A 57,671-nucleotide genomic window follows, 5' to 3' on the forward strand; every position below is an offset into this window, starting at 1 on the left:
ATCAAAAGCAGAGATGCGCTCTCTGCTTTGTTTTATTTATGAATGTGCAGGAATTCCTTGATGACCGCGGTCTGTTCTTCTTTCGGGTAGCTTCTGTACAGATGGCTGGTTAAGCGGACGGGATCACCGAAGAAGTACCGCTCATATTGTGTCTGTCTTGTTCCAAAGGGGCTCATGGTCAAATCCCATGCGAGGCGGAACACTTTTACCCGGTCCTCAGCGTTCAATTCGGCCGCCTGCAAATATTGGTCAAGGTCTCCTCTGATGTCAGAACGGAACGCTTTTTCAGTCGGCAAAGTCACCATTCCGCTTGCCCCGATCAGCTGAATGATTTCCGTGAAGCGCGGGTAGATGTCAGGAAAAATCGCGCTGACCACACGAAGCGGAGTGACACTCGGACGCATATAACCCCATTCATCTGTTTCCGCATCATTCTCCGACTTTTCCAAAAGGGCTTTCATCGTTTCCAGACCGGTGATGATTTCAGCCATCTTAGCCTGAATATGCTGATATTCGCCCACATCTATCGCTTCGACAAGCGTTTGGGCGAGGCCCAGGAGAAACTCCGTTTTTACAATTTGTCTCGTGATAACTTGATGAAATGCGAAGGCGTTAAAAGAGCTTTTCATATTAAAATCAAAAGCCGCCTCATAATTATTATAAAAGAATACGCGTTCCCAAGGGACCAAAACGTGATCAAATACAACGATAGAATCCATTTCTTCATATCTTGAGCTGAGCGGATAATCAAACGCTGATTTTCCGAGTACGAAAGATTCCCTGCAGATGAATTTTACTCCTTTTGTATTGGAAGGGATTGAAAAAGCGAACGCTTCATCCGATTCAAAATACATTTTAGGCAGAGAAACCACGAGCACTTCATCCGTCAGGCCGCCTTGTGTGGCTAAAATCCGGGCGCCGTGTATGATGAGGCCTTTTTCATTTTTATCGACGACTTTTGCCGAGATAGGTGTCGGCGATACGTTTACACCCATTTGTGAACGATTCACCTGAGGGGTGATAAACGTGTGCGTAAAAGAAAGATCCTGTGCAGCAGCGCGTTCGTACAGCGCTTGAACATGTTCCGGAAAACAATGCTCGCGGTCTTTCAAAAGCGCGGCGGAGGAGGCGAAGCTCATCAGCACGGTATTCATATAATCTGGGCTTCGACCCATCATTCCGTGCGTGTGTCTGGCCCAATGTTCGAACATGTTTCTTCTTCTTTTTACGTCATCTTTCGTTTTCGGCTGCAGGTATGAAAGCCCGGCCCGTTCTTTTTTACCGGGAAGACTGTAAGTCATTTGATCTTTCATGTCCGGTTTCGTTTGCAAATCATAAAGAGAGCGCTTCGTTTCCAGAAGGCCCTTAAATGCGGGATGTTCAGAAATCTGTCCCTCGATCTTTTCACCATCGAGCCAAATCTCATTTCCAAGCTGATTTAATCGGTCAATGAACATTTTTCCATTAATGATACCCATCATGTCGCCCTTCTTTCTTTGCAGATCCACTACCTCATTATATTGAAAACGAAATTGGGTGTTCCGGTTATTTCCAAAGGGGAAGAGCCTTTTCTGATAAGGGGGGTGAAGGGTTTGCATAATAAAAAAACCCCTTAAGCAGAGGGGGTTTTTAACTGATCATGTCTTTGTATCGTTGTTCGAGGACGAAGTCTATCATTCCGGTGATACGGGTGTTTTCAGATTTTTGTCTGAAACGGTCAGACACTTGGATTTTTCTTGAAAACGGAAATACAGCAATAATCCAAACAAGGCCGGCCAGACCGAAAACCATCTGCAGAGCCATTTCAATCAAATCATTAAAATGAGTGCTGAAAAAAAAGATATATAACGTGATGAATGTGACTGTACATACAATTTTGACAGTATGTTGAAAGGTGAGGGGCGGTTCAGTGAAACACATTTTCATTTGATTCAGTGTGAGCGAATCTTGTTTCATTAAGTATGTAAGCAGTTCTTCGTCATTTTGACTTCGCGGAATCAAATCGGTTTCTATTTTTTGAACGGTTTCCTTGTATATCTGCATATCAATCTTCATGCGAATCCTCCTTTAGAAATAACTCCAAGAATACTCATTGAGCATTCCTGGAGCAAGGAGCTGCCTGTTCAATTATAGAAATAGTGATAAAACCGTGCTGAACAAGGCTGCAGCTCCTCCTAATTCAGGTGCTAAAACGACTAAAGCACCGATCCCTACAATAACAATAATTCCTGCGCCTGCAATAGCCATGGTATTCACGACAGAATCCCAATCCGGGGAGTACACCTCTTCGGAATCCGGCAACCTGAAGCTCTTTTGTTTTATTTTAAATGTAATGGTAGTTGTTAGTCCAGTTGTAGCACTGTCACCGACCGGAATATCAGGTGTATAAATTTTAAATTGAATATTCAGCGATCCCGCAGCCGGATTGACATACACTTCTAAATAACCGTTGCGGACTGACAAGCTCAGACTGTTAAGCAGGTTTTGATAGGAATCAATTTGTGATGCTGTAAAAGAGACTTGTGAATCTCCCATCAGACCGGTAATATAAGCTCCCGGTTTGCCATTTGTAATGGTAACTGTGTTGGGAGAACCTTCGCTTGGCACTGTTGCCAAAAGTGAAGTAGATAAAAGAATATCCATTTCAGGTGATGTATAAATGGTTTCTGTCTTGTCGAATTCAAACATGGCATTCGCAAGATTCGATATATTTTCTAAAGCAGGAATGGTTGTTAAAATGTCCGTCAGTGTGCGCAGTCTTGCATCATACACAGGATCAGAAGGCGGATGGACGCTGCTTGCACCCGAGTCTTTTCCGGAGTATCCGTCTTTGTCAATGGCGACTTTTCCCGCTCCGCTTCCGATCGTTCCTTCATAAAATTGATCAAAAGCCCAGTTTTTCGGCATCGGGTATCCGAGGTTGCCGCTGAATCCGGTCGACATGTTAGCCGTAAAACTATATTTGGTCAGACCTGCTTCTGACGTCCGGATACAAATGTTTCTCGGTCCGTATACCCCGATTTCATATTTCGGCGCAGTTGAGAACGCCTGCATTTTCATAAAAGCTGACTTGATTTCTTGAAAGTAAGGGATGATTTTATCCGTGACTTCATAATCATACGCATCGAAATCGACGGCAAAGTAAATGGTCGTTCCTGACGGAAAGCCTAATCTTCGGGCGGCTGATGCAGCGCTGTACGCATCTCTCGTTCCTTGGTCTTTTACAAAATAAGAAGATTCATAGCCGCCGTCCTGATAAATCGGAAACACGCTTAAGCCGGCATTGAAAATAGTGGAGAGTTCTTTTGACGTTAATGCTTTCGATGTCAGTCCGCTGCTTGTCCGCACATTCCCGGTCAGATATCTTCCCACGATCTTATAGCCATTCTCACGCAAAGTTTTGGCCGTATCTGCCGTCAAAATGGAAGCGGTGTCACAAGCTGAAGCAGCACGGGTTGTGTCGCCTGAGCTTGATAATAAAGCTTTAATCGTCGGCATGTCCGCATAACCAGTCTGCGGCAGGCACATAAACTTTTGGAAAGCTTTCACTGCCGATACAACGCCGACGCCGTATTTTCCGTCGAATTCACCGGGGTCAAATGATTTCCCATTACAGTAAAGCGCGTATTGAACAATCAAAACAAAGCCTGTCCGTGAATCGCCGGGAGTCAAGGTAGGACATAAGCTGGTCGTTCCGTTTCCGAAAAATCCATTGGCGACGCTTGTGCTCATGCCTTCTTCTTTTTGCAGGGCATAAATGAGAGCCTTGTTTGTATCGCGGGCATATAAGCCGTCACAAGGCATCAAGCCGATGTAGTCATTGTAATCCCGGTTCAGGTTCTGCTGGATTTGGCGGATTTTTTTGTCGCCTCCCGCTACTAACCGAAAAGCGCTCATATCCAGCAAGGCCTTCATAATGAGTGCCGTGACGATGCCGTCTTGCTTAGTGAGCCCGGCCGCTTTTTGAAACTCTTTTACAGCATTTTCGGTATTTTCATAGAAAACGCCTGAAAATCCGCCGGGGTTAAAACCTTTACACCACAGCGCCCCTTGCAGAATGTAATTCATGTTTGTCGGCTTAGAATCGGGAGCCTGCTTTTTCAACGGCTTAAACAATCTTTGTGTCGTTGGGCCGAAGTTATCGGCAGGTTCTGAAATACCAAGCTCAATTTGAAGCGCCCGTGTCAGACCGTAAATGGTATCCCAGCCCGTTTTTCCGTTTTCCGGCACTTTGTTGTACCCGTGTCTGCCTTTGTACGTTTCATTCAGCCATTGTTGTGTTTCCAGGACCATTTCGTCCATTGCAATCCCTCCATTAGGTGTAGTGTGCGTTCATTCATAGGTGGCAAACGTATGACGAGAAAAAGTGATTGTAAAGGTATAAAGATGAGTAATTTATATAGGAATAGGAAGGTTATCAGGTATATAGGGTAATTAAAGTAAAAAACATATAAATATCCCTTTATTTATCTGAATGTTTAATCTATAATAAATTTAAACACATAGATAACATTGAAATACAAAGGAGTGACGGCATGAGTCTAAGAATATTGGTTGAACCTGAAAGTAACTTTATAACAATGTTTGGATTAAAAGGAAAGCAATTTGGTTACGATGTGATTTCATGTCAATGTACAGTTGATTACATACTTAAATTTTTGGATGTAGATAAAAGTGTTCAAAGAGAAATAGCAGAAAAACAGGTTTCTAATATAAGTAAATATATACAATACGGAATGGAGGGCAATGATATCTATTTTCCTCCACTGATTTTTTCTGCGAGAGGTAAAGGGAAGTTTGAACATGATAAAAGCCAGTTTCATTTACATAATGGTGAGAAAATGGTGATACTGGATGGTCAGCACAGAATTGAAGCGTTCAAAACGTTGAAAAAGAGGATAGAAGTTAATGGTGCTGATCCAAAAAAGCTTGAGTATATAAACGAATTCCCATTAACAATTCAGATTTATTCAGACTTAAATAAAAAACAAGAAAGGCAACTGTTTACTGATGTTAATACTAAATCTTCGAAAGTAAGTAACACCTTGTTAATAATGTATAAAGATAATGATTTAAATGGAAAAATTGTTAAAGAAATAATTAATGATCATCCATCTATTTCTCCTGATAAATTTGAAATACGTGCTCAAAGAACAACTACTAAACTTATGACCGCATCTACTCTATACAATATTGGTTTAGCTTTAAATGACGGTACCCTACAAGTGAAAAATAATACCTCAAAGATAAATAAAGAAAACTTTCCTGAATATAAAAAAAGGTTAGAGGACTTCTTAACGCTTTTGCTTAAGTATGCACCCTCACAGGCTTTAGATAGAGACAAATATTTCATCTTGAATCCTTATGTGCTACAGGGTATTGCAAGATGTATATACTCCCTGAGAGAAAACAATAATGACTTTAATATGGAAACTTTCTTTTTAAGTATTTTTTCAAATGTTGACTGGACACATAAAAATAAAGAACTCAAACAATTAGGAATCCCTTTTAATCCAAAAACAAATAAATACAGATTCACGGTTGGAACAAGAACAGCAATTCGAATTACCAATATGTTGCTACAAAAAGTGTAGGGAGAAAGGGGCTTTGATGGTGTTCGAAAAAAGGTTAAAAGGTCTTATTAATTTAATAAATGGAAAAAATAAAGGCATTATGACTACCCAGCTATCAGTTAGAGATTTGTTGGACATTTACGAGATTGATAATAGAGTCAATAGAGACATTAATTATTCTCGGCTAAGCTCACTTGCCAAATATATTGATTCGTATGACTCTGGTATTGGAATATTTTTGCCTTCTTTTGTCCTGGTGTTTAAAGGAGACCCTATTAATTTTTATGATAGAAGCACTAAAGAATTAGTATTGCCACAAGGTTTTAAGTTAAGAGTCATTGATGGACAACATAGAATAAAAGGAATGGAATATCTTTTAAAAACTATAGTTGATACTGAAAGGAAAGAACAAGTATTAAACAGTATAGTTAGTGCTCAGATCTACTTTGGTTTATCTGATAAAGATCAAAAGAATGTTTTTGTAGACATAAATTCAAACGCAAAAAGAGTTTCTATGTCATTAATCTCGAAATATGATACAAGAGAGGTTATGAGAGTACTTATTAGAGACATATATCAAATTAACAAATCCCTACAAGTTGCTGGTGTAGAATTCGAAAAAAGTAGAATAGTGAGACCAGGGAGTAAGTTATTTAGCACGAGTGCACGTTTGAATACTTTTCTGACTTTACTTTTATTTGGTAAGGCTAAGTTGAGTAAAACAAACGAACAGATCTTAAAAGATAATTATGATGATGTATTAAGCTTCTTAAATAAATTTTTCGATGTTTTTTTTGAGATATTACCTGATCAGTTAGGAGATGTAACTAAATATACATTGGGACATGAAGCTTTGCAAAATGCAATAGCGCTATATTTACATGAATTAATTATGATTGAATCAATAAACGTTATAGGGTGGAAGGATTGTTGGGAACAGGAAGTTGAAAAATTGGGGGAATTTGATTGGACCATAAAAAATACTCATTTCACGGAATTCATGATTGACAGCAGATCTGGAAATAAAAAAGGGTTTAAGACTTTTATTGATAGGCAATATGATGGTATATTAGAAATTCTAAAAACACAACTAGACTAATTTAATTGTAAGATATACAAGTTTTTTTACACTTAGCCATACTTTATTTTAATAACCTTTTACATTTTTGTTTTGCATATATGGTTTCAATTAGTTCGGGTTGTTAATGTCCTGTAATTTTCTTTCTATCAATATCATCACAACGGGATAATGTAGAGTATTCCTTAAGTTGTTGCTGTTACAGTCATGCAAGCATGAAAGCATAGAGCCCGGGTGAAGAATAAAAAACAGATCGTCAATAGGAGACTGATCCCTGTTTTTGTGACGGGGATCAAAATGCTTTTAAGCAGCCAGCTGTCGGTATATGACCGGCAGCTAGTTGTTTAGTTTAGATAAAGATTTTCTGTCTGTAGTTTCTCTGATTCGGAGGAATACGCTGGACCTTTTTTGTAAGTGTATTGCTTTCGAAACAGGCTGTGTGAATCTGTGTGTATTTTAGCTTTATTATTTGACCCATGTTGAACCTGCTTATCAATACTCAATTCTGCATAATCTTTTTCATAAGCCCGCCCTTAGTCTCCTCTCGTCAGCCTTTTGTTTGACTTCAACTCCATAGAAAAAATAGCTCCACAATTTATTGATCCGTTTTCAAATTTGAAAGTGTTTTTGTTTGTCTCATAGTAGGGGGCAGTTTCACCACGATCTGTTTATTGCTTAAATCTATTGAGCCGCTCTCTTATAACAATATTGAAAAAATCTTTCACATAGGTCTAAAATATCTTGTTTTCTTGTCAGTCTATTAATCCACTCTTCTGGAATACTATTGATCTCATAGCACATGCCGGCTAACGTACCTGTAAGAAAAGCGATAGTATCTGTATCTCCTCCCAGGTTAACTGCTTCTAAGACTGCATCCCTATAGTTTGTATGTTTAAAGAAACACCACAATGCAGCCTCAAGAGAATGCACAACATAGCCGTCAGAGATAATATCTTCTTTTTTCGCATCTAAAATAGATTGATCAAACACGCGTCTGTAACATACCAATTCATCTCTATATTTTATATCCTTGGATAGTTCTGACCTGCAGGTTTCTGTTGCTCGTTCAAAAGCCCGAGCTGGAGTATTATTATTAAATAAATGGATGAGAAATTGTATATAAACAATACAGGCTAGTGTAGATCTTGGATGCGCATGTGTTAATTCCGCCCACCGTTCAATTTCCCTTTTTCTTGTCGTGAAGTCTTTTTCATTGCATAAGATAAAAACTAAAGGAGAAATGCGCATTAACGCGCCGTTGCCGTTATCAAACTCAGTGATTCCGCCGCATTGACGAACGTTTTTCTCTTTTAAAAAGCGCTCAATGGCTTCATCAGTTGTTCGACCGATATCAAACATATGGCCGTGCGGTGTCCAATAACCATCTTCCCGGTATGAGGTGAATTTTTCCATCAATTCAATTTCGCCATTTTCCTCAATTAAATTTTCTATCAAGCATAATGTCAATGATGAATCATCTGACCACGTCCCCGGGGGCTGATTGTAAGTACCGTATCCGGTCATGCCGTTTACTTCTAAATTCCTGTCCTTGAATTCCACGGGTACACCCAGTGCATCCCCGACAATACCTCCCAATATCGTTGGGAAAAGTTTCTCTTTTATAGATAAGCCTAGGTAAATACGGTCATCGTCGTTCCATCTGTCTTTCATTTTTCTTCTCATTGGTTTGCACCTACTTTTTAATTAAATCTAATACTAAATGTATTTTTTCATCTGCATCGAGTTTAGCATCTCTAATAATCATCTCATGTCCGGAGTTTAAAAGAATCTCTGCCTCTTCTGGAAAGTGGCTTACTTTCGCAATATAGGCTCCGTTAGTTCCTTTAGGAACATTGATGGAATAGGAAACTTTCTTATAATCAAAAGCTGATTCCTTAAGGAGGGCAGTGCTCATGAAAGCATCGTCTTTTATTCTCTGCCCAACTAAATTATTTATGAGCCCTTCTGTCAGCACTTCGTCTCTAGGCAGGATCTTTCTTAAAGCAATTAAGTCTGTACCGCGATAAACAACAATGTCTTCGGGGATTTTTGCCTTTTCCAGCGCACTATGAATATCAGTAATTTTTGTAGGATTAATTCCATTTAATGAGCTATTAACGCCCCGCAAATACGCATTGATATCTTCATAATAGTCTCCGGTATAATCAATTAGAGCTTGTTTTTCTTCCGCAGTAAGAGAATTTATCCATTTGTCATAATGTTTTTCTCCCCAAATATGTGCCTGTTCTAGATTATCTATTTTTCGAGGACTTGTTTCACTTATATCCAGATCCCTTTTGTCCCTGAAGGACCCGTTAAAATTTAATAAGGTCTCCTGCTTCACATCAATTGCTTTCCCCGCCGGAGAAGGTGATTTTCCAATTCCGGCAAGCGCAGGCTTCCAGGGTTGAGAAATCGAGCTTTTTCCTTTTGTGTAAATTCCAGCTGCTACTTTTTTCTGATCCGCAATAAAGGTCTTTGCTTCCTTCGTCACAAATCTCCCGACCCTTGTCACTCCGGTAACTTCTCCGGCGCCTTTTGCTCCTAAGAGGGAGACAGCAGCGTAAGCGATATAGTGGGTGCGGCTGTAGGTGTCACCGTGAATGATGTTTTCATTCCATGAAGTTTTGAAGGATTGAACCATATAATCGAATGTTTCCGGTGCATTGTAAATGGCGCCGATGAGTTCTTGTCCGGCTTTGGCCTGTTCTATTGTTCCTGCGTGTCCTTGTGCTCTTTGCAGCCAGATTGCGAAATCGTAAGCGCCAATGACGGTGTCTTTTCCTGCATCCCATATCCCAAGCGTAATGCCTTTTGCCCCGTCGACGAGCATTTGTCCGGCTTGGCGCATGGCTTTTAGCTGGACGAGGCTTGAGTAATATTGTAATTGTTCGGCGCTCATGTTGTCAGCCCCGAGTTTTTCTGCAATGTTTATATATTCATCCGGGTCAGAAATGCGGTCCAGTTTTTTCTGTAAAAAGGCGGTTTCTTCCTGCTGTTTCATTTTGATGTATTGATGGGCTTGTTTTTGTATGCTGTCTTTTCTTTTATATACGTCAGTATCGTGAAATGCTTTGGCGTTAAAAGATTGCGGACCGCCTGCTTTACTTGTTAAGTCGGCCAGCGTCCGGAAGAAGGCTTCAACTTCGTGTTCAAGCGCTTCAGATTGAGCGTACTCGTGAACCAGTTTTGCGTCGAGTTTATGTAAGTGTTCTGCTGTTTGCCGTTTTTTGTGATCGGAGGCATCAAGTTTGCCGGTAACCGAAGATTTGTCAAACGGTGATAAGGACAAAATGTCGTCAATTGATCCTAAAATTCGGCTGATCTCATCATGCTGGCCATCAATGATATGGTAAGCTCTTTGCCCGGCATGCTTAAGCTCACTATCAAGAAACGATTCTTCCAGCAAGTCATGCCGGCCGAAGCCCGCCTGTTCTATTTCTCTTGGGATGCTTTTGAAAAAAGTAATTTTCATGTCGCAGAGATCAAGCCAAAGCTCTGCTCCGGCGGCCTGTTCAGTATAGAAGGCTTTAATGGCGTCCGCGCCTTTTCCTGACATGGCGTCCGTATTTGCAATGCCGTGAAACTGCTGTTTTAAAGCAATCATGTCATCTTTCGTTTTTTGATAAGCTTTCAGACGGCTGTTTGCTGATTGAATGAGAGTATTGGTTTCGAGTAATTTCATATACAGTGTCCTTTCGCCTGATTTTCTCCGACCGTATTTTACCATGAAGATGCCAATTTCTGTTCGTAAATTGAGAAAAAGAGGAAAAGGGTACTTTTTTACCGATTCTTTTGATTCATTTAAAAATGTACCGATATAAAAAAGGCGTGCCCCGGTGTAAAATGGCTATATTGATAAATATGGAGGTTGAGATGGATCAAGATTATATGACTGAGCTTGTCTCAGTCCAGCTGAAGAAAATCCGGTCGGAGAGAGGCTACACACAGGAGAAAATGGCGGATGTGATCGGTCTTTCCAAAAAGGCGCTGGTGCAGATTGAGAAAGGGCGGGCGCTTGCGGAATGGCCGCACGTTGTGGCGGTTTGCGCGCTTTTCAGATCAAGTGAAACACTGCAATCCGTATTAGGAGATGATCCGCTGGAGGTCATTGAAGCGGTTGCCCATCGCACAATTGACAGGCCGAAGGGGAAGACGATGGGCGGCAAGGTGTGGTGGAAAACCATCGAGAAAAAAGGCGAGTTCCGCTTGCAGCAGCATTTGATTTCCCACCATTACCGCATCCTTGATTCCTATGATGATCTGTGGTTCAGCAGTTTTGAAAAGGCAGAGGCTTTGGAGCGGCTTGATGAGCTGTTTTTGGAGGCGGAAGAAGCGAAGCGCTGAGCACCTCCGGTTGATGTATTTTCTGACAAGTGGGAAAATATATATAAATTTCAGCCAAAGGAGAGATTCGAATGAAGCCTGAAGATATCGTCCGAAGCGGCCCGAATCAGTACATATGCAAGGAAGGAATCGCAAAAGAACTTCCGGGGCTGCTGGAGACATTCAGAAAACCCGTTATTGTGACCGGAATCAAATCCTATCAGGCGTTCTCCGATTACAGCGGCGGTTCTTCCTGGGATGTGATTCAGCATAAAGGATACTGTTCACCTGAGGCGGTGCGTAAGGTCTGTGAGCAGGCGGAAGACGCGGATGTGATCATCGGTATCGGAGGCGGCACGATTTTGGATATGGCAAAAGCGGCGGCAGACCGGCTTGATATAGAGGCTGTGATGGTTCCTTCCATTGCGGGGACGTGTGCGGCAAGTACACCGTTGAGTGTCATATATGATGAGAGAGGCAATTTTATCAGAGTTGATTATCATAAGCGTTCAAGCTATTTGACGCTTGTTGATCCGCTGTTTTTGCTTTTCTCTCCCATTGAATATATGAAAAGCGGGATCGGTGATACGCTGGCGAAATGGTATGAGGCTGAGGCGGTCATCAGAAATACGGAGGAGGCGGCGCCGCTGATGGCGCAGGCGGGGCTGAGGCAGGCGGAATATATCCGTAATCTGTTATTGCGTTACAGTGAAGCGGCCGTCGGAAGCATGGAGAAAGGCGAGCTGTCCGTGCCGTTTATCCATACGGCGGAAACGATCATTATGCTTGCGGGAACGGTCGGCGGGTATGGCGGCCGTTTGTGCAGGATGGCAGGGGCGCATGCGGTCCACAACGGACTCAGTTTTCTTCAGGAGACACATCAGGTGCTGCATGGCCAGAAGGTTGCTTACGGCATATTGGTGCAGCTCGCGCTTGAGAATCGGAGACCTGAGATTGAAGAGCTGCTTCCGTTTTACCGCCGGCTCGGTTTCCCCGTCAGTCTCTATGATCTCGGCATCCTTGACAATCATGAGGAAGCCAAGCTCTGTATTGCTTCTCACGCCTGCCGGGCGGAAGAATCGTTATGCTTAATGGGACAATATCGCGAGAAGGACGTGTCAGCTGCGATTGAATCGCTCGAATCAGCGCAAAAGACAGGATAGAGCTGTCATCTATCTTGTCTTTATTTTTTGAATATTTCCGTTATAATGAGTGGGGTATAGAAAGGGAGGGGCCAAAGGACATGTATCAGGCGAAGAAGATGTTGTTATTAGGATCAGGCGAGCTGGGGAAAGAAGTCGTCATTGAAGCGCAGCGGCTCGGGGTTGTCACTGTAGCCGTTGACAGCTATGAGCATGCTCCCGCCATGCAGGCCGCGCACAAAAGCTATGTGATTGATATGCTTGATAAAGCGCAGGTCAGAGAAGTCATTGAGAAAGAAAAACCGGACTTGATCGTGCCGGAAGTGGAAGCCATTGCGACGGATGAGCTGCTGAAGCTTGAGGAAGAAGGTTTTCACGTCATTCCGAATGCGCGTGCGGCAAAGCTGACGATGGACCGTGAAGGCATCAGACGGCTTGCGGCAGAGACGCTTCATCTTCCGACTGCCGGCTATGAATTCGCGAATACATATGAAGAATTTAAAGAAGCGGCGGAAACAATCGGCTTTCCGTGCGTGGTAAAACCGCTGATGAGCTCTTCCGGAAAAGGGCAAAGCGTGTGCCGCTCGGCTTCCGGGCTGAAAAGCTGCTGGGACATGGCGATGGAAGGCGGCCGAGTGAAAAACGGCCGGGTCATCGTTGAGGAATTCATTCCGTTTGAATCAGAAATCACTCTTCTGACAGTGCGCGCGGCGAACGGTACGTCCTTTTGCGCGCCGATCGGACATGAACAAAAAGACGGTGACTATATTGAATCATGGCAGCCTCATCATATGACGGAACAGCAGATCAAAGAGGCGAAACACATTGCGAAAAGCATAACGGACGAGCTCGGCGGATACGGTTTGTTCGGGGTGGAGCTTTTCCTTACTGAAGATAAAGTATATTTCAGCGAGGTGTCTCCCCGTCCGCATGATACAGGGCTCGTTACGCTTGTGACGCAAAATTTGTCAGAGTTTGCGCTGCATGTCCGCGCGGTATTGGGATTCCCGATTCCGGAAATCACTCAGCTGTCGCCGGGGGCAAGCCGTCCGCTGAAGGCGCCAAAAGAGCTTGCTGATTATGCGCTTGAAGGTGTGGAGAAGGCTTTGGCGGTAAAAAGCACTCAGGTCCGCGTATTCGGTAAACCCGTCACGAAAGTAGGACGCCGTATGGCGGTTGCGCTTTCTGCAGCTGAGACCGTTGAAGAGGCCAGAGAAAGAGCGACCGAAGCACTCAGTTATTTATCAATTACATAAAATGATCTTAAAAGGCGTTTTTACCGTAATGGTAAGGCGCCTTTTTTGTTTGGACAGACTATATACTGGAAAACGGGGTTGTGAGATAATGTATGAGGCCGTTTTGTGCCGGCTTTTTAATTCTTGAAACTTTTTATGTCCGCAATCGTTATATGTAATGTTCTCATTTCACGGAGAAGGAAATAACAATACATCATACGGCTTTTCATTCATCAAGAACGGACAATCCGATTCTCAGCATGGAATATTTAAGCAGGGTAATCCGGAATAGAGGAAACCATGATTGCTTACCTTAATATGAACGGCGAAAAAACAAAAATCACCAGATTAGATTGTTCAAATAACACCAAATGCTGTATAATAAAAGAATTTGAATGATAGCATTGAAAGAATTCCATTTTATGTTTCCGTAAAATGGAGTCTTTATGCATACGCAGTCCGATTTGATATGGTTTTAATTGGAGGTTTGTGTAAACTGTGAATTATATACCTAGTATGATTACAATTGGAAATTTCATTTGCGGGCTCTTATCGATTCATTCCCTTTTGTATCATAATATACACTCTGCGGTGATCTTTATTTTCACCGGGATGTTTCTTGATTTCTTTGACGGTTTGGCCGCCCGTAAGCTGAACGCGGTATCGGAGATGGGAAGGGAGCTTGACTCTTTTGCGGATCTCGTGACGTTCGGCGTAGCGCCGTCCATGCTCGCTTACAGTGTTTCACTATATACGATTCCGTTCATCGGAATTTTAATCGCGCTTTCCTACAGTATCTGCGGGATGATCCGTCTTTCCAGATTTAATATTGAACAAAGCAAGCTGCCGACGTTTATCGGGATGCCGATTCCGTTTGCGGGTATGTGTCTTGTCATTTTGAGCTTTATCAATAACGCTTTTCTTCTGGGGGCGGGAACGATCGCGCTCGGTTATTTAATGGTCAGCAACATTAAATTTCCGCACTTTAAAAAACAGGCGCCTGAAAACCTGGAGAGCAGAAGATGGAATTAGTTCAGCAATTAATATCCGATTACGGATATATCGCGATTTTTCTTATGCTGACACTCGGTATTATCGGATTGCCAATTCCGGATGAAGTCATGATGACGCTTGTGGGCTACTTCGCTCATTTAAACGTACTGAATTACGGGCTCTCCATTCTGATCAGCTTTATCGGAGCGCTCCTTGGGATGATTATCAGCTACTTCATCGGCAGAAAAGCCGGCCGGCCGTTTATTAATAAGTTCGGAAAATGGGTCGGCCTGAAGGAAAAGAGGATGGAGAAAGTAGACAGGTGGATGAAGAAGTACGGGCCGTACACCATTATTTTAGGTTATTTCATCCCCGGCATCAGACACGTGACCTGCTACTTTTCCGGAATCGGCAGAATGGAATTCAAAACCTACTTATGCTTCGCCGCCATCGGAGCGTTTTTATGGTGTTTTATTTTTATTACTATAGGAAAATTTATAGGAGTAATCAATGTTTAATACTGCCGCTAAAGTTCTTTACCGTTCATTGATTGAACTGACTAATAATCGATTGACGTCTTATCTCATTAAAAACTTCTGTGAATCGAAACTGAGCAAGCCGATGATTCCGCTGTTTTCCAAACACTATCGCATCAACTGGAATGAAACGGAACGTACGGCTTCTGACTTTGATTCACTGGCGTCATTTTTCATTCGTGATATTAATTTAAATCTCCGCCCCGTGGCAAAAGAGAAGAACGCCATCGTCAGCCCGGTGGACGGTGTCGTTCAGACGGTTGGCATGATTAAACCCAATCAAACTTTCATGGTAAAAGGGAAGGATTATTCGTTCGCCGAACTGACGGGGTTTAAAAGCGCCGATCACAAGTATAACGGCGGGTGTTTTGCCGTGCTTTATCTGAGCCCGAGACATTATCACCGCTTCCATTCTCCCGTCAGCTGCACGTATCAGAAGCTGGCCGAGTTGGGGAAACGCTCCTATCCCGTTAATACGATGGGATTGAAGTACGGGAAAGATGTGCTCTCAAAAAATTACCGTTATGTGTACGAGCTGACCCGTGCTGACCAGCAGATGCTCATGATTCCGGTAGGTGCGATGAATATTAACTCGATCGTTCAGACAAACACCGGAAACAGGCTTGAGACGGGGGAAGAGCTGGGCTATTTTTCATTTGGATCGACCGTTATTTTAGTATTCGAGAAAGATATGTTTACCCCTTCGGATAACCTGACTGAAGGCCGTGAATTACAGGTCGGTCAGATCATCGGTTATGCGGAGTCACAGGAGGAGGCGTCCGCTTTATAAAAGCTGCTCCTCTTTTTTATATGGTGTAAGGAAGTGAACATTATGAAAGAAAAGGATTTGGCAAAGCTGATAGAGCAGTACCATCATACAGGGGATCAGCAAATTCTTGAAGCCGTGCGGGACGCATGCCGGCCTGTCGTTGAGGAGCTCATCTCAGAACTGGCTGAAGACAGCGCCGATCTTCTGCGGGCAAAAGGCCGTGACCGTTTTCCGTTTATTATCGGCAAGTATCAGACCGCGGCCGGCCTTTCGCTTGAGACCTTTTTGCGCAACACGTATCGGTTTTATTTTCAGCAGGTTTTAAAAGGCGAAGCGTGACTGGAAGAAAGAGTCCGGACGGAAATGTTCATCTTTCGCCCGTTTTCCTGTATGATATAGTAGAGTGTGCGATCATTAATTTAATTGAACAGGGTGTATAAATCATGGAAAAACAATATAGAGTTTTACTTTATTATAAATATGTAAAGATTGATGAGCCTGAAGAGTTCACGGCTCAGCATTTGAAGTTTTGTAAGGAGCTCGGTCTGTTAGGCCGTATTTTGATTTCTGAAGAAGGCATTAACGGTACGGTGTCCGGAACGGTTGAACAGACGGAACAATACATGAATGCGCTGAAAGCTGATCCGCGCTTTGCCGACATGCCGATTAAAATTGACGAGGCTGACGGACATGCATTCCGCAAAATGTTTGTGCGCCATAAAAAAGAATTGGTGACGCTTCGTCTCGAAGATGATGTTGATCCGAATGTCACGACGGGCAAGCATTTGAAACCGAAAGATTTTTATGAGCAAATGCAGGATCCTGACACGATCGTGATCGACGCCAGAAACGACTATGAGTATGACCTCGGTCATTTCCGCGGAGCGGTCAGACCTGATATTGAGGCGTTCCGTGAGCTGCCGGACTGGATTGAAGAGCACAAAGACATGCTTGAAGGTAAAAAAATTCTCACGTACTGCACAGGCGGCGTACGCTGTGAGAAATTTTCCGGCTGGCTGCTGAAGAAGGGCTTTGAAGACGTGTCCCAGCTTGACGGCGGTATCGTCACTTACGGTAAAGATCCTGAAGTGAAAGGGCAGCTGTGGGACGGACAGTGCTACGTGTTTGACGAAAGAATCAGCGTACCGGTCAACCGCGTAGAGCACGTTATCATCGGAAAAGATTATTTCACGGGCGAGCCGTGCGAGCGTTATGTGAACTGCGCAAATCCGGCATGTAATAAAAAAATGATCTGCACACCTGAGAATGAATACAAATACATGCGCAGCTGCAGTCACGAATGCCGTACGAACGAACGCAACATGTATGTGAAAGAGCACGAAATGACTCAGGAAGAAATCAATGAACGTCTTGCTTTGATTGAAAAAGAGGATCATGCGGCGATTGATTAATAGAAAAGACCACCAATGAGGTGGTCTTTTTTGTGTTTACATACTTTCTGTCCGGGCAGTCTGGTCTGCCGTGACGGGTCCTTTATATTTGAATGCTTTTTCCCACTTGGACACGACGATGCAGGCGACCGCATGGCCGGGCACGTTGACGCCGGTTCTCGCCATGTCCATGACGCGGTCGACACCGGCAATGATGGCGACGCCTTCCGCGGGGAGACCGACGGCATTCGCTGTCGCCAGAAGCACGACGAGTGAGCCTGACGGGACGGCGGCAATGCCTTTGCTTGTCATGACGAGCACAAGCATCATCAGAAGCTGCTGAGAAAGCGGCATCTCCACATGAAACGCCTGCGCCAGAAAAATACAGGACACCGATAAATAGAGGCTTGAGCCGTCACAGTTCAGCGATAAACCTGACGGAACCACAAAGGAGACGACCCGCTTCGGACAGCCGTATTTCTCCATCCGATCCATCAGCTGAGGCAGAATGGTTTCTGTGCTTGTCGTGGAGAAAGCGATCAAAAACAGATCCCAAATCATTTTCAGCACTTCAAAGTATTTGATTTTAAAGATGAGCCCCACGATCGGAAACAGAACGAAGAGTATCAGGAACAGCCCGAGGAACACAGTGCCGATCAGCTTCAGCATCGGAAGCAAAAGCGCGATTCCGAATTGCCCGACGGAGGCGGCCATCAGGGCGAGAACGCCGATCGGAGCGGTGACCATCACCATCTGCGTCAGCTTGAACATAATATTTGCCGTGGATTCGAAGAAACTCATGACAGGTGCGGAGGCTTTGCCGATGCCGGCTGCGGCAACACCGAATAAAATCGCGAAAAAAATGACGGCGAGAAGATCGTTTTTCGCCATAACGTCAATGATATTAACGGGGATAATATCAAGAAGCATTTGTTTCAGGTCGACTACTTTTTCCGTATAGCCGGAAAGCTCGTGAATATCTTTTTTAGCAAGATGAGAAAGGTTAAGTCCGACTCCCGGCTTCAGCACGTTCGCCAAAAACAGACCGAGCGCCAGAACAAGCGTCGTAATCACTTCGAACCAAATAATCGTTTTGATGCCGAGACTGCCCATTTTTTTCATACTGCCGCTGCCGGCGGCTCCGATGACAATGGTTGAAAACACGATCGGCACGACAATCATTTTAATCAGGCGGATAAATCCGTCTCCGACGGGCCGCAGCGCCATCCCGAAATCCGGGAAGAAATGGCCGATCAATGCTCCGATGGCTAAAGCGATCAAAATCTGGAATGCGATAAATTTTTTCAAGCGAATCCCCCTTTTACTTGCGCATTTCATACGTAATTCGTGAAGCAGGCGGCAACCACCTTCCTATCCGCCATAAATTTGTCACATTATTGACTGTGCGATAGAAAGGATTGTTTTACATTATGTAAGCGCAATCATTTAATATGACAGAAAGTCCTCATTGAAAAAAATGAAGGAGCATAAGAATAAAGAAAGATTTCTGATGAAAATATTAAAAATTTTGATAATTATCCTCTTATAAGTGGTATATTTGATATGATACGGTCAACTGCATTCTCATATATCTGTGCATACACGATTCAGGCAGAGAAAACAGGCAGCTTATAAAAGACTGAAAATTTAAACAATTACAAGAAAGGTGTGCTTTTGTTGAATCAACTGATTGAAAGACGTAAGGTCACAGCAAGAAAAGAAAAACCGGATTCCGCTTCATTGGGATTTGGCAAGTACTTCACAGATTACATGTTTGTCATGGATTACGAAGAGGAGAGAGGGTGGCATGATCCGAGAATCACCCCTTATGAACCGGTCAATCTTGATCCGTCCGCATCCGTTTTCCATTACGGGCAGGCCGTATTTGAAGGGCTGAAGGCTTACAGGTCAGAAGACGGCCGGGTGTTGATGTTCCGTCCTGACCAAAATATAAAACGGCTGAATAAATCGTTACGGCGGATGAGCATGCCGCCTCTTGACGAGAAGCTGGCGCTGGAAGCATTGATACAATTGGTGGAGCTGGAGCAGGAATGGATACCGATAGAAAAAGGAACCTCTTTATATATTCGTCCGTTTGTAATTGCGACTGAGCCTTCTTTAGGCGTCCGGCCTTCAAAACGTTACAAGTTCATGGTTGTTCTGACGCCTGTCGGTTCGTACTACGGCGATCAGCTGAAACCGATCCGTATTTATGTGGAGGATGAGTATGTGCGTGCCGTCACCGGCGGAGTGGGCGACGTCAAAACGTCCGGAAATTATGCGGCCAGCTTACAGGCTCAGCGGAAAGCCGAAGAACTGGGGTATGATCAGGTGCTTTGGCTCGACGGGGTGGAAAAGAAATATGCCGAAGAGGTAGGGAGTATGAATATCTTTTTCATCATAAACGGAGAGGCCGTAACGCCGGCATTAAACGGAAGCATTCTCGGGGGCATCACACGCGCATCTGTGATAGAGCTGTTAAAAAGCTGGGGCATCCGCGTCAGGGAAGAACAGCTCGCCATTGATGACATCTATGAGGCTGCGATGAGAGGCGAGGTGTCAGAGGTATTCGGTACGGGAACCGCGGCCGTCATCTCGCCGGTCGGCGCGCTGCACATTCACGGAGAAACGATTGAACTGAATAACGGTTTGATCGGTGAAGTGTCAGAAAGGCTCTATGAAACGATTGCCGGCATCCAAGTCGGGAAGGTGCGGGATTCGTTCAGATGGGTGGTTGAAGTATAAATGAAAAAAGAACCCTTGCGCTGCAGGGTTCTTTTTTCGGTTATTGGGATTTTACGGCTTGCACGCGGGCTCTGCTTTTCCGGTTTTTCAAGTAATAAGCGCTGTAGCAAACGGCCATAAATGCAATTCCGCAATAAAGGGCGATGGCCTGGTTCGGATCAAAAGCGATGCCGATACAGGAGGCGAGGCATAGGAGAAAGGCCGCTATCGGTACGGCCGGATATCCCGGTGTCCTGTATTTCAAGTCTGAAAGCTGGTGCCCTTCTGTAAGAAACCGTCTTCGGAACAAAAATTGCGATGCGGCGATGCTCATCCACACAGCCACTACCGCAAATCCTGAGACGGAGACGAGAACAAGATAGACTGTATCCGCTGCAAATACGCTTGACAACAACGACAGAATGCCGCCGATCATACTGAAGATCAGAGCGTTAAAAGGAATGCCTTTAGAGGTCAGCCTGGCAAAGGCGGGATGAAGCTCCCCTTCTTTAGACAGGGACCACAGCATACGTGATGACGCGTACAGCCCTGAATTGGCCGCAGACAGAAGCGCCGTTAAAATGACGAAATTCATCAGATCGGCCGCATAAGGCACGCCGATTCTGTCAAATACCGTGACAAACGGGCTTTCAATCACACCGGCTTCCTTGATAGAGATCATCCCTGACAGCACAAAAATCGTTCCGATAAAGAAAAGCGCCAGCCGCCAGACTGTAGTCTTAATGGCGCGCGGAACGGTTTTTTCCGGATCGGCGCTTTCCCCCGCAGCGATTCCGATCAATTCCGTCCCTGAAAAAGCAAAGTTTACTGAAAGCATCGTCATCAGTATCGGGAAAAAGCCATTTGGAAAAAGGCTGCCGCCATCCGTAAAGTTCGACAGCATAGGTGCGGCCTCACCGCTTTTCATCGGGACGATGCCGAACATCGCCGCTCCGCCCAATAAAATAAACAGTAAGATGGCTAAGACTTTAATACTTGAGAACCAAAACTCCGATTCAGCAAAAAATTTCACGGAGAAGGCGTTTAATAAAAAGATGAGAAGAGCGAATACCGCACTCCACATCCAAACTGAAGTATGCGGGAACCAACGCTGCATGAAAAGCCCGGCCGCCGTGAATTCAGAGCCCAGCGCCACCGCCCACGTCAGCCAGTACAGCCATGCGACCGTAAAGCCCGTCGCGGGCCCGATATAGGTCTTCGCATAGGTGTGGAATGCGCCCGTCACCGGCATGGCCACTGACAGTTCACCGAGGCAAAGCATGACAAGATAGACGATGCCCGCGCCCAAAAGGTAAGCGAAAATGGTGCCCGCCGGACCCGCCTGATGAATGGTATACCCAGAGCTTAAAAACAGCCCCGTCCCGATCACACCTCCGAGTGATAGCATAAAGAGGTGTCTGCTTTTCATACTTCTCTGAAAATTCGTCTCGTTCTTGTTGTTCATTGTTTTCCAACTTTCTGCGAGGGCCGTCCTAATAAAAAATCTCATGCCGGCGAACGGCACGAGATTCCGGCGAACCGGCTTTTTGAATAGAATATACAAACTATTCCGATTAGTCAAGTTGTTTTTAAGGTCTTGGCCCAATCGGCAATGGCCTGAATGTCCGCAGGTTTCGTCCGGCAGCAGCCTCCGATCAGGCTCACGCCGTTTTCGTACCAGCTTTGCGCGCTTTTTCCGAAATGGTTTTCGCACGCTGCGCCTTTCCAGGTTTTTGTCACTGGGTCATATTGTTCGCCGGAGTTCGGATAGGCGATAATCGGTTTGGACGTTGCCCGTTTGATTTCTTGTACCAGCTGCGGAATATGTTCGATCGGTGTGCAGTTGATGCCGATCGCTGCGATTTGGCTGCAGGAGCCGAGCAGAGCCGCGCATTCGGAAATAGGCGTGCCTTCGCTGATATGCCGTCCGTCTTTGGCGCTGAAGCTGATCCATGCATAAGTGCCGGGGAATTCCTCCAGCAGCCTTGTGATCGCTTTTGCTTCTGACAGGCACGGAATGGTCTCGCAGGCCAAAAGATCGGCGCCGGATTCTATGAGGGCTTTCATCCGGGGGCGGTGGAAGCTGATCAGCTCATCCTCCGTCAGTCCGTAATGCCCGCGATATTCGGAGCCGTCAGCGAGGCTCGCGCCGTAAGGTCCGATAGAAGCGGCGACCAAAGGTTTGGGCCGGTGTAAACGGTTTTCTTCATGCGCCCAAAATTCATCGCGTGCTTGCGCGGCAAGTTCAACAGATGTCTGAATGAGACGTATCGCATCGGTTTCAGGGATGCCGCGCGCTGCAAATCCTTCGATTGTCGATTGATAACTGGCGGTGATCGCGCAATCAGCGCCGGCGGCAAAATATTCTGCATGCACCTGTTTGATCAGTTCCGGCCTCTCTAAAAGAATTTTGGCCGACCACAGATCGTCATGTAAATCACAGCCCATCCGCTCAAGCTCGGTTGCCATCGCGCCGTCTATGATCATCACCGGGTATTCATTTAATATTTGTGTAAAGGGATTCATAGGCCTTCCTTTCTGACTTTACTGAAAATATATAAAAAGGGTAATGGACGCTATTCTCTTTGTCAATGAACCGGCAGAAAAAAGGTGTTCAGGACGCTGCCCGAACACCTTTTGTTTAGGAAATGTGTTTGCCTTTCGCACTTTTCGCGATGTCTGAATACTCCCAGCAGTCGATCCCGTCATCATCAGGGAGCACATCTCTGTAAAAGACGGGGTCCTTTCCGGCTTTCTTTTGCCGGACATAATCGCTCAAAGCGGCAAACGCTTTTTTCGACAGAAGGAAAATCGCAATTAAGTTCACGACCACCATTAAGCCCATGAACAAGTCAGCCATATCCCACACAAGCTGGACTTTGGAAATACAGCCGAACAGTACCATTCCGAGCACACAGATACGGTAAATGAACAGCCATTTTTTGTTCTGGCTTAAAAATCCGATATTGGTTTCTCCGTAATAATAGTTGCCCATCAGAGCGCTGAAGCCGAACAAAAGCATTAAGACGGCAAGGAAACCGGACGCCCACGCGCCGACATGATCGCTCAAGGCGGCCTGAGAAAGCGCGATGCCGCTCAGTCCCGGCTGGTGATAAGCGTCTGAAAATAAAATGATAAGCGCCGTGCTTGTACAAATGACGAGCGTATCCGTCAGGACGCCGAATGCCTGAATGAGCCCCTGTTTCACCGGGTGGCTCGTCGTAGCTGTCGCCGCCGCGTTCGGAGCGCTTCCCATACCCGCTTCATTTGAGAAAATCCCGCGTCTTACACCTTGCATCAAGGCCGCACCTAAAGCGCCGCCCGCTGCCTGATCAATGCCGAACGCATTTTTTACGATTAGCGACAGAACGCCGGGCAATTGGGTGATGTTCGTCAGAATGACAAAGAAAGCGACACCGATATATAAAACGGCCAAAACGACTACGATGTATTCCGCCATTTTCGCAATTCGTTTGACGCCGCCGAAGATTACGCCGCCGAAAACCAAGATTAAAATAATGCCCAATGTAAGCCGGCTGGTGCCGAATGCGTTTTGAAAGGCGACGCTGATCGTATTGGATTGAACGGAATTAAAAACAACCCCGAATGACAGTGTGATTAATACGGCGAACAGCGCGCCCATCCAGCGTTTCTTCAGGCCCTTTTCCATGTAATAGGCCGGGCCCCCGCGGAATCCGTTTTGATCTTTTACTTTATAAATTTGGGCCAGCGTGCTTTCAACAAAGCTTGAAGCCGAACCGATGACTGCGATAATCCACATCCAGAAAATAGCGCCCGGACCGCCGAGTGAGATCGCAATGGCGATTCCGGTAATATTCCCGGTTCCGACACGCGCCGCCATACTGATGCAAAATGCCTGAAACGGGGAAATGCTGTTTTTTGTCCGGGCGGCCGCGCCTTCCTTCAAAACCCGGATCATTTCCTTCAGCATGCGGACTTGCAGACCCTTTGATCTGAACGTAAAAAACAGTCCCAGAGAAAGAAGCAGTACGATTAACAGTTTTGACCATAAAAAATCATTTGCCGAGCCGATTACATTTTCAAGGAATTCCTGCATCCAATCACCTCTTGGTTCGTTTGATTAAAAAATACTGAGCTCCCACTCCTGTGCGATATGTTTCAGCAGCATGCCGCCGGTCAGGCTGTTGCCGTATTCATCAATGGCCGGACCGTAAATGCCGATGCCGCAGCCGTTATGAAAAGGCTGTTCTCTTCTGGCGCTTGGGGGAACCAATGCCATAATGCCGCCGGATACCCCGCTTTTGGCCGGGACGCCGACGAAAGCCGCATATTTGCCTGACGCATTGTACATCCCGCATGTCAACATCAGGGCTTTGGCGAGTTTCGCGACATCTTTCGGAATGACCTGTTCCCGTCGGATCGGATGGTAGCCGTCATGCGCAAGTATCAATCCGATTAAAGCGATGTCCTCGGTTGTACCCTCCATGGCGCACTGCTTTAAATACACTTCAAGCGTTTCTTCCACATCCGCCTCGAGAAAGTTCGTTTCTTTTAAATAGTAGGCGAGCGCTCGGTTCCGATGCGCGGTCTGCCATTCAGAACGGAAGACCTCCTCGTGAATGTGAGGGCGTTTTCCTATTAATTTTTCAAAAACGGAAAAGAGATATTCTAATTTATCATGCGCCGTTTCACCCGGAAGCAGCGAGGCGACGGTAATGGCGCCGGCATTGATCATCGGGTTGAAGGGCTTCCCGGGTTTATGGATTTCAAGCCGGATGATAGAATTAAACGCATCACCTGTCGGCTCCACGTCCACACGATCCAGCACGTAAGAAATGCCTCTGTTCATGCAGGCGGCAATAAAGCTGATGACTTTTGAGATGCTCTGCAATGTGAACGGGACATTCCATTCACCGGCATGAATCATTGAGCCATCCGGCTCTAATATGCAAATGCCCAGCTGAGAGTCGTTGATTTCTCCAAGGGCGGGTATATAATTTGCGCTTTTTCCATTGACGGAAAACGGTCGGTAATGCTCGACCCAATCTTGTAAAAGTGATGCCAGTTCCTCTTTTTCAAGGCGCTCTCTGACCATATCTTTCATAACATTCCTCCTCTATTGCAAGCCTGTCCGAAGCGGAACCCGGTCTTGGAAAACGTTTTCAAAAATAGCGTGTTCCATGTTAATGTATAATGACATCTACAGAATCATACAAAATACGACAAAATCATTCTTAAAATAAGCCGATAGATTTATAAATCAGCCGGAGTGTCCCGCCATTCGGGTCTAAAGAAATTTGCGGACTGTATCGGTCTTGTTCAAAATAGACAGAAGAAGGAAGTGATTATGATCAGGCTCGACTATTTACTGAAAAAAGACGGCTATCTTTTCGCCCTTATGCTGATCACCGTGCCGCTGGCGGGGGAACTGAAATTTTACCCCCTGAATGAGGTATATCGGATCAGCTTCGGCGCCCCGGCTTTTTTCTTTTTTCTGCTGCTGCTTCGGCATGTGCCGGCAGTATTGTCAGGGCTGTTGACAGGTGCAGCCGTTGTGGCATTCCGGATCGGCCTGGCGTGCTGGGGAGGAGAGCATGCCGGCTTTACGGAGGCTTTTTTCAGCCAATATCCCAGTTTCTTTTTTTACTTTACATATGCCTGCTTGTTTTATGTGCTGAAGGTCAGGCTTTTTTGGAATCGGCCGCTGATGATCGGGTTTCTCGGCTTTCTCATTGAAATTGCGTCCGATGCCGTTGAAATGACGGTTCAGTTTTCCGGCGGCCGGCAGATTATGATGCCGGACAAGCTGGCGGATATCGCAGTTATCGCTGTTTCTCACACATTTATTGTGCTGAGTTTTTTCAATGTGATGAAGCTGCACGAATCTCAGGTCAGGGAAAAACAAACGAGAAAGCAGCATGAGCACATGCTGATGATTGTGTCTAACTTATATGAAGAAACGATTCATTTGAAAAAAACGCTGAAAACGACAGAGCATGTGACGAAAGAATCCTATCAGCTGTATCGGGAAATGAGCGGGAACGACCGGGAGCTCGGGAGCCGAATGCTGCGCCTCGCGGGAGAAATTCATGAAGTGAAAAAAGACAATCAGCGAATATTCGCCGGCCTGTCGAAGCTGATTTCCAATGAGAGATTCCGGGATTACATGAATGCCGCCGCTCTGGTCGGCATCGTCATCCGAATCAATGAAAAATACGCCGAATCTTTAGGCAAGGACATTCAATTCCGGAGCGTGATTGAAGGAGAACATCCCGATTATCACGTCTTTACCGTCCTGTCGATCTTAAATAATCTGACCGCCAATGCCGTCGAAGCCATGGGAGACAGGGGTGAGATCCGCCTCGCACTGCGCAGGGCTGAGGGGGAGATGGCCGAATTTCAGGCTGAAGATGACGGTCCCGGCATTCCGGAAAAAATCGGAGAGGTCGTTTATGATCCCGGGTTTACATCCAAATACGATGAATTCGGCACACCTTCAACGGGCATCGGGCTTACTTACGTGAAGGAAATCGTAACTGAACTTGACGGAGACATTTCCTTTCACAACAAGCCAAAAGGCGTCATATTTACGATTAAGCTGCCGGTAAAGCATTTGATTGCAGAAAGGATGAACTCATAATATGCGGTTTTTTATAGCTGATGATGACCGGGCGATCCGTTCCATTTTAAAACAGATGATCGAGGACGAGGACTTAGGCGAAGTCGTCGGTGAGGCAGAGGACGGAAGCCAGATTGAAGGGCATTATCTCCATTTTAAGCAAGTCGATATTTTATTAATTGATCTGCTGATGCCGGGTCGGGACGGGATTGAGACAATCCGGCATCTTCAGGGGTCGTACAACGGAAAAGCGGTGATGATATCGCAGGTGGAGGCAAAGGAAATGGTGGGAGAAGCTTATTCTCTCGGCATCGAATACTTTATCCACAAACCGATCAACAAAATCGAGATCGTCACCGTTTTGCGAAAAGTAAAAGAGCGGATTGAACTGGAAACCTCGATCGGCGACATCCAACACTCGTTAAGCCGCCTTATTCAGCGGAATGAGCCGAAAAAAAGCGGGCCTGGGGGGATGCACGAGAAATCAATCAAAGAAACAGGAAAATTTCTTTTATCGGAATTAGGCATCGTGGGAGAAAGCGGGGCGCATGACCTCATGGCCGTCCTTCACTATTTATTTGAGGATGAACAGGCGGAAAGAAACATCCCGTCTTTAAAGCAGATGTTTACAAACGTCGCCATCCGGAAGCTGGGGCCTGCGGCGGCACAAGCCGAGGTTAACAGGGAAATCAAAGCCTCGGAACAGCGGATCAGAAGGGCCGTCATTCATTCGTTAAACCATTTCGCTTCATTGGGCACAACTGATTTTTCAAACCCCAAATTTGAATATTACGCCTCGAAATTCTTTGATTTCCCTGCCGTCAGCAAGAGAATGAAAGAAATGCAGGCTAAGGAAACCGTGCCGCTTTCTCCGGTTAAAGTGAATATGAAAAAATTCATTCACGTCTTCTTTTTAGAGGCGAAAGATTTACGCGAAGGATCAAAATTTGTCAGCGGAGGCAGCCGGTGAGCTGGCTTTGGAAAAGATGGCAAACGTGGATAAATGACAGTTCGTACTGGCCTGATTTTTCCGCGCTGATCCATGGCTTGCACCCTCCGCATATTTTTGCAAACGAAAATCAGCATGTGACAGAATGGCAGGCCGCTTACCCTGTGGAAACGGCGAAGTTCGCGCTTCAGACGGGGCAAGAGGAGCATATGGAAATGGCGCGGGACATGCTCGGCCTGTCCGATCCGAAAGGTTATTGACTTCCGCCGGATGACAGCGTATGATACATTTTAAAATAAAAGAACGGATGAATAATGCTGAGGAAGAGTAAGTACGCATCAGCGCGCGGGGTTCAGAGAGTCGGTGGCAGCTGTGAACCGATCCCCGTCCGGTGCCGAATGGGCTTCTGAATTGCTGCGCTGAAATGACAGTAGGCGGTGCCGGGATTCTTTCCCCGTTATCAAGAAAGGAGTATTGAAACCGTGTGTTTCTGTACTTTTTGAGAGAATGGCTTTTCAGCCGTTAATAAAGGTGGCACCGCGAAAACCTCGTCCTTTGATGGACGGGGTTTTTTTGTGTTGTTAAGGAGGTGATGGCCATGGAAAGTGACTGGAGACGGACAGACAATCAAAAAAGGAGGGATATTCATGGTGATCGCAACCGACGACCTTGAGCTCACGTGTCCGCATTGTGAAGGAACCGGCCAGGAGAAAGAAGGGACGCCCTGTCCGAAGTGCGGCGCGAAGGGCGTCATATTGACCGCTCAAGGAAACACGCTGCTGCATTTTATCAGAAAGCATATTGATCAGTGAAATCAAACGAAAAAGGCCGTTATCCGGCCTTCAGGCTGTCGAGAAAATCTCGACAGCCTTTATTTTTCCCTTAAAATATCCATTCCCCTGTCATAAAATAAAAGAAAGACAGAAAAAATGGCTTTCTCATGTTCCACACAAGAAATTTTTCTCAAAACACAGCCGAATTCGTTCTGTTTGACCAACTCGTCGAAGAGGATCACCTTCTTCGAAAAATTGATAAATACATAGACTTCTCTTTCATCGTGGAAAAGGTCAAAATTTACTGCAGCCTCACTTGATCCGCTGATCTTATTCAAAATGATGTTGAAGATAGCCACATACCCAGCCAAGCAAGGCTAGGCATGTAGGAGTGCTTTTTCTGCACCTGAAATCAAATGAATATGTAAAGAAACAGCACGAAACAAAAAAGCTTGCAGAAAAAACATCATTTTCTCTACAAGCTGCTTTTTCATTCTTCAAAATAAGGATTCACATGGATGAGCACTTCTTCAACATCTGAAAAGTGTCTTTTGATTTCATTTCGGATTTCGCGGGCAATATCGTGTCCCTGCTTAATCGTCAAATCATGATCCAAAGATAACCGGACATCAAGCAATTTATAGTGGCCATGTTCTCTTGCTCGGATTTTATCGAGCCGTTTGACTTGAGGGCAATGCAAAATAACCGCTTTATATTCCTCTATCAGTTCGGGATCAACACTTTTTTCCATGAGAACGTCAACAGACGGCCTGATTAATTCCATTGAAATCTTAAAAATGAGGTACGCCACGATGACACTGGCAATTGCATCTGCGTACAACAGATAGGACCATCCGCGGGTGTTCCCGATAATCGCCAATAGGACGCCGATAAAAGCGGCAAGAGAGGCAACGATATCGCCTTTATGATCGTATGCAATCGCTATAATCGCTTTACTGTTCCATTTTTTCCCTTGTTTGATCGAATAACGATATAAGATCTGCTTAGCCGCGTAGGATATCAGAGCCGCAAACAATGCGCTGTATTGCGGGATGCTTGGGCCCTCAACAAAGGACGAAATCGCTTCTATTAGAATATACACGGAAACGAGCACTAATATTATTCCTACAATCGCTTCGCTGATGACCTCAGCTTTGCCATGCCCGAAAGGATGGTCTTGATCGGGCGGCTTATTAGAAATGCCGATGACGGCCAGGACAGCAATTGAAGCCGCGACATCCGCTGCAGAATGTATACCGTCGGCAAAAACTGCTTCACTATCGCCTATCAGTCCAAAAAAGATCTTTCCTGCCATTAAGATCAGATTGGCTATCAATGCAATCAAAGCAACTTTTTTGCTTATTTGTTCTCTTTCACTTGTCATTTTTTCCTCCTATAAAACTGCACAAAAAAATAGGGGCGCTTTTGATTCGCACTCCGTATCCTTTCTCGTGTAATCACTCTGCTTATCGTACCAATTCAGTTTCGAGTGGGTCTATAGCAAGGTTGTTTCCTGTTTCCTAATAAATAAGGTGACAGAAAAAAAGTTGGAGCAGGGCTAAACAGTACACAGACAAAATGGCGCTGAATTTAAAAATGAACTGTTGACATTTGAGTATTTATCTTTTATTATTATCTCGAATTCAAGATTTTTTAATTCAAGATAATTTAATTAGAGTGCAGGATAAGAACCTGCCGATCGTTTGATTCACGAAAAGATCAGTGAAGAGAACGTTTCGTTTTTTAATCATACGTTATTTGATTTTTTATACTATAATATCTCGAATTCGAGATAAAAGGGGTACGAGAGAAATGGCTGAATTTGTACAGCTAGTGAATGAAAGAAGATCTGCAAGCAACTTTCTTCCAGAACATCCAATCACAAGAGATGAGCTCAACGAAATGTTTGAATTGGTTGCGTTGGCTCCATCAGCTTTTAATTTGCAGCATACAAAATATGTGACGGTTCTTGACCCGAATGTAAAAGAAAAGCTGAAGCAGGCCGCAAACGGACAATATAAAGTGTTTAGCTCATCAGCGGTTCTTTTGGTTTTAGGGGATAAGCAGGCATATCAGCAAGCGGCTGACATCTATGAAGGATTGAAGCTGCTTGGGGTATTAAATAAACAAGAGTATGATCACATGGTTCAAGACACCGTTTCGTTTTATGAAAACAAGGGAGAACCATTTAAGAGAGATGAGGCGATAAGAAATGCTTCACTTTCTGCGATGATGTTTATGCTGAGTGCTAAGGAAAAAGGCTGGGACACCTGTCCGATGATAGGGTTTGATACTGAAGCCGTGAAACAGATTTTGAAGATAGATGATCAATTTGAAGTTGTCATGATGATTACAATCGGTAAAGAAAAAATAGAAAGCAGAAGGCCGCGCGGCTACCGAAAGCCTGTGAATGAGTTTGTGGAGTATATTTAAATATTTGTAAAGGAGCGGATAAAAATGGCTAAAAAAACGATGGGAATCCATCATATTACAGCAATTGTCGGTCACCCTCAAGAGAATGCTGATTTCTACGCTGGAGTGCTGGGGCTGCGATTGGTCAAGCAAACGGTCAATTTTGATGATCCGGGTACGTATCACCTTTATTTTGGGGATGAAGGCGGGAAGCCGGGAACAATCATCACATTCTTTCCGTGGGCGGACGCCCGTCAAGGCATCATTGGAGACGGACAGGTTGGCGTGACATCTTACGTCGTGCCGAGAGGTGCTATGGCATTTTGGGAAAAGAGACTTGAAAAGTTCAACGTGCCATACACAAAAATCGAGCGTTTTGGAGAACAATATATAGAATTTGATGACCCGCATGGCCTGCATTTAGAAATCGTGGAAAGAGAAGCAGGGAAGGTCAATACGTGGACTTTCGGAGATGTGACCCCAGATGTTGCCATTAAAGGCTTTGGCGGTGCAACCTTGTTATCAGCACAGCCAGAAAAAACAGGTGAATTGCTGGAAAACATCATGGGGCTTGAGCGAGTCGGCAAAGAAGGAGACTTCGTTCGTTATCGTTCTGCCGGTGATATCGGAAATGTGATTGATCTTAAATTAACGCCTATCGGCCGCGGACAAATGGGTGTCGGCACGGTCCATCACATCGCTTGGCGGGCTCAGGATGACGAAGATCAATTAGATTGGCAAAGATTCATTGCTGCGAACGGATATGGTGTGACTCCTGTTCAGGATAGAAACTATTTTAATGCGGTTTACTTCAGAGAACACGGGGAAATCTTATTTGAGATCGCAACTGATCCGCCGGGCTTTGCCCATGATGAGTCACAAGAAACAATGGGCGGAAAATTGATGCTCCCTGAGCAGTATGAACCGCACCGGGCTCATATTGAACAAGGGCTGCTGCCGTTTGAAGTGAGAGAATTAGATTGATTGATAGATGAACGTGAAGCATGAAGAAAAATAATAAGTCATACATTTAACAGATGTTTGCTGGAAGCGACTGTTGGTAAACAAGCTGCCTTGCAGCACATCATATAATATGAAAAATAAGGAGAGATAAAAATGGAAGATGCAGGACTATTACTTATTCGAATCATGATTGGTGTGGTGTTTCTGTTTTATGGATCACAAAAATTATTCGGCTGGTTTGGCGGATACGGGATTAAAGGAACCGGACAATGGTTCGAGTCAATTGGAGTTAAACCAGGCAATGCCGCGGCCGCTTTATCAGGTCTCGGGGAACTCGCAAGCGGAATTTTATTTATTTTAGGTGTATTCCTCCCGCTTGGAGCTGCTATTATAACGATCATTATGTTAGGTGCCATTGTAAAAGTTCACGGAGCGAAAGGGTTTGCGAACGGTGCCGGCGGTTTTGAATATAACTTGGTGCTGATTGCAGTCTCCATCGGAGTTGCACTCATCGGTTCAGGGGCGTACGCTTTGCATTTTTAATATAAGTATCTAAGAACAGTTACTGAAAAGCGGTAACTGTTCTTTTATTTTTCAAGCACAACGTTAAGGAATAGCAAAAAAGCGGATATGATCAATATAAATGTGTATAGTGAATGTACGAGTATTGATGAGCTTGGTCATGAAAGACTAGCCGATTTGAAGGAGGATTTTGATGAAAGAGCTGACAGACTTACATTCGTTAGATTCTATCGAGAATTTTATTAAGCAGCATCAATTCAGTTTTATCTACATTTCAAGACCCACCTGTACAGTATGTCACGCTGTTCTGCCGCAGCTCAGAAAAGTATTGGATCAGTTTCCGAATATCAAATTGGGGCATACCAACGCTGACGAGGTAGAAGAGGTTGCCGGCAGATTTTCAGTCTTCACTGTCCCCGTGCTTCTTTTGTTCATTGATGGGACTGAGTTTCTGAGAGAAGCCCGCCTTGTTCATTTTGAACAGCTCGAAGAAAGGCTGATAAGGGTTTATCAGTTATATCAAGATGTATAAAATGTTTATACTTTACAAATAAAAAGCCCCCTTTAAGGGGCTCAGGCTGTCGAGAAAATCTCGACAGCCTTTATTTTTTCCTTAAAATATCCATTCCCCTGTCATAAAATAAAAGAAAGTCAGAAAAGGACGGTGTCTTTCTCATGTTCCGCACAAGAAACGCTTCTCAAAACACAGCCGAATTCGTTCTGCTTGACCAACTCGTCAAAGAGGATCACCTTCTTCGAAATATTGATAAATACATAGACTTCTCTTTCATCGTTGAAAAGGTCAAACCTTACTGCAGCGCTCACTTGATCCGCTGATCTTATTCAAAATGATGAAGAAGGCTGCCACATACCCAGCCAAGCAAGGCTGGGCAAGTGGGAGTGCTTTTTCTGCACCTGAAATCAAATGAATATATAAAGAAACAGCACAAAACAAAAAAGCTTGCAGAAAAAACATCATTTTTTCTACAAGCTGAAGGCCGTTATCCGGCCTTTTTTACGTTATTCGGACCGGGGTTCTAAAAAACGGGACCCGCCCAAGTCTTTTCTCATCAGATAAATATGGAAAAAATATTCTCCGACAGCGATGATGACGGCGGAAATAAGAGCGGCAAACGCCAGTCTTCCTCCGGAAATGCCCATGGACAGCGGCATTCCCATCAGCCAGACAACAAGAAACGCGATTCCGAAATCAGCGGACGCCGCCGTGATATTATTCCATCTCGGAAGCACGTACAGGTCGCCCGTAAAGTAGGAAACGGCCCCCAGCACAATGGTCATCAGCAGCACGTCGCCGAATGTAAAGCGAAAACCTAAGCCGAGTATCAGATACAGAATAATGATGGTCATAATGCCTTTAATGGCAAGCGCTTTAATGTGTTCCATGCGAATTCCTCCTTATGGAAATCATGTTAGTATGTTTCCTCATAACGAGAAATATAAACCCTTTTTTCGTGAACATTTGTTTTCTGGCTTTTGGCTGTCATCACTGGGCCGCTGCTGAATATGATGAAAGGAGAAAATACGGGAGGTGTCATGATGGCAGTCGTAAAAGCGTCGAGCGCAGATGTCAATCTAATGGCAAGGCTGCTCAGGGCGGAAGCGGAAGGCGAAGGGAAGCAGGGAATGCTTTTGGTCGGCAATGTGGGAATCAATAGGGTGCGGGCGAATTGTTCTGATTTTAAAGGCCTGCGCACCATCAGGCAGATGGTGTTTCAGCCGCACGCGTTTGAAGCGGTGACTCACGGATACTTTTACCAGAGACCGCGTGAATCCGAGCGGAGGCTTGCCCGCAGGAACATTAACGGAGAACGGTTTTGGCCGGCTAAATTCAGCCTGTGGTATTTTAAGCCGCCGGGCAACTGCCCGCAGACTTGGTATGGCCAGCCGTTTGTCGCCAGATTCAGATCCCACTGCTTCTATCAGCCGACAGGTGAGACGTGCGAAAACGTGTACAATACATTTTAATCCCGGACGCACCGTTCTTAGAATGAACGGTGTTTTTTAATTTTTTGTGAAGAAAAATAGGAAAAAAGTGCGCTTGACGGATGACAAGCCAAAAAGAAACAGAGGGGGTTTTCTCCCGGCGGGGCAAGGTTTGTCGAAACAATGTGAAAAATGTCTCCCGCCGTCCATTTTTCAGCCTTACAAACCCTTCATACTTCTTCATAGCGGTTTAACATTTCTTTTTTATAATAAGGGCGATCAATGAGACGAAAGGGGAACTGACATGACACATGACGGCCGTTTAGATGAATGGATCAAGGAATTGGAGAACAAAAGCTTTCAGAACAATACATTTGACCGCCGCGCATTTATACAGGGCGCCGGGAAAATCGCCGGTCTTTCCCTCGGGTTAGCGATCGCGCAATCCATCGGCGCGTTTGAAGTGAATGCCGCTCCGAAATTTTCAAACTATCCGTTCACCCTCGGCGTAGCCTCCGGCGACCCGCTGTCTGACAGCGTCATTCTCTGGACGCGTCTTGCCCCTGACCCGCTGAATGGGGGCGGCATGCCGAAGCAGGCCGTGCCGGTAAAATGGGAAATCGCCGCTGATGAACATTTCCGTCACATCGTCAAACGCGGAACGGAAATGGCCAAGCCGAATCTCGGACACTCCGTCCATGTCGAGGCGGACGGGCTCAAGCCCAATAAAGTGTACTATTACCGGTTTAAAAGCGGGCATGAGCTCAGTCCCGTCGGCCGGACGAAAACGCTGCCCGCTCCCGGCGCTGACGTATCCGCCATGACGTTTGCATTTGCCTCATGCCAGCAGTATGAACACGGCTATTATACGGCGTATAAACATATGGCGAAGGAAAAGCTTGATCTCGTGTTCCATCTCGGAGATTACATTTATGAATACGGACCGAACGAATATGTGTCAAAAACGGGAAATGTCAGGACGCACAGCAGCGCTGAAGTGTATACACTGTCAGATTACCGCAACCGTCATGCCCAATACCGCTCTGATGCCAATCTGAAAGCCGCCCACGCCGCATTTCCGTGGGTCGTGACGTGGGACGATCATGAGGTGGAAAACAATTATGCCAATATTATCCCTGAAAAAGGCCAATCCGTTGAAGCGTTTGTGCTCAGGAGGGCCGCAGCTTACCAGGCTTATTATGAACACATGCCGCTCAGGCGCATGTCATTGCCGAACGGTCCTGATATGCGGCTGTACAGGCAATTTTCTTATGGCAATTTGGCATCGTTCAATGTGCTTGATACAAGACAGTACAGAGATGATCAGGCCAACGGCGACGGGAATAAGCCGCCTTCTGATGAGTGGAGAGACCCGAAGCGCACATTGATGGGGACAGAACAGGAGCAATGGCTCTTCGGAAATTTAGCCGCGTCAAAAGCGAAGTGGAATGTGCTGGCGCAGCAAATCTTTTTCGCGCAATGGAATTTCGGAACAACCGCCAATCCGATATACAGCATGGATTCATGGGACGGCTACCCGGCTCAGCGGGAGCGGGTCATCAATTTTATAAAAAGCAAAAACCTGAACAATGTCATCGTGCTGACGGGTGATGTTCACGCAAGCTGGGCGTCAAACCTGCATACCGATTTTAATCAAACGAATTCAAAGATTTTCGGAGCCGAATTCGTCGGGACTTCCATTACATCTGGAGGAAACGGGGCGGATAAACGGGCCGATACGGATCAAATCTTAAATCAAAACCCGCACATTAAGTTTTTCAACGATTACCGCGGCTATGTCCGCTGTACGGTGACCCCTGCCCAATGGAGAGCGGATTACAGAGTGGTGCCGTACGTGACGGAGCCGGGGGCTGAGGTATCCACGCGGGCTTCATTCATTTATCAGAAAGACCAGACGGGGATTCGGAAGGTCTCTCAAGCTGCGGTTGCAGGCGGTTTAAAGCAGTCAAACGAGGTGGAAGAGGATCGTTTCTTCGCCCATAACAATGCGCATGAAAAGCAAATGAGAAAGAAACGGGCCAAAATCTCACAATAAGGAGGCACACTCATGTTTTCAAATATCGGCATTCCCGGGTTGATCCTGATCTTCGTCATCGCTCTCATCATTTTCGGACCTTCAAAGCTTCCGGAAATCGGCCGTGCCGCCGGCCGCACGCTGCTTGAATTTAAAAGCGCCGCAAAAACATTGGTCTCAAATGAAGAGCCGGACAAGCAGACAGCTGAGAAAGACAAAACGGCAGGCTGAATCCTGACATGGGGGCAGACGAATCCGCTTCTGCCTCTTTCTCTATAAGGAGGATGTACGATTGGATAAAAAAGAAACCCACTTGATCGGGCATTTAGAGGAAGTCCGGCAGCGTCTCATTAAAACCGTTATCGCCTTTCTCGTATTTTTTATCGGCGCCTGCTGGTTTGTGCAGGATATTTATGACTGGCTGATCAAGGATTTGGATGGCAGGCTGGCCGTTTTAGGGCCGAGCGAGATTTTATGGGTGTATATGATGATTGCGGGAATATGCGCCCTTACGGCAACGATTCCGGTTGCCGCTTTTCAGCTCTGGCGTTTTACGGCGCCGGCTTTGACCCCGTTTGAACGCCGCGCCGCTTTGCTTTACATTCCGGGGCTTTCGGTTTTGTTTATTATCGGAATTTCCTTCGGGTATTTTGTGCTGTTTCCGATTGTGCTCGGATTTTTAACACAATTATCCGCCGGCCATTTTGACATGGTATTTACGGCGGACAAGTATTTTACCTTTATGCTGAATCTTACATTGCCGTTCGGATTTTTGTTTGAAATGCCTCTGGCCGTCATGTTTCTGACACGGCTCGGAATCGTGAATCCAACCCGGCTGGCAAAGGCGCGGAAGCTTTCGTATTTTGTGCTGATCGTCGTCTCGGTGCTGATTACGCCTCCGGATTTTATGTCTGACTTTCTCGTCATGATTCCGCTGCTCGTCCTCTATGAAATCAGTGTGACGCTGTCCCGCATTGTTTACCGGAAGAAATGGGCCGAGGCGCCGTCTGCAGCTTAGTGAAGTTCGCCTCCGCCGGTCTCAATATCGTCCTCATGCGCCGCGGCGGTCACCGCGGCGATTTTGAGCGCTTTTGTCACGAGATCCAGGCTTAGGCTCGGCGCAGACTTCTGCAAGGTTTGCTCCGGAATGTACGGGATGTGTATAAACCCGCCGCGGATGTGCGGATGGCGGCAGGCGATTTCATCCATCAGGCCGTAAAAGAGGTGATTGCATACAAACGTCCCCGCCGTGTAGGATACAGCCGCGGGAATGCCTTCCTTTTTGATTTCCTCAACGATCCGTTTGATCGGAAGGCCGGTCCAATAGGCCGCGGGACCGTTTTGAGAAATGTTTTCCCCGACAGGCTGGTTTCCTTCGTTATCCGGTATACGCGCCTCATTGAGATTGATCGCGACCCGTTCCGGCGTGATCTGCATTCTGCCGCCTGCCTGTCCTACACAGATGATAATGTCAGGCTGATGCTTTTTGATCGCCTCGCGCAGCACAGCAAGGGACTTATAAAAAACGGTGGGCACTTGTTCAGATACGATAGAGGCGGGGCCCTCAGCGGCACCGTCCAGCCGTTTGACCGCTTCCCATGAAGGATTGACCGTTTCCCCGCCGAAGGGGTCAAAGCCTGTCAGCAATACTTTTTTCTCCATATAAAACCCTCCTTTTCTTTTTACCATACTCTATAATGGACATATATTCCTGCCGAAGGGGGAAACACGTCTTGAATTCGCCTCTGGTGCAATACCGATCTTTATTTCCGGCGCTCCGCACACATACGATGCTCGCCAGCTGCTCTCAAAGCGCTCTTGCCCTGCCGGTTTCAAAAGCGATCAATGACTATCAGGAAAGCCTGCTTCAGGATGGCGGAAACTGGGAAGAAGCCATTGGACGAACGGAGCAGGCAAGGTGTGAATTTGCGAAATTGATCGGCGCCCATCCTGAAGAAATTGCCGTTTTACCTTCAGTAACGGCTGCTGTCTCTGCCGTCGTTTCCGCTTTACCGGATTGCCGAAAGAAACAGGCGGTGTATACGGAATTGGATTTTCCGGCGATCGCCCACATTTTGAAGGCACAGACTGAGATGGAGCTTTCAGTCGTGCCGTCTGAAAATGGAATGATCCCGTTAGAGCGGTATGAGACGTACATATCGGAACAGACGCTTTTCACCTGTGTGCCCCATGTGTCATATACGTCCGGTTTTGTCCAGGATATGAAGCGCATTGCCGAGATATCCGCAAAGAAGGGATCGCTTCTTTTTGTCGATGCTTATCAATCGGCGGGGCACATCCCGATTGATGTAAAAGAATGGGGAGTTGATATGCTGGCCGCGGGTGCGAGAAAGTATATGCTCGGCATACCGGGAACGGCGTTTCTTTATGTCAAAAAGGAACTTGCCGAACGGCTGAAGCCGAAAGTCACCGGGTGGTTCGGGCAGCAGCGGGCGTCGATGCTGGATTTAACCCGTTTTTCTTATGCGGACGGAGCCAAACGCTTTGAGACCGGAACCCCGGCATTTATCAGCATATATGCGGCACAGGCGGCTTTATCTCTAGTAAACGATGCCGGCACAGACCGCATTCACCAAGAAGTAAAAAAACTCAGCGCATTTGCGTATGAATACGCTTCTGAAAAAGGACTGAATCTCACAGGGCCGCCGTCTGCCGATGACAGACCCGGCATGATTTCCATACGGGATGAAAAAGCGGCGGAAACGGCTGCGCTGTTGAGGCGGAAAAACATCGTATGCGCACCCAGCGGACAAATCATCCGGCTGGCGCCTCATTTCTATAACACGGCCGATGATCTGATCTATGCGATTGATGAACTGGCTGAAGCGCGCGGTATATAAAAAAACAGCAGACTCACTGGGAGCCTGCTGTTTTCTTATGAGTGATTCACTTTGACCCGTTTCATAAAGAAAGCGCTGATCAAGCCGATAACGGCGACAATCATTGCGAAGATAAAGGCGTGCTGGACGCCCGCAATCAGCGCGTGAGAGTATGCGGAAGGATCATTCGGGTTTTTCGCGGTGCTCATATAATCCTTCTGGCCGGCAGCCATGATGCTGACCGCCACCGCAGTGCCGATTGCGCCGGCCATCTGCTGGAGCGTATTCATAATGGCCGTTCCGTCCGGATAAAATTCCGGCGGCAGCTGGTTTAAGCCATTCGTTTGCGCCGGCATCATGATCATGGAAATGCCGATCATCAGGCATGTATGAAGCGCGACAATCAGAAGTGCCGTTGAAGCGGCGTTAATGTTTGAGAAAAACGAAAGCACAGTTGCCGTGATGACAAATCCGGGAATGACAAGCCACTTCGGCCCGTATTTATCAAACAGACGCCCCGTCACCGGAGACATAAAGCCGTTTAAAATACCGCCCGGCAGCAGGATGAGCCCGGACGTAAACGCCGTCAGCATCAGTCCGCTTTGTAAATACATAGGTAATAGAAGCATTGTCGATAAGATAACCATCATACAGATAAATACAATCACGACACCGAGAACAAACATCGGATAGCGGAAAGCGCGCAGATTCATCATCGGCTGCTTCATTGTCAGCTGCCTGATGGAAAATAAGATGAGCGCGATCGCACCGACAGTGAGCGAACCGATAACCGTCGGGCTTGACCAGCCGTCTGATCCTTCGCCCGCATTGCTGAATCCGAATACGATGCCGCCGAACCCGATCGTAGACAGAATAATGGAAAGCACGTCAATTTTCGGTTTTGTAATGTCAGACACGTTCTGCATGTAGGCGATGCCGAATAAAAGAGCCAACACAAGAAACGGCAGGGAAATCCAGAAAATCCAATGCCAGTTCAAATGCTCTAACACAAGCCCTGAAAATGTCGGACCGATCGCAGGAGCGAACATGATGACAAGCCCGATCGTCCCCATCGCCGCTCCGCGCTTATGCGGCGGGAAGATGACGAGGATTGTATTAAACATCAGCGGCAGCAACAGCCCGGTTCCTAAAGCCTGCACGATTCTTGCCGCCAAAAGAAACGGAAAGCTCGGCGCAAGCGCTGCAATCAGCGTACCGATAATGGAAAAAGCAAGTGAAACGATAAACAGCTGTCTTGTCGTAAACCATTGCAAAAGCAGACCCGATACCGGGACAAGTATACCGAGAACGAGCAGATAGCCCGTCGTCAGCCACTGGACGGTCGCAGGAGTGATATGTAACTCCTTCATCAGGTCAGTCAGGGCGATATTCAGCGCCGTTTCACTGAACATGCCGATAAACCCTGCCGTCAGTAAAGAAATCATGATCGGCATGACTTTATATTGTTTGGAAGGCTGAGCATTTTCCAAAATCATTCTCCTCTCTTTCTATACGTACAATGTCTCTCGTATTTTATGTCTTCAGCAGGTTCGGGATTTGTTTAGAAATATGGAGGATCGGCATTTTGTCTTTTTTGGCTAAGGACACAATGATGCCGCCTTCTATCATGGCATTTAAAACAGTGCTGATTTCCGCCGCTCTCTCATCAGAAAAACCGGCTGATCTCAATTTGCCCGCGAACAGATTCTCCCATTCCTGATAAGCGCATTGACAGGCCTGCCGGAGCTTTTCGCTCTTTAAAGCCGTCTCGGCAGCCAGTAAACCGACAGGAAACCCTTCAAAGTTCTCCGGACATGTGAATTGGCTTGATAAGTCCTGTAAAAACGCTTGAATGCTTTCCGCAGGATCAGGATGGGCATCAAGGCTTTCTTTTATTTTCATACGGATATAATGGCTCATTTCATTGACAGCCTCAATGGCGAGCTGCTCTTTGCCGTCCGGAAAATGATAGTAAAGAGAACCTTTCGGCGCACCGCTTTCTTTAATAATCTGATTCAGCCCCGTGCCGTAATACCCCTGAAGCTGAAACAGCCTGGTTGCCGCGGCGAGGATTTTTTCACGAGAATCTCCATAGCTCATAATGTTCCCACCTTACTGATTTTTGACAAATTTAAAATATAGTGACTGGTCTATTATCTTGATTTCGCATGACGGTGTCAAGGTTTTTTAACGGTTATTTTCTTCGGAAGAATGCCTGACAAGCGTGTTGACCGATGAGAGGAAAATCTTCATAAATAAAGAAAAGGAGAGAAAAGAATGAAAAAACAATTCATGCCCTTCATTACATTTATCACGGCTCTGCTATTCCTCGCGGCCGGCTGCTCCCAATCTCCTCAAACGAAAGAAACACCGCCCCAGATGGCAGCCGCAGCCTCTGCGAAAAAAGACGGACTTCCGAATATTAAAATTCTTGCCACCGGCGGCACAATTGCAGGCGCTGCTCCTTCAAAGACGTCCGCTACGGAGTACACGGCGGGGGCAATCGGAGTTGATGCCCTGATTCAGGCCGTTCCGGAGATAAAAGAGATCGCGCATGTGAGCGGAGAACAGGTTGTGAATATCGGCAGCCAGAATATGAATAACGAGACACTGCTGAAACTTGCAAAACGGGTAAACAAGCTGCTCAAGTCTGATGATACAGACGGCATTGTCATTACACATGGAACAGACACACTTGAGGAAACCGCCTACTTTCTCAATCTGACGGTCAAAAGTGACAAGCCCGTTGTTGTCGCCGGGTCAATGAGGCCGTCCACGGCGATCGGAGCGGACGGGCCGTCCAACTTATATAGCGCGGTAAAAACAGCGGCTGCGCCTGATGCGAAAGGCAAGGGGGCGCTTGTCGTATTAAATGACAGAATCGCTTCGGCGCGTTATGTGACAAAAACCAATACAACCGCGGCCGACACATTTAAATCGGAAGAAATGGGTTATATCGGAACAATTGCTGATGACGTCTATTTTAATAACGTCATCACCCGAAAGCATACGAAGGATACAGATTTCCAGATAGATAAACTCGATAAACTGCCGCAGGTCGATATTATATACGGCTATCAAAATGACGGAAGCTATCTCTTTGAAGCCGCCGTAAAATCAGGAGCGCAAGGCATTATTTTTGCAGGCTCGGGAAACGGCTCAATGTCTGATGCGGCGCAAAAAGGCGCCGTAAAGTCGGTCAAAAGCGGGCTGGCGGTCGTCCGCTCCACAAGGACGGGAAACGGAACGGTAACACCTAATCGAGAGTATGAAAAAGACCATTTGACAGCTTCAAACTCTCTCAACCCTCAAAAAGCGCGGATTCTTCTGATGCTTGCGCTGACAAAAACGCATGACCCTAAGCGGATTCAAACCTATTTCAATGAGTACTAGGAGAAGAGAACCGGGTGTTCTCTCCTTTTTTGGTCTGCCGTATTAAAGCATAAGCGTGCTTTCGGGATAGGGGCGTCTTTCTCATTTTTCCGCTCTTTTTAAATTGTTGAAAACAGTAAAAAATACACTATTTTTTCCTTTTCTCCTCTAATAGAATGAAAACTGCAAAAATATTACATAGCAGGAGGAAAGTTCATGAAACAAATAAAAAACAAAATTCTAGTCATCCTTACAGTCTGTATGCTGTCCGTCATTTCCGTATTTGCCTTCCAGCCGACCGTATCGAAAGCCTCCTCAGGGCATAACCCTGTTGTCATGGTCCACGGAATCGGCGGGGCGTCCTTTAACTTCGCGGGAATCAAAACATACTTGGCATCCCAAGGCTGGTCAAGAAAAGAGATGTACGCCATTGATTTCTTAGACAAAACCGGAAACAACAGACATAATGCGCCGAGACTGTCCAATTACGTGAAAAAAGTGCTCAGCGAAACAGGTGCGAAAAAAGTCGATATCGTCGCGCACAGCATGGGCGGAGCCAACACGCTCTATTACATTAAAAATCTTGACGGCGGAGACAAAATCGCAAACGTCGTCACACTCGGCGGAGCGAACGGCCTTGTGACCAACCGGGCGCTTCCGGGGACTGATCCGAACCAAAAGATTTTATATACATCGATTTACAGCTCAGCGGACTTAATCGTCCTGAACCCGCTGTCACGGCTGATCGGCGGGAAAAACGTGCAGATTCACGGTGTCGGACACATCGGACTTTTGATGAACAGCCAAGTAAACGGGCTGATTAAAGAAGGTCTGAACGGCGGCGGACAAAATACAAATTAATAGTTTCAAAGCCCCGGAGAATGAGAATATCCCGGGGTCTTTTTTTTCTTCCATATTCTTTTTTCGCCGTAAACCAAGCCCTCTGAAGTTATTTTTGTTAAAATAATAAAGTTATATCAGAATTCGGAGGGTTTATTGTGGGAAAAGTGAAAAGAAATGCCCCTTGCCCATGCGGCAGCGGGAAGAAATATAAAAAATGCTGCGGAAGCAAAGAAGCTGCCATTCCGGCAGACATCGCGGCAAAAGAAGCGAAACAGATTCAGGAAAGCCTAATGGAGTACGCCTTTACAGCACATAGAGACGGCATATCATCATTTATTAACCAGCACGCGTTCATTACGGAGCTGGACAGACAGACAAAAGACATCGGAGTCTTCAACCTCGGCATCTGGGGAATTTTCTTCCGTCCGCTGGCAGGCGGCAAGACGATTTTTGAAGAATATCTTCAGAAAAAAGCCGGCGGCATCAACCGCCCGAAAACACGGGAAATCGTTGAATCATGGAAAAGCATGACACCTGCCGTTATGGTTCTTGAAGATGTGAAAGAAGGAATGATTCACTTTGAAGATGTGATGACGAAAAAACAATTCAAAGTGGAAATGGACGTCAGCCAGCAGGATCTTCCGCCGGCGGGAAGCCTGATTCTCGGCTATCCGATCCACGAAGCGGAAAAAGCCGAGTTCTTCATGCAATTTACGATCTTCCCTGTGAAGCGGGCCGAAGCTTTGATCAGCAAAGTGAAAAAGGCGGCGGCCCCGGCCCTTGCGGAAGGAAAATCGCCTGAGCGCTTTATGCAGGAAAACTTCGACACTGTGCTGGCCGCTCTTTTAGGATCGGCGGAAGAGCCTGAGCAGGCTGCTGAAGAAAAACAGACAGAGTGGGCGAACGACATGGAGAAGGAAACGGCGGACGCTATTGAAAAAGGCCTGAGCGGGGATGAATACCCGGCTGAGCTGGTTCCGGCCGTAATTGATCTGTGGAAAACGTTCTGTGTCAAAAAAACACCGACGATCAGAAAGCCTGAAGCTTTCGCAGCGGCGGTCGAATATTACGTGAACAGCATTTCTCTGAACGGCGCGTCCGTTTCTCAAGCGAAGCTGGCGAAGAAGTACGGCGTCAGCGCCTCAACGATTTCCAGCCGCTATAAGGAAATCGAGGGTGCTCTCACGGATGAAGCCGAACGCTTCGCCGCAGCTCTGACATCTTAATACACAGCAAAAAAACCTTGAAGGGCAAACGCTTTTCAAGGTTTTTTCTATAGATAGGCTCTCAGGCAGGATAATTCTTACCGTCTATCTAATACTAAACAGAGCGATAAAAGGAAGGGAGCCTGAGCCATGGATGAGACACGTACGCTGGGCAGGACGGGTTTACGGGTAAAGCGTATCGGCTTTGGCGCTAATGCGGTCGGAGGACATAATCTGTTTCCGAATCTTAATGATGAAACGGGAAAAGAACTCATCCGCACAGCGTTGGACGGCGGCGTCAATTTTATTGATACGGCGTTTATATACGGTTTGGGACGTTCCGAAGAGTTAATCGGTGAAGTTGTCGCAGAGCGCGGCGTGCGGGACAGTCTCGTGATTGCGTCAAAAGGCGCGCATAAAGAAGTCAACGGACAAATCGAGCTGGACAACAGCCGTGAATTTCTCCGGAGTGAGGCGGAAAACAGACGTGATCGATTTGTATTACGTCCACTTCCCTGACGGCAAAACACCGCTCTCCGAAGTGGCGGGCACACTAAAAGAACTGAAGGACGAAGGGAAAATCAGAGCAATCGGCGCGTCCAATCTCAGCTTCCGGCAACTGCAGGAGTTTAACGCCGACGGCTATTTAGAGGTTTTTCAATCGGAATATTCACTGATTCAGCGTGAGGCGGAGCATGATCTGCTGCCTTATTGTGAAAAGAACGGCATTTCCTTTATTCCTTATTTTCCGCTTGCTTCCGGCTTGCTGACGGGAAAGTTTACAAAAGACACAGTCTTTGAGGACAGCCGAAAGAACAGGCCGCCGTTTCAGGGAGAAGCTTTTCGCCAAAATCTGGAGCGAGTGGATAAGCTTCGGGCCGTTGCGGAGGAAAAAGGGGAGCAGACAGCGCATATCGCACTCGCATGGCTTCTGTCGCAGCCGGCGGTGGATGCGATCATTCCCGGAGCCAAACGCCCTGACCAGCTGAAACACAATCTGGACGCGCTTCATGTGCAGTTAACCGAGGATGAGGTTCAATATATCAGTGACATCTTTAAGTGAAAATAAAAAAAGGAAATAGCCTGCGCTATTTCCTTTCTTGTTGTCAGGACGTTTTCAAAAACGCTTCTGTCAATCCTTCCAGATCGGCGTCTGTATCCAGATACCACTGGCCGCGGGCGTTTTTCTTCATCTCGATTTCTCTTGTAACGGAAGAAGAAGCCGGTTTCAGGCGCATAAACTCTTCCGGATAGACAGAAAGCAGGTGGCTGACAATTTCGTTTTCATCAGCATCGGGGTGCTTTCCGGCATAGTCTTGCACGCGGTCTTGCAGCTGGCCCGCAAGCGGAGACATATCAAGCGGCGTCACTTTTGCTTCAAGGACGGCTTTTTTGCCTGACATGGATTTGGTATGCACCTTGAGCTCTGTGTTATCCCGCAGCGCTGATGACATGGCGTCAATAATAGCGGAAATGGCTTTTGGATCCGCCTGTTCTTGTGAAATGCCTGCTGAGGTGATAAAGCTGGCTTTCGCCGATTCCTGATATGCGGCGGCCGTCATTTTTTCATTTACCCCGGTCAGGCGGGTGAAATCTTTATTGTGTTTGCCGTACAGCATCACATCAATGTAGGCGGATAATGCGTCCGCCGGGTCAGGTACTGCTTTTGAGGCTGTGCCTTTGACTTTCAGTTTATAAGATAAAGGCTTCGCGTCTTTTGCCTGCGGCTGATATACCAATTCATATGATTTGCCTTCGTCAGCCGTGAAGTACAGATTGCCCGTCACTGTCTTACCAGCATGAAGCGTGCCGCTCTGCATCAAGTCTTCCTTATCGGTCTTGGCTGTTTTCGCGTCATCCTGATAAAGCGAGAAGTCGCTGCTTTTGACGGTAAGCGGGTCTTTGCCCGTATTTTTGACGGTGACCGTTACTTTCAGCGCGGCCGGATGTTCAGTATCGTCTGAAGCGGCCCACGCCGTCTCTTTTATTTTCACTTTCGCCGTGCTGCTTTCCTGGCCGCTGCTCGTTTCGCTGCTGCACGCGGCGGTAAATGCCGTGAGAAGCAGAATGAAAAACACGGCGCTCATTTTTTTGATGGACATCTGGTTTACCCCCTGTTGTTAATGATTAATTCGATAGTCATGAAGATGGACAGGTTAATTATACTAGTTTTGTATAAAAGAGTCTTGGTAATCATCAATCTTTTTGGAAGAAAAGGAAGTGTTATGATGAAAAAAGAAGAGTTGAAACAGCTGGCTCTCCGAATCGGAAACGTACCTGCCCGCTACGAGAGTAATGTGGAAGAATACCAGGAAGATGAGGTTCTGTTTTGGTGGGAAGATAAGAATGATCCGGAAGCCGGCATCATGGTCGAATTAGACCGGGACGGAAAACTGAAATACTTATCCCGTCCGGCTTTCCGGACTGATCTGCCGCCTCTTTCGGAATCGGACATAGAAAAACGGATGCGGGCGTTTTTAGAAACCCATCGTCCGGGGGCATTGGCTGAGTTTGAATTGGAAACAATCGGCTCCGCAAATGATGGCGATGTGAGATATTCCTATGTTCAGATGGCTGACGGTCTGCCGCTTCCGCTGACCGGGTTTTACGTCGACCTCTCTTTGACAGGGGAAGTAACCGGTTTTTCTTACCATGGGAAGGCCGATGATCTTGTAAGGCCCGGGACAATTGCGGACAAGCGGGAAGCATTGGCTCACTTTGTCAAACATATAGAAGCAGAGCTGTTGTTCACCGTCCTGCATCAGTCCGTCTATATGCAGGGGGATGACAAGCCTCATCTCGTCTATGAAATCGTGTCTCCGACGCGGCCGATATCGGCCGACCTGAAGGAAGAGAATGAAGAAATAGACGAATATGAAGAACTGGAAGACGACACGCGGCCGTATGTCCCGATTTCACGCCCTGCACCTGAAGCGGAAAAAATGAGCATCAATGACATGATCGGGCTGCACGACGGTTTTTATAAAGAGAGGGAAAGCGATCTTGGGGACGGCCGCATCGGCATTGCCTGGCGTCCTGAAAAAACAAAATCCGTACGGGAAGATAAAAGCTTTGAAAGTCTGTTTAAAGAACGGAATGAACACGTATTGAAAACAATGCAGGATAAAGAATCGGGCCGGCTCGCCGGAGTGATGTCATTTATACATAGTGAAGGCGAACCGGTGTTTTCTGAGGAAGAATGCCATCACATGGCCATCCGCTTTTTATTCGCCATGTTTCCGGAAGCGGATCAGTATTTCCGGGTTCAATATGATGAACCGGATGATGAAGGAGAAAACGCAGGGCTTACATTTAAGGCTTGTTCGGGCGGTGTTGATTTGCGATTCGGAGAGGGGAGAATCTGTGTCAGCAAAAAGACGGGTCTTGTCACTGTATATATGCCGCCGGAAATTGATCCGAAAGAGCTCGAGGAAATCGATCCCGTTCCTTCATTGACATTGGGAGAGGCGAAGGACGCGATCCGCCGGGCCATCAAAGCAGAGCTCGCTTGGGATCGTTGTTACGATGACGACAGCTCCGGGAAAGTGTACAGGCTCGTATACAAACCGGTTTTCCCGCGGTTTATTGAGGCTCATACGGGAGAAGCGATCACGAGTTTAATAGGCTGAAGGTCATGGGCGTTCGTCCCGGGGGTTTCACGGGGAGTGTGACATTTGTATGAAAAAGTGCCGCTCTGAATACGGCTCTTTTCCCTCTTTGCTAAAAATAGACACATAAAAGGCACTTTCTTCCCTTTAAAAGGATAAGGGCGTTTTTATATAATTAAAAACAGTTCTTTTTTATACACTCTTCTGAAAGGATGACCCCATTGCTGAAAGAACATCTGAGAAAAAAAGCGCTGGAGATCGGGAACATACCGCCGCACTATGAGCTTGAAATAGAAGATTATGATGAAAAACAAAAAACGAGAGCCTATTATATATGGAAAAATCGTAACCATCCGGATAAAACGGTCACGATTGAGCTGGGTGACGACGGATCTTTGCTTACTTATTCACGCAACGACTGCCCGAGTTCAGACATGCAGCTGTCAGAAGCCGAATTAAAGCTGACGGCTCTTCGGTTTGCGGCGAGACACCGCCCGCTTACTTTTATGAATTTCATCTTTCAGGCGAGGGAAGAACGCAATGGGTGCATCCGATTTATCTATACAAAAAAAGTGCTCGGCCGGCCGCTTCCCGATTCAGGTTTTTTCGTTGATGTAACCAGGAGCGGCTTCGTCGTGCAGTTTATCTATTACGGGGATAAGGGTGAAGCGCCCGTTCCGGAAACATTCGTCGATCGGGAAAAAGTCGTCTCGCATTATATGAGTGTGCTGACATTCAGTCTCGTCTATGATGTGGTCAATTTTGAGAAAATACCGCGTCTCGTCTATGAACCGATTCTGCCGGCTTACAGCTATCCGGCCGGTGAAGATGATATCGTGCCGGATCAGCAGCTTTGCGAAGACAGGAATGAGCCGGCAAAACCGCTTCCCGCGTTTGAACATAAACGGGAAATCAGCCTGGATGAATTAATGGGGTTTACCGCGGATATGGTTCAGACGCGCCGGCGTGATCTCGGGGATGAGATCGGAACGACATGGCGGAAAGGGTCGGTTCCGGAACGGAAAGATTTGAGTATCGAAAGCTATTTTGAAAGCAGCAACAAAAATACAATGAAGATGAAAACGGACAAAAAGACAGGGAAAATGACAGCCTTTAAATCTTTTATTGAGCATCAGGGCCCGGCCTTTTATTCTGCGGAAGAGTGTGAGGCCGTCGCGCTTCAATTTTTATACAAGCTTTATCCGAGAGCGGACGAGTTTTTTAAAATGAACCCGCTGAAAACGGACGGAAGGGGCAGGTTCCGCTTCCATTTTTCCATATGGCATCAGGATATTCCGCTGCGGTTCGGCGCTGCGAGAATTCTTGTCAGTCCCGTAACGGGGCTTGTGGAAGCTTACATGGCGCCTGACATTGACCCGGAGCAGCTGGAGAAGATCAATCCGGTGCCGGCCGTTACTCCCGAAGAAGCAAAGGCCGCTTTTTTATCCGATTTCCATCTGCGGCTGGAGTGGCAGCGCGATTTTACGCCGTCCGGCAATGAAGGATATAAGCTTGTGTACAGGCCTGTCTATCCTCCGTACATTGATGCGCAAAAGCGAAAAAAGAAAAGGTTTTATTAGCCAGGGATCATTTGTAAATGAGGATAATCTTTAAAGCCTCTCCAATCGCCTCCCCAATCAAAACCGAGCGTTTTGGCAATCGATACGACCTCAAGCCAATCGGGCGTGCCGTTTCGGTTTCCGTCGTACGTCATATCCCAAATCAGGCTTCCATCTTTTTTTTGCAGGGCGAAGTCGATCGCAAGGCCGTAATTGTGGTAAGATTCCCCTCCTTTTGCGTAGGTGACGATATTTCCTTTTTTTGAACGTCCTTGACGGTACAATTCGTTTTGTTCCTCAATTGATCTGAAACCCTCTGTGATAACGACGGTGATGCCTTTTTTCAGAGCGGCCGTCTGCAATAGCTCCGCATTCTGCCTCACGAGCGGATGAAGAGCGCTTGGAATGGCTCTATCTTGTAATGCCGTCTGCGGCCTCAATTCTTTCTGCACATAGGAAAAACATAGGTCTGCGGAAAAGAAGAGGATCAAAAGCAGCGCAATTCTGACTGGTCGTTTCATGGTGAATTCTCTCTTTCTTTAATTGATTAAAATCTTTGTTTGCTCACTGCCATAAATTTGCTATGATAAAATATAACATAATTAGTAGCCGGAGGAAGGAGGCAAATCTATGAAATCCAAGATTCCATCTGAAGAAGTGGCCGTAAAGATGAATGAATGGTATAAGCTGATCCGCGCGTTTGAAGCCGATAAAGCTGAAGCGCTGAAGCGGGAGATTCAATATGAACTCGAAGATATGGAAGAGAACCAGGATTTATTGTTGTATTTTTCATTGATGGAATTTCGGCACCGCATCATGCTGGATAAATTAAAACCCATGAAAGACGGCGACTGCCAGCCTCCGTTCTCTGAAATGCTCACTGAGATTGAGATGAACCAGCAAAAGCTGACCGGCTTACTGGAATATTATTTTTACTATTTCAGGGGAATGTATGAATTTAAGCAGAAAAACTTCATCTCAGCGATTTCTCATTATAAGCGGGCTGAGGAAAAGCTTGAATATGTGGAAGATGACATAGAGAAAGCCGAGTTTCTGTATAAAATTTCTGAGGTGTACTATCATATCAAGCAGACTTTCTTTTCGATGAATTACGCGGGGCAGGCGCTTGATATTTACAAGAAATATGAATTATACGGAATGAGAAGGGTGCAGTGCAAATTTATCATTGCCGGAAATCTGATGGACGCCCAGCAGCATAAAAAAGCGCTGGAATACCTCGAATGCGCCTTGGAACACGCGGAGCGGCTTGATGATCAATATATGATTGCTGCGGCCTATTATAATATCGGGCACTGTATGTACAGTCTGGGTGACTTTTGCAAGGCGGCGGAGGATTTTGAACGGGCGGCTGCCGGATTTGAAGCACACAGCTTCCGGCAGGTCATCCAGGCTGTTTTTTCACTCACACATATCTACTTTAAAACGGAAAAATACAGTGAAGCCGCCGCCAGCTGCGCGCGGGGCATGAGAAGCGCTGCGGAGTGGGAAGATGAGATCTATATGACGAAATTCCGTCTGATTAAAGAGCTTTATCAGGGGGAAGGCGGACAGGATTCGCTCAAAGAGTATTTTGACGTTCTGGAATCAAAAGAGCTGTTGGCTGACACGGAGGAACTGCTTCAGGACGCGGCTCATTTCTTTCATAAACGGGAGAACTACAAAGCGGCATCTTATTTTTTCAGCAGGCTTGTCGGCGTGCAAAAAAGGCTGCAAATGAACAACTACGCATAATGAAAAAAAAGAACGAGGGAGCTTCGGTTTCATCGTTCTTTTTATGATCTCTTTTGTTTTCAGCTGATTAAAACCGGGTACATGCTCTGTATTAACATCAGGGAGGAAAAGAGACAATGTATCAGGATTTACAGGGAAAAACAGCAATCGTAACAGGTTCTTCGAAAGGAATCGGAAAGGCCATTGCCGAACGCTTCGGCAAGGAGCGGATGAATGTGGTTGTGAATTACCTCGGTGATTCCACCGGAGCGGAAGAAGCGGCGGACATCATTGAGAAAGCGGGAGGCAGAGCCGTCACCGTAAAAGCCGATGTATCCTCAGAAGAAGGGATTCAGGCGCTGTTTCATGCCGCGCAAGAGCATTTCAGGGGTGTGGACGTGATGGTCAACAATTCCGGTTTTAACGGGACCGAAGCGATGCCCCATGAAATGAGCCTGGAGGATTGGCAAAGGGTCATCGACGTCAATGTGACCGGCACCTTTTTGGGGGCGAAAGCGGCACTGAAACATATGCTCGAGAGCGGCAAAAAAGGAACGGTCTTAAACATATCGAGCGTTCATCAGCAAATACCCCGCCCTGAAAACGTGCAGTACTCGGCATCCAAAGGCGGGATCAAAATGATGACGGAAACGATGGCGCTCAATTACGCAGACAAAGGCATCCGGGTGAATGCCATCGCTCCCGGCACGATCGCCACGGAGTCCAATAAGGATCTGGAAGATGAAACACATAAACAAGCCCAGCTGAAAAAAATTCCGATGAACGCCTTCGGAAAACCGGAAGAAGTCGCCGCGGCCGCCGCATGGATGGTGTCGGAAGAAGCGAGTTACGTGACCGGAACGACACTTTTCGTCGACGGAGGCATGACGCTTTATCCGTCTCAGCTGGATAGATAAAAGAGGAGGGGAAACCTTCTCTTTTTTGTTTAGAGCAGGGTCATAAAGGAAATGGTTTTCTAAAAAAACAGGGGGATCGCAAGATGGCGAATGACTGGTGGAAAGACGCCGTTGTCTATCAAATCTATCCGCGAAGCTTTCAAGATACGAACGGCGACGGCATAGGCGACCTGCGGGGGATTATCGCGCGTCTCGATTATATAAAAGAACTTGGCGCTGATGTGATATGGATCTGCCCGATTTACCCGTCGCCAAACGTCGATAACGGCTACGATGTGACGGATCATCAAGCAATTATGGAATCTTACGGAACGATGGAGGACTTTCACGATCTGCTTACAGAATGCCGCAGCCGCGGATTAAAGCTTGTGATGGATTTCGTCTTAAATCATACCTCCACGGAGCATCCTTGGTTCAAAGAGGCGGAAATGAATCCGGACAGCAAATACCGCGATTATTATATTTGGCGGCCGGGCACCGCGGACGGCCCGCCGACCGATTGGGTGTCGGATTACGGACAATCCGTCTGGCAGTACGAAGAACATACGGGCGAATATTACCTGCATATGAACGCCGTCAAACAAGCCGATCTGAATTGGGAAAATCCCGAGGTTCGGCAATCAGTGTACGAGATGATGAGATTTTGGCTCGATAAAGGCGTGGACGGATTGAGAATAGACCAGCTCCATCTTCTGTCAAAAAAAGAATATTTGCCGCCATATGAAGACTACATCGCCCGCCGGGCCGATCCGAAGCCTTTCCGGCCAAACGGGGCACGGATACATGATTACTTAAAAGAAATGACGAAAGAGGTATTTTCCAAATATGACGTGATGTCGGTCGGCGAGGCCGGATCAGTGACGCCTGAGGAAGGGCTGGTCTACACGGGAACCGATGAGCATGAACTGAATATGATTTTTCATTTTCAGCATATGGAGCTTGATCAAAAGCCGGGCCAAGAGCATTGGGATGTAAAACCGCTTGAGCTGTCCGATTTGAAAAAAGTGCTCACAGACTGGCAGGAAAAACTGGAACATCGAGGCTGGAATACGCTGTATTGGTGCAATCATGACCAGCCCCGGATCGTATCCCGTTTCGGAGACGAAGGCACATACCGCAAAGCATCCGCCAAAATGCTTGCCGCCCTGCTTTATTTCATGAAAGGCACGCCGTACATTTACCAGGGGGAAGAAATCGGCATGACAAACGCTCCGTTTGACAGAATAGAGGATTATCAAGATATTCAGACCGTCAATATGTATCATAAAAGGGTATTTGAAATGGGCCGCAACAGGGAAGAAGTCATGGCGTCCATTATGGCGAAAAGCCGGGACCATGCCCGTACACCGATGCAGTGGGACGGCAGCAAGAATGCCGGATTTACGGAGGGCGAACCGTGGCTCACGGTCAATCCCAATTACAAAACCGTCAATGCGGCCGAGGCTCAGGATGATCCCGATTCTATATTGAACTTTTACAAAAAACTGATCCGCCTGCGAAAACAGTATGCTGATATCATAAAAGGCAGCTACACGCTGCTGCTTCCTGATGACCCGCAGCTGTTTGTGTATGAAAGACAGGCAAACGGACAAAAACTCATGTCCATCAGCAACGTATCGGAAGAAGAAGCCGTCTTTTATTGGCCGGATGGCTCCGAACCTGAAAGGGCCGAGCTGCTTCTCAGCAACTATGAAAATGACGGCGGCACGGGATCCCGCATCACATTCCGCCCATACGAAACAAGAGTTTATCTGCTTGCCTGATATGTGATATGACGCCCCCGTCCATACATGGCGGGGGCTTTTTAGGTAAATCGGATATCAATTTAGAAAAAAAATCTTGCAAAACGTAATTACTTCGTTTTATTATGGTATAGGTAACAAATGAACGAGAAAGTACGCTTTGGAAATCGTCATCATTCTGATTTACAGAACAGGGGGAAACGGCTTGTTTAAAAAATGGAGCGGAATCATTGTCATTGCGGCATGCTTTTTAATCGCGGCGGGCTGCGGCAATTCATCTTCAAAAGGTTCGTCAGGTTCTTCAAAAAGCGGCAAACTGCACGTCGTGACGACCTTTTATCCTATGTACGAATTCACGAAACAAATTGTCAAAGACAAAGGCGATGTAGACATTCTCATCCCGTCTTCGGTCGAACCCCATGATTGGGAGCCGACGCCGAAGGATATCGCCGGCATTCAAAACGCCGATCTTTTCGTATACAACAGCGAATATATGGAGACATGGGTTCCTTCAGCGGAAAAAAGCATGGGCTCTGATCATGCGAAGTTTGTAAAGGCGTCAAAAGGAATTGACTTACTCGAAGGTTCGGATGAAGAGGAAAAGGAACATGGACACGGCGGTCATGACCACAGCCACAGCATGGACCCTCACGTGTGGCTCAGCCCGGTTCTTGCGCAAAAAGAGGTCAAAACCATTACGGCACAGATCGTAAAACAGGACCCGAAGAATAAAGCATACTATGAGAAAAATAGTAAAGAATATATTGCAAAACTGCAGGATCTTGATAAACTATACCGTACAACATTAAATAAAGCGGCGAAAAAAGAACTGATCACACAGCACGCGGCATTCAGCTATCTCGCTAAAGAATACGGCTTAAAACAAGTCGCGATTGCAGGCCTTTCTCCTGAAGAAGAGCCGAGTGCGGCCAAACTGGCGGATCTCAAAACGTTTGCCAAAAAGCATGATGTGAAGATCATCTACTTTGAAGAAGTTGCATCGCCTAAAGTTGCAGATACACTTGCCGGTGAAATCGGCGCGAAAACGGAAGTGCTCAATACACTGGAAGGTTTAAGCCAAAAAGAACGGGATAAAGGCATCGGTTATATCAACATTATGGAGAAAAACCTTGATGCACTGAAAGATTCGCTATTGGTTAAATAACATAGTGTGCGCCGCGGGGTGCACACTATTTCTATGCGGGAAAGGAAGGTCAGCATGAATCTCGTTACATTAAAAGATATCGTTTTTGGTTATTCGCATACACCGGTGCTTGACGGCGTGTCGCTGGAAATCAAAAGCGGCGAATTCGTCGGCATTACAGGACCGAACGGCGCGTCAAAATCGACGCTGATGAAAGTCATGCTCGGCATGCTCAGACCTTGGGAAGGAACGGCCGAGATCAGTAAAAAAAACGCAGCCGGAAAACGCCTGACAATCGGCTATGTTCCGCAGCAGATTTCTTCATTTAACGCAGGATTCCCAAGCACGGTTCTGGAGCTTGTGCAATCAGGCCGTTATACGAAAGGAAAATGGTTTAAACGATTGAACGAAACGGATCACCACGAGGTGGAAAACGCGCTGAAGATGGTGGAAATGTGGGATTTCCGCCATCGGAAAATCGGCGATTTATCCGGCGGACAGAAGCAGAAAATCTGCATTGCGAGAATGCTTGCGAGCAATCCGGATCTGCTGATGCTTGATGAGCCGACAACCGCGGTTGATTATGAAAGCAGACAGGGTTTCTACGAATTTATGCACCATCAGGTGAAAAACCACAACCGGACCGTCGTCATGGTGACACACGAACAAAACGAAGTACAGCAGTATCTGGATAAAGTCATACGGCTTGAGAGGGGGGAAAAAGGCGGATGGAAATGTTTGACTTGGAATTCATGCGACGAGCTTTTCTAGCGGGAAGCATGATCGGAATTATGGCGCCGATATTAGGCGTATATCTCGTGCTGAGAAGACAGGCGCTGATGGCGGATACGCTGTCTCATATTTCATTGTCGGGCGTGGCCATCGGTTTTTTTCTCAGTACCAATATTACGGCGGCGAGCATCGTTGTCGTCACGATCGGAGCGATAGGAATTGAATACATGCGGCGGGCATACCGTACATATTCAGAGGTATCTATCGCAATCTTAATGGCGGCCGGGCTGTCGTTTGCGATGTTTCTGATCAGCCTGTCTAAAGGCGGCGCGTCAATGAGCATCGATCAATATTTATTTGGATCGCTTGTCACGGTCAGCCAGCAGCAGGTCTATATTATCGGAGGCATTACCCTGCTGATTCTGCTTTATTTCATTATATTAAACAGACCGCTCTATCTTCTTACCTTTGACGAGGCGACGGCGAAGACATCAGGCATTAACACAAACCTGCTGTCAATGTCATTCAGCATCGTGACGGGGCTGGCGATTTCGGTCATTATTCCGATTATCGGCGTGCTGCTCGTTTCCGCGCTCCTCGTACTGCCCGCGGCTTTTGCAATCCGTATCGCCAAAGGGTTTAAATGGGTGTTTGCGGCAGCCATTATTATTTCTCTTTTCAGTGTGTTCATGGGGCTGACGTCTTCGTACCAGCTCGGAACGCCTCCGGGGCCGTCAATCACTTTACTGTTAATCATTCTGCTTCTGCTCGGGTTTACGCTGCAGGGGATTTGGAATGCGTTTAAAAAAGGAAAAGAACGAAAAAACCGCCGTTAAGCGGTGCAGCAGTCTCATCTGCTGCTCCGTTTGACGGCTTTTTTTTTACAGAAATATATCAGCAAGACGCTCATATGACTCTTTTTTTGCTTCGAAATCAAAGACGTTGCACAGCACCATCATCTCTTTTGTCTGATACCGCTCGGAAAGTTCAAGCAGACGGCGTTTCACTGCGGCAGGAGAGCCGATCACCATCCGCTTCCTGTTTTCTTCTATCTGTTTACGGTCCTCCGGCGAATACGGATAAGCCTTCGCTTCTTCCACACTCGGCACGCGGCTGTCGGCGCCTTTTCCGACACGAAGAAGCCATAAATCCTGGCTTAAGGCGAGTTCTTCCGCTTTCTCATCCGTAGCCGCGCATATGACGAAAATGGCACAGAGCGAGGCGGGAGCGGAAAAGTGGGCGGAGGCCCGGAAATGGTCCCGATAGATCTGAAAAGCTTTTTCCCCGCGTTCCGGATTAATGAAATGGCCGAAGACATAGCCAGCACCTTGAAGAGCGGCGCGTCTGGCGCTGTTTTCCCCGAGGCCGAGCACCCAAAGCTGCGGGGCTGTTTCAATCAAAGGCGCTGTTTTTATTCCTGCATAAGCATGGTCCGAGGGAACTGAATCTGTCAGAAAGGATGATAAATCCTGAAGCTGCCTGTTAAACTCGGTCATGCTTTTCTTTACCCCGTCTGTGAGGGCGAGCCGGATTTTCGTTGTGCCGCCCGGTGAGCGTCCGACCCCAAGGTCAATCCGGTTCGGGTGCAGCGCCTCAAGCTGACGGAAAGTTTCCGCGACTTTATAGGGGCTGTACTGCGGCAGCAGCACGCCGCCTGATCCGACACGGATGGATGTTGTAGCTGCGGCGGTATGAGCGATCATAATTTCCGGCGAAACGCTTGCGAGCCCTCTTGTGCCGTGATGCTCGGCAAACCAGTACCGCTTATAGCCCCAACCTTCGCTGAGGCGGGCGAGCTCCGCGGAATGGCGGAGCGTCTCGTGCGGCCCGTTTCCTTTGGATACTGGCGCCTGATCAAGTATGCTTAAATCAATCACTCGTCTGCCCCTTTCCTGACATGTATTGATACAAGGATAGGAAAAATGTTCAGTCCTCGTCAATTTCTTTGTTTTTTCTATTCTCTCCGGAACGAAGGAGAATATAGGAAGTGATTTTTCGCCGATTTTCGCCAA

General features: G+C 46.6%; 52 protein-coding genes, 4 pseudogenes and 1 other annotated feature. Of the genes and pseudogenes, 38 read left to right on the forward strand and 18 right to left on the reverse strand.

Translation table 11 applies throughout. The features are described 5' to 3' along the window. Positions 1 to 32: 32 nt before the first annotated feature. The 3 genes from hpaB to G4O42_RS01320 form a co-directional block, all read right to left on the reverse strand. Positions 33 to 1,478: a 4-hydroxyphenylacetate 3-monooxygenase, oxygenase component gene (hpaB, locus tag G4O42_RS01310; RefSeq protein ID WP_032872686.1), complete on the reverse strand. Its 1,446-nt coding sequence runs from the start codon at positions 1,476 to 1,478 to the stop codon at positions 33 to 35. Between the two features lie 151 nt (positions 1,479 to 1,629). Next, on the reverse strand, positions 1,630 to 2,055 hold the full coding sequence (locus G4O42_RS01315; protein WP_032872688.1) for a hypothetical protein: 426 nt from the start codon (positions 2,053 to 2,055) through the stop codon (positions 1,630 to 1,632). A 72-nt stretch (positions 2,056 to 2,127) separates the two neighbouring features. After that, positions 2,128 to 4,302, reverse strand: coding sequence for a glycoside hydrolase domain-containing protein (locus G4O42_RS01320; RefSeq protein ID WP_032872691.1), 2,175 nt, complete (start codon positions 4,300 to 4,302; stop codon positions 2,128 to 2,130). A 233-nt stretch (positions 4,303 to 4,535) separates the two neighbouring features. Between G4O42_RS01320 and G4O42_RS01325 the strand changes: the two genes are divergently transcribed. After that, complete coding sequence (locus G4O42_RS01325) at positions 4,536 to 5,594, forward strand: DNA sulfur modification protein DndB (RefSeq protein WP_032872692.1); 1,059 nt, start codon at positions 4,536 to 4,538, stop codon at positions 5,592 to 5,594. A 16-nt stretch (positions 5,595 to 5,610) separates the two neighbouring features. Next, the gene (locus tag G4O42_RS01330; protein ID WP_223204440.1) at positions 5,611 to 6,672 is read left to right on the forward strand and encodes a DNA sulfur modification protein DndB; all 1,062 of its coding nucleotides are present in this window, start codon (positions 5,611 to 5,613) and stop codon (positions 6,670 to 6,672) included. 660 nt (positions 6,673 to 7,332) lie between these two features. Here the strand turns inward: G4O42_RS01330 and G4O42_RS01335 are convergent. Beyond that, the gene (locus G4O42_RS01335) at positions 7,333 to 8,334 is read right to left on the reverse strand and encodes an ADP-ribosylglycohydrolase family protein (RefSeq protein ID WP_032872694.1); all 1,002 of its coding nucleotides are present in this window, start codon (positions 8,332 to 8,334) and stop codon (positions 7,333 to 7,335) included. A gap of 10 nt (positions 8,335 to 8,344) precedes the next feature. Beyond that, positions 8,345 to 10,381, reverse strand: a complete 2,037-nt coding sequence (locus tag G4O42_RS01340; RefSeq protein WP_079891134.1) for an ADP-ribosyltransferase — start codon at positions 10,379 to 10,381, stop codon at positions 8,345 to 8,347. 146 nt (positions 10,382 to 10,527) lie between these two features. On the opposite strand from G4O42_RS01340, the gene G4O42_RS01345 reads away from it, so the two are divergent. The 8 genes from G4O42_RS01345 to trhO all read left to right on the forward strand — a co-directional run bounded on the left by G4O42_RS01345 (position 10,528) and on the right by trhO (position 17,064). After that, entirely contained in the window at positions 10,528 to 10,998 is a 471-nt protein-coding gene (locus G4O42_RS01345) for a helix-turn-helix transcriptional regulator (RefSeq protein ID WP_016936884.1), read from the forward strand. Positions 10,999 to 11,069: 71 nt separating this feature from the next. Further along, entirely contained in the window at positions 11,070 to 12,140 is a 1,071-nt protein-coding gene (locus tag G4O42_RS01350; RefSeq protein WP_032872696.1) for an iron-containing alcohol dehydrogenase family protein, read from the forward strand. An 80-nt stretch (positions 12,141 to 12,220) separates the two neighbouring features. Then, the gene (gene purT / locus G4O42_RS01355; RefSeq protein WP_032872698.1) at positions 12,221 to 13,375 is read left to right on the forward strand and encodes a phosphoribosylglycinamide formyltransferase 2; all 1,155 of its coding nucleotides are present in this window, start codon (positions 12,221 to 12,223) and stop codon (positions 13,373 to 13,375) included. A gap of 477 nt (positions 13,376 to 13,852) precedes the next feature. Further along, a complete protein-coding gene (pssA, locus tag G4O42_RS01360) occupies positions 13,853 to 14,386 on the forward strand; it encodes a CDP-diacylglycerol--serine O-phosphatidyltransferase (RefSeq protein WP_007409002.1) in 534 nt (177 codons plus the stop codon). After that, positions 14,377 to 14,865 (forward strand): DedA family protein, encoded by a 489-nt coding sequence (locus G4O42_RS01365; protein ID WP_003156711.1) that lies wholly within the window; start codon positions 14,377 to 14,379, stop codon positions 14,863 to 14,865. Before pssA ends, G4O42_RS01365 begins: the two co-directional genes overlap by 10 nt. Continuing rightward, positions 14,858 to 15,673, forward strand: a complete 816-nt coding sequence (locus G4O42_RS01370) for a phosphatidylserine decarboxylase (protein WP_007409003.1) — start codon at positions 14,858 to 14,860, stop codon at positions 15,671 to 15,673. The genes G4O42_RS01365 and G4O42_RS01370 overlap by 8 nt, the downstream gene beginning before the upstream one ends. Before the next feature lie 42 nt (positions 15,674 to 15,715). After that, entirely contained in the window at positions 15,716 to 15,991 is a 276-nt protein-coding gene (locus tag G4O42_RS01375) for a hypothetical protein (RefSeq protein WP_032872700.1), read from the forward strand. Between the two features lie 104 nt (positions 15,992 to 16,095). Beyond that, entirely contained in the window at positions 16,096 to 17,064 is a 969-nt protein-coding gene (trhO, locus tag G4O42_RS01380) for an oxygen-dependent tRNA uridine(34) hydroxylase TrhO (protein ID WP_007609165.1), read from the forward strand. Positions 17,065 to 17,100: 36 nt separating this feature from the next. On the opposite strand, the gene gltP is transcribed toward trhO, so the two are convergent. After that, complete coding sequence (gene gltP, locus G4O42_RS01385; protein WP_007609166.1) at positions 17,101 to 18,351, reverse strand: glutamate-aspartate/proton symporter GltP; 1,251 nt, start codon at positions 18,349 to 18,351, stop codon at positions 17,101 to 17,103. A gap of 369 nt (positions 18,352 to 18,720) precedes the next feature. On the opposite strand from gltP, the gene G4O42_RS01390 reads away from it, so the two are divergent. After that, positions 18,721 to 19,788 carry a branched-chain amino acid aminotransferase gene (locus G4O42_RS01390; RefSeq protein WP_032872702.1) on the forward strand — a complete coding sequence of 356 codons (1,068 nt, stop codon included), beginning with the start codon at positions 18,721 to 18,723 and terminating at the stop codon, positions 19,786 to 19,788. Between the two features lie 40 nt (positions 19,789 to 19,828). Here the strand turns inward: G4O42_RS01390 and G4O42_RS01395 are convergent, their stop codons facing one another. From G4O42_RS01395 to G4O42_RS01410, 4 genes are all read right to left on the reverse strand, one after another. Further along, a complete protein-coding gene (locus G4O42_RS01395; protein WP_161503658.1) occupies positions 19,829 to 21,232 on the reverse strand; it encodes an amino acid permease in 1,404 nt (467 codons plus the stop codon). 113 nt (positions 21,233 to 21,345) lie between these two features. Next, the gene (gene mmuM, locus G4O42_RS01400) at positions 21,346 to 22,293 is read right to left on the reverse strand and encodes a homocysteine S-methyltransferase (protein WP_032872706.1); all 948 of its coding nucleotides are present in this window, start codon (positions 22,291 to 22,293) and stop codon (positions 21,346 to 21,348) included. 115 nt (positions 22,294 to 22,408) lie between these two features. Next, positions 22,409 to 23,845, reverse strand: a complete 1,437-nt coding sequence (locus tag G4O42_RS01405) for an alanine/glycine:cation symporter family protein (RefSeq protein ID WP_032872708.1) — start codon at positions 23,843 to 23,845, stop codon at positions 22,409 to 22,411. 24 nt (positions 23,846 to 23,869) lie between these two features. Beyond that, positions 23,870 to 24,853 carry a glutaminase gene (locus tag G4O42_RS01410; RefSeq protein ID WP_007409011.1) on the reverse strand — a complete coding sequence of 328 codons (984 nt, stop codon included), beginning with the start codon at positions 24,851 to 24,853 and terminating at the stop codon, positions 23,870 to 23,872. 243 nt (positions 24,854 to 25,096) lie between these two features. Here G4O42_RS01410 and glnK point away from each other — a divergent pair, with 243 nt between their 5' ends. The 5 genes and pseudogenes from glnK to G4O42_RS01435 all read left to right on the forward strand — a co-directional run. Next, positions 25,097 to 26,389 carry a two-component system sensor histidine kinase GlnK gene (glnK, locus tag G4O42_RS01415; protein WP_032872710.1) on the forward strand — a complete coding sequence of 431 codons (1,293 nt, stop codon included), beginning with the start codon at positions 25,097 to 25,099 and terminating at the stop codon, positions 26,387 to 26,389. A gap of 1 nt (position 26,390) precedes the next feature. Continuing rightward, complete coding sequence (gene glnL / locus G4O42_RS01420; protein ID WP_007409014.1) at positions 26,391 to 27,338, forward strand: glutamine utilization two-component system response regulator GlnL; 948 nt, start codon at positions 26,391 to 26,393, stop codon at positions 27,336 to 27,338. A gap of 5 nt (positions 27,339 to 27,343) precedes the next feature. Further along, positions 27,344 to 27,577 (forward strand): annotated as a pseudogene (locus tag G4O42_RS01425) (hypothetical protein); the annotation flags it as partial. 48 nt (positions 27,578 to 27,625) lie between these two features. After that, positions 27,626 to 27,876 (forward strand) — a binding site (T-box leader). Positions 27,877 to 27,964: 88 nt separating this feature from the next. After that, a complete protein-coding gene (locus G4O42_RS01430; RefSeq protein WP_032872714.1) occupies positions 27,965 to 28,129 on the forward strand; it encodes a tryptophan RNA-binding attenuator protein inhibitory protein in 165 nt (54 codons plus the stop codon). A 128-nt stretch (positions 28,130 to 28,257) separates the two neighbouring features. Continuing rightward, positions 28,258 to 28,435, forward strand: a pseudogene (locus tag G4O42_RS01435) (transposase); the annotation flags it as partial. Positions 28,436 to 28,580: 145 nt separating this feature from the next. Here the strand turns inward: G4O42_RS01435 and G4O42_RS01440 are convergent. After that, positions 28,581 to 29,474: a cation diffusion facilitator family transporter gene (locus G4O42_RS01440; protein WP_032872716.1), complete on the reverse strand. Its 894-nt coding sequence runs from the start codon at positions 29,472 to 29,474 to the stop codon at positions 28,581 to 28,583. Between the two features lie 428 nt (positions 29,475 to 29,902). Between G4O42_RS01440 and G4O42_RS01445 the strand changes: the two genes are divergently transcribed. The 5 genes and pseudogenes from G4O42_RS01445 to G4O42_RS01465 all read left to right on the forward strand — a co-directional run. Beyond that, the gene (locus tag G4O42_RS01445; RefSeq protein WP_032872717.1) at positions 29,903 to 30,523 is read left to right on the forward strand and encodes a nitroreductase family protein; all 621 of its coding nucleotides are present in this window, start codon (positions 29,903 to 29,905) and stop codon (positions 30,521 to 30,523) included. A 24-nt stretch (positions 30,524 to 30,547) separates the two neighbouring features. Next, positions 30,548 to 31,486, forward strand: coding sequence for a ring-cleaving dioxygenase (locus tag G4O42_RS01450; protein WP_032872718.1), 939 nt, complete (start codon positions 30,548 to 30,550; stop codon positions 31,484 to 31,486). Between the two features lie 132 nt (positions 31,487 to 31,618). After that, complete coding sequence (locus tag G4O42_RS01455; protein ID WP_007609195.1) at positions 31,619 to 32,008, forward strand: DoxX family protein; 390 nt, start codon at positions 31,619 to 31,621, stop codon at positions 32,006 to 32,008. Between the two features lie 172 nt (positions 32,009 to 32,180). Continuing rightward, positions 32,181 to 32,519, forward strand: a complete 339-nt coding sequence (locus G4O42_RS01460; RefSeq protein WP_032872719.1) for a thioredoxin family protein — start codon at positions 32,181 to 32,183, stop codon at positions 32,517 to 32,519. A gap of 143 nt (positions 32,520 to 32,662) precedes the next feature. Further along, positions 32,663 to 32,841 (forward strand): annotated as a pseudogene (locus G4O42_RS01465) (transposase); the annotation flags it as partial. 166 nt (positions 32,842 to 33,007) lie between these two features. Here G4O42_RS01465 and G4O42_RS01470 read toward each other — a convergent pair. Continuing rightward, positions 33,008 to 33,391, reverse strand: coding sequence for a DUF2512 family protein (locus G4O42_RS01470; protein ID WP_003156684.1), 384 nt, complete (start codon positions 33,389 to 33,391; stop codon positions 33,008 to 33,010). Positions 33,392 to 33,544: 153 nt separating this feature from the next. Between G4O42_RS01470 and G4O42_RS01475 the strand changes: the two genes are divergently transcribed. From G4O42_RS01475 to tatC, 4 genes are all read left to right on the forward strand, one after another. Continuing rightward, positions 33,545 to 33,973 (forward strand): cell wall hydrolase, encoded by a 429-nt coding sequence (locus tag G4O42_RS01475; RefSeq protein WP_032872720.1) that lies wholly within the window; start codon positions 33,545 to 33,547, stop codon positions 33,971 to 33,973. Positions 33,974 to 34,235: 262 nt separating this feature from the next. Next, entirely contained in the window at positions 34,236 to 35,987 is a 1,752-nt protein-coding gene (locus tag G4O42_RS01480) for an alkaline phosphatase D family protein (protein ID WP_032872722.1), read from the forward strand. A 12-nt stretch (positions 35,988 to 35,999) separates the two neighbouring features. Then, positions 36,000 to 36,197, forward strand: coding sequence for a twin-arginine translocase TatA/TatE family subunit (locus G4O42_RS01485; RefSeq protein ID WP_003156681.1), 198 nt, complete (start codon positions 36,000 to 36,002; stop codon positions 36,195 to 36,197). Between the two features lie 61 nt (positions 36,198 to 36,258). Further along, on the forward strand, positions 36,259 to 36,984 hold the full coding sequence (gene tatC / locus G4O42_RS01490; protein WP_007409026.1) for a twin-arginine translocase subunit TatC: 726 nt from the start codon (positions 36,259 to 36,261) through the stop codon (positions 36,982 to 36,984). On the opposite strand, the gene pcp is transcribed toward tatC, so the two are convergent. Beyond that, the gene (gene pcp, locus G4O42_RS01495) at positions 36,981 to 37,628 is read right to left on the reverse strand and encodes a pyroglutamyl-peptidase I (RefSeq protein WP_032872725.1); all 648 of its coding nucleotides are present in this window, start codon (positions 37,626 to 37,628) and stop codon (positions 36,981 to 36,983) included. The two genes, tatC and pcp, sit on opposite strands and share 4 nt — an antisense overlap. Positions 37,629 to 37,699: 71 nt before the next feature. Between pcp and G4O42_RS01500 the strand changes: the two genes are divergently transcribed. Beyond that, a complete protein-coding gene (locus G4O42_RS01500) occupies positions 37,700 to 38,827 on the forward strand; it encodes an aminotransferase class V-fold PLP-dependent enzyme (protein WP_032872727.1) in 1,128 nt (375 codons plus the stop codon). 35 nt (positions 38,828 to 38,862) lie between these two features. On the opposite strand, the gene lmr(B) is transcribed toward G4O42_RS01500, so the two are convergent. Continuing rightward, entirely contained in the window at positions 38,863 to 40,302 is a 1,440-nt protein-coding gene (gene lmr(B), locus G4O42_RS01505; RefSeq protein ID WP_032872729.1) for a lincomycin efflux MFS transporter Lmr(B), read from the reverse strand. A gap of 37 nt (positions 40,303 to 40,339) precedes the next feature. Further along, a complete protein-coding gene (gene lmrA / locus G4O42_RS01510; RefSeq protein ID WP_032872731.1) occupies positions 40,340 to 40,906 on the reverse strand; it encodes a transcriptional regulator LmrA in 567 nt (188 codons plus the stop codon). 177 nt (positions 40,907 to 41,083) lie between these two features. Between lmrA and G4O42_RS01515 the strand changes: the two genes are divergently transcribed. The 4 genes and pseudogenes from G4O42_RS01515 (at position 41,084) to G4O42_RS01530 (ending at position 45,289) form a co-directional block, all read left to right on the forward strand. After that, complete coding sequence (locus G4O42_RS01515; protein WP_032872734.1) at positions 41,084 to 42,199, forward strand: type II asparaginase; 1,116 nt, start codon at positions 41,084 to 41,086, stop codon at positions 42,197 to 42,199. A 195-nt stretch (positions 42,200 to 42,394) separates the two neighbouring features. Further along, positions 42,395 to 43,039, forward strand: coding sequence for a lipase EstA (gene estA / locus G4O42_RS01520; protein ID WP_032872735.1), 645 nt, complete (start codon positions 42,395 to 42,397; stop codon positions 43,037 to 43,039). 137 nt (positions 43,040 to 43,176) lie between these two features. Further along, positions 43,177 to 44,247, forward strand: coding sequence for a helix-turn-helix domain-containing protein (locus tag G4O42_RS01525; RefSeq protein ID WP_032872737.1), 1,071 nt, complete (start codon positions 43,177 to 43,179; stop codon positions 44,245 to 44,247). A gap of 129 nt (positions 44,248 to 44,376) precedes the next feature. After that, a pseudogene (locus G4O42_RS01530) lies at positions 44,377 to 45,289 on the forward strand (aldo/keto reductase). 43 nt (positions 45,290 to 45,332) lie between these two features. Here G4O42_RS01530 and G4O42_RS01535 read toward each other — a convergent pair. Then, positions 45,333 to 46,328, reverse strand: a complete 996-nt coding sequence (locus G4O42_RS01535; RefSeq protein WP_032872739.1) for a DUF5105 domain-containing protein — start codon at positions 46,326 to 46,328, stop codon at positions 45,333 to 45,335. Between the two features lie 126 nt (positions 46,329 to 46,454). Between G4O42_RS01535 and G4O42_RS01540 the strand changes: the two genes are divergently transcribed. After that, positions 46,455 to 47,855 (forward strand): YcdB/YcdC domain-containing protein, encoded by a 1,401-nt coding sequence (locus G4O42_RS01540; protein WP_032872741.1) that lies wholly within the window; start codon positions 46,455 to 46,457, stop codon positions 47,853 to 47,855. A gap of 200 nt (positions 47,856 to 48,055) precedes the next feature. Further along, positions 48,056 to 49,414 carry a YcdB/YcdC domain-containing protein gene (locus G4O42_RS01545; RefSeq protein WP_032872743.1) on the forward strand — a complete coding sequence of 453 codons (1,359 nt, stop codon included), beginning with the start codon at positions 48,056 to 48,058 and terminating at the stop codon, positions 49,412 to 49,414. Here G4O42_RS01545 and G4O42_RS01550 read toward each other — a convergent pair. Then, positions 49,411 to 49,914, reverse strand: a complete 504-nt coding sequence (locus G4O42_RS01550) for a peptidoglycan L-alanyl-D-glutamate endopeptidase CwlK (protein ID WP_032872745.1) — start codon at positions 49,912 to 49,914, stop codon at positions 49,411 to 49,413. The two genes, G4O42_RS01545 and G4O42_RS01550, sit on opposite strands and share 4 nt — an antisense overlap. Before the next feature lie 109 nt (positions 49,915 to 50,023). On the opposite strand from G4O42_RS01550, the gene G4O42_RS01555 reads away from it, so the two are divergent. The 6 genes from G4O42_RS01555 (at position 50,024) to G4O42_RS01580 (ending at position 56,495) form a co-directional block, all read left to right on the forward strand. After that, on the forward strand, positions 50,024 to 51,145 hold the full coding sequence (locus G4O42_RS01555; protein ID WP_032872747.1) for a response regulator aspartate phosphatase: 1,122 nt from the start codon (positions 50,024 to 50,026) through the stop codon (positions 51,143 to 51,145). 116 nt (positions 51,146 to 51,261) lie between these two features. Further along, positions 51,262 to 52,041: a glucose 1-dehydrogenase gene (locus G4O42_RS01560; RefSeq protein ID WP_032872749.1), complete on the forward strand. Its 780-nt coding sequence runs from the start codon at positions 51,262 to 51,264 to the stop codon at positions 52,039 to 52,041. An 83-nt stretch (positions 52,042 to 52,124) separates the two neighbouring features. Further along, positions 52,125 to 53,804: a glycoside hydrolase family 13 protein gene (locus G4O42_RS01565; protein ID WP_032872751.1), complete on the forward strand. Its 1,680-nt coding sequence runs from the start codon at positions 52,125 to 52,127 to the stop codon at positions 53,802 to 53,804. Between the two features lie 184 nt (positions 53,805 to 53,988). Beyond that, entirely contained in the window at positions 53,989 to 54,948 is a 960-nt protein-coding gene (locus G4O42_RS01570; protein WP_032872825.1) for a metal ABC transporter substrate-binding protein, read from the forward strand. A gap of 54 nt (positions 54,949 to 55,002) precedes the next feature. Continuing rightward, a complete protein-coding gene (locus tag G4O42_RS01575) occupies positions 55,003 to 55,698 on the forward strand; it encodes a metal ABC transporter ATP-binding protein (protein ID WP_021495283.1) in 696 nt (231 codons plus the stop codon). Then, positions 55,656 to 56,495 carry a metal ABC transporter permease gene (locus G4O42_RS01580; RefSeq protein ID WP_007409044.1) on the forward strand — a complete coding sequence of 280 codons (840 nt, stop codon included), beginning with the start codon at positions 55,656 to 55,658 and terminating at the stop codon, positions 56,493 to 56,495. The genes G4O42_RS01575 and G4O42_RS01580 overlap by 43 nt, the downstream gene beginning before the upstream one ends. Positions 56,496 to 56,540: 45 nt before the next feature. Here the strand turns inward: G4O42_RS01580 and G4O42_RS01585 are convergent, their stop codons facing one another. Beyond that, a complete protein-coding gene (locus G4O42_RS01585; RefSeq protein WP_032872754.1) occupies positions 56,541 to 57,536 on the reverse strand; it encodes an LLM class flavin-dependent oxidoreductase in 996 nt (331 codons plus the stop codon). Positions 57,537 to 57,671 lie beyond the last annotated feature (135 nt).

It is taken from the genome of Bacillus sp. LUNF1 (genome assembly GCF_011008975.1).
Lineage (GTDB): Bacteria > Bacillota > Bacilli > Bacillales > Bacillaceae > Bacillus > Bacillus velezensis.

Coding starts and splice junctions, on each gene's coding strand:
- G4O42_RS01365 (WP_003156711.1), top strand. CDS start 14,377: ATGGAATTAGTTCAGCAATTAATATCCGATTACGGATATATCGCGATT.
- G4O42_RS01550 (WP_032872745.1), bottom strand. CDS start 49,914: ATGAAACGACCAGTCAGAATTGCGCTGCTTTTGATCCTCTTCTTTTCC.
- G4O42_RS01455 (WP_007609195.1), top strand. CDS start 31,619: ATGGAAGATGCAGGACTATTACTTATTCGAATCATGATTGGTGTGGTG.
- G4O42_RS01325 (WP_032872692.1), top strand. CDS start 4,536: ATGAGTCTAAGAATATTGGTTGAACCTGAAAGTAACTTTATAACAATG.
- G4O42_RS01450 (WP_032872718.1), top strand. CDS start 30,548: ATGGCTAAAAAAACGATGGGAATCCATCATATTACAGCAATTGTCGGT.
- G4O42_RS01345 (WP_016936884.1), top strand. CDS start 10,528: ATGGATCAAGATTATATGACTGAGCTTGTCTCAGTCCAGCTGAAGAAA.
- G4O42_RS01575 (WP_021495283.1), top strand. CDS start 55,003: ATGAATCTCGTTACATTAAAAGATATCGTTTTTGGTTATTCGCATACA.
- G4O42_RS01515 (WP_032872734.1), top strand. CDS start 41,084: ATGAAAAAACAATTCATGCCCTTCATTACATTTATCACGGCTCTGCTA.
- G4O42_RS01335 (WP_032872694.1), bottom strand. CDS start 8,334: ATGAGAAGAAAAATGAAAGACAGATGGAACGACGATGACCGTATTTAC.
- G4O42_RS01315 (WP_032872688.1), bottom strand. CDS start 2,055: ATGAAGATTGATATGCAGATATACAAGGAAACCGTTCAAAAAATAGAA.
- G4O42_RS01565 (WP_032872751.1), top strand. CDS start 52,125: ATGGCGAATGACTGGTGGAAAGACGCCGTTGTCTATCAAATCTATCCG.
- G4O42_RS01395 (WP_161503658.1), bottom strand. CDS start 21,232: ATGAACAACAAGAACGAGACGAATTTTCAGAGAAGTATGAAAAGCAGA.
- glnK (WP_032872710.1), top strand. CDS start 25,097: ATGATCAGGCTCGACTATTTACTGAAAAAAGACGGCTATCTTTTCGCC.
- hpaB (WP_032872686.1), bottom strand. CDS start 1,478: ATGGGTATCATTAATGGAAAAATGTTCATTGACCGATTAAATCAGCTT.
- G4O42_RS01480 (WP_032872722.1), top strand. CDS start 34,236: ATGACACATGACGGCCGTTTAGATGAATGGATCAAGGAATTGGAGAAC.
- G4O42_RS01410 (WP_007409011.1), bottom strand. CDS start 24,853: ATGAAAGATATGGTCAGAGAGCGCCTTGAAAAAGAGGAACTGGCATCA.
- G4O42_RS01540 (WP_032872741.1), top strand. CDS start 46,455: ATGAAAAAAGAAGAGTTGAAACAGCTGGCTCTCCGAATCGGAAACGTA.
- G4O42_RS01460 (WP_032872719.1), top strand. CDS start 32,181: ATGAAAGAGCTGACAGACTTACATTCGTTAGATTCTATCGAGAATTTT.
- G4O42_RS01535 (WP_032872739.1), bottom strand. CDS start 46,328: ATGTCCATCAAAAAAATGAGCGCCGTGTTTTTCATTCTGCTTCTCACG.
- trhO (WP_007609165.1), top strand. CDS start 16,096: ATGGAAAAACAATATAGAGTTTTACTTTATTATAAATATGTAAAGATT.
- mmuM (WP_032872706.1), bottom strand. CDS start 22,293: ATGAATCCCTTTACACAAATATTAAATGAATACCCGGTGATGATCATA.
- G4O42_RS01475 (WP_032872720.1), top strand. CDS start 33,545: ATGGCAGTCGTAAAAGCGTCGAGCGCAGATGTCAATCTAATGGCAAGG.
- G4O42_RS01485 (WP_003156681.1), top strand. CDS start 36,000: ATGTTTTCAAATATCGGCATTCCCGGGTTGATCCTGATCTTCGTCATC.
- G4O42_RS01470 (WP_003156684.1), bottom strand. CDS start 33,391: ATGGAACACATTAAAGCGCTTGCCATTAAAGGCATTATGACCATCATT.
- pcp (WP_032872725.1), bottom strand. CDS start 37,628: ATGGAGAAAAAAGTATTGCTGACAGGCTTTGACCCCTTCGGCGGGGAA.
- G4O42_RS01580 (WP_007409044.1), top strand. CDS start 55,656: ATGGAAATGTTTGACTTGGAATTCATGCGACGAGCTTTTCTAGCGGGA.
- G4O42_RS01375 (WP_032872700.1), top strand. CDS start 15,716: ATGAAAGAAAAGGATTTGGCAAAGCTGATAGAGCAGTACCATCATACA.
- G4O42_RS01330 (WP_223204440.1), top strand. CDS start 5,611: ATGGTGTTCGAAAAAAGGTTAAAAGGTCTTATTAATTTAATAAATGGA.
- G4O42_RS01560 (WP_032872749.1), top strand. CDS start 51,262: ATGTATCAGGATTTACAGGGAAAAACAGCAATCGTAACAGGTTCTTCG.
- purT (WP_032872698.1), top strand. CDS start 12,221: ATGTATCAGGCGAAGAAGATGTTGTTATTAGGATCAGGCGAGCTGGGG.
- G4O42_RS01430 (WP_032872714.1), top strand. CDS start 27,965: ATGGTGATCGCAACCGACGACCTTGAGCTCACGTGTCCGCATTGTGAA.
- glnL (WP_007409014.1), top strand. CDS start 26,391: ATGCGGTTTTTTATAGCTGATGATGACCGGGCGATCCGTTCCATTTTA.
- G4O42_RS01370 (WP_007409003.1), top strand. CDS start 14,858: ATGTTTAATACTGCCGCTAAAGTTCTTTACCGTTCATTGATTGAACTG.
- G4O42_RS01445 (WP_032872717.1), top strand. CDS start 29,903: ATGGCTGAATTTGTACAGCTAGTGAATGAAAGAAGATCTGCAAGCAAC.
- G4O42_RS01405 (WP_032872708.1), bottom strand. CDS start 23,845: ATGCAGGAATTCCTTGAAAATGTAATCGGCTCGGCAAATGATTTTTTA.
- G4O42_RS01555 (WP_032872747.1), top strand. CDS start 50,024: ATGAAATCCAAGATTCCATCTGAAGAAGTGGCCGTAAAGATGAATGAA.
- G4O42_RS01320 (WP_032872691.1), bottom strand. CDS start 4,302: ATGGACGAAATGGTCCTGGAAACACAACAATGGCTGAATGAAACGTAC.
- G4O42_RS01340 (WP_079891134.1), bottom strand. CDS start 10,381: ATGGTAAAATACGGTCGGAGAAAATCAGGCGAAAGGACACTGTATATG.
- estA (WP_032872735.1), top strand. CDS start 42,395: ATGAAACAAATAAAAAACAAAATTCTAGTCATCCTTACAGTCTGTATG.
- lmrA (WP_032872731.1), bottom strand. CDS start 40,906: ATGAGCTATGGAGATTCTCGTGAAAAAATCCTCGCCGCGGCAACCAGG.
- G4O42_RS01440 (WP_032872716.1), bottom strand. CDS start 29,474: ATGACAAGTGAAAGAGAACAAATAAGCAAAAAAGTTGCTTTGATTGCA.
- G4O42_RS01350 (WP_032872696.1), top strand. CDS start 11,070: ATGAAGCCTGAAGATATCGTCCGAAGCGGCCCGAATCAGTACATATGC.